This is a genomic window from Actinoallomurus sp. CA-142502 (genome assembly GCF_050936355.1).
Taxonomy (GTDB): domain Bacteria; phylum Actinomycetota; class Actinomycetes; order Streptosporangiales; family Streptosporangiaceae; genus Actinoallomurus; species Actinoallomurus iriomotensis.
Genome location: NZ_JBNJMY010000001.1, coordinates 1 through 48,022, shown reverse-complemented (window position 1 = coordinate 48,022; position 48,022 = coordinate 1). Strand labels below are relative to the sequence as shown.

At 70.1% G+C, this 48,022-nt stretch carries 91 protein-coding genes and 1 tRNA gene (1 of these 92 cut by a window edge); 72 read left to right on the top strand and 20 right to left on the bottom strand.

Annotation, left to right across the window (positions count from 1 at the left end; genetic code table 11):
* Positions 1-674, bottom strand: the 5' portion of a protein-coding gene (locus tag ACQEV1_RS00460) for a glycerophosphodiester phosphodiesterase (RefSeq protein WP_433389911.1). Its footprint begins 460 nt before the window's first position; only the first 674 of its 1,134 coding nucleotides appear in the window; its start codon is at positions 672-674; the stop codon falls past the left edge of the window.
* 248 nt (positions 675-922) lie between these two features.
* Between ACQEV1_RS00460 and ACQEV1_RS00455 the strand changes: the two genes are divergently transcribed.
* Positions 923-995, top strand: a tRNA-Arg gene (locus ACQEV1_RS00455).
* 106 nt (positions 996-1,101) lie between these two features.
* Here the strand turns inward: ACQEV1_RS00455 and ACQEV1_RS00450 are convergent.
* The 4 genes from ACQEV1_RS00450 to ACQEV1_RS00435 all read right to left on the bottom strand — a co-directional run bounded on the left by ACQEV1_RS00450 (position 1,102) and on the right by ACQEV1_RS00435 (position 4,395).
* The gene (locus tag ACQEV1_RS00450) at positions 1,102-1,266 is read right to left on the bottom strand and encodes a ribbon-helix-helix domain-containing protein (RefSeq protein ID WP_433389908.1); all 165 of its coding nucleotides are present in this window, start codon (positions 1,264-1,266) and stop codon (positions 1,102-1,104) included.
* A 40-nt stretch (positions 1,267-1,306) separates the two neighbouring features.
* Positions 1,307-2,635, bottom strand: coding sequence for a tyrosine-type recombinase/integrase (locus ACQEV1_RS00445; RefSeq protein ID WP_433389905.1), 1,329 nt, complete (start codon positions 2,633-2,635; stop codon positions 1,307-1,309).
* Between the two features lie 44 nt (positions 2,636-2,679).
* A complete protein-coding gene (locus ACQEV1_RS00440; RefSeq protein WP_433389903.1) occupies positions 2,680-3,735 on the bottom strand; it encodes a hypothetical protein in 1,056 nt (351 codons plus the stop codon).
* A 147-nt stretch (positions 3,736-3,882) separates the two neighbouring features.
* A complete protein-coding gene (locus ACQEV1_RS00435) occupies positions 3,883-4,395 on the bottom strand; it encodes a hypothetical protein (protein ID WP_433389900.1) in 513 nt (170 codons plus the stop codon).
* Between the two features lie 184 nt (positions 4,396-4,579).
* Here ACQEV1_RS00435 and ACQEV1_RS00430 point away from each other — a divergent pair, with 184 nt between their 5' ends.
* From ACQEV1_RS00430 to ACQEV1_RS00125, 62 genes are all read left to right on the top strand, one after another.
* Positions 4,580-4,807, top strand: a complete 228-nt coding sequence (locus tag ACQEV1_RS00430; RefSeq protein ID WP_433389897.1) for a hypothetical protein — start codon at positions 4,580-4,582, stop codon at positions 4,805-4,807.
* On the top strand, positions 4,807-4,998 hold the full coding sequence (locus tag ACQEV1_RS00425) for a helix-turn-helix domain-containing protein (RefSeq protein WP_433389895.1): 192 nt from the start codon (positions 4,807-4,809) through the stop codon (positions 4,996-4,998). The genes ACQEV1_RS00430 and ACQEV1_RS00425 overlap by 1 nt, the downstream gene beginning before the upstream one ends.
* A gap of 79 nt (positions 4,999-5,077) precedes the next feature.
* A complete protein-coding gene (locus ACQEV1_RS00420; protein WP_433389892.1) occupies positions 5,078-5,383 on the top strand; it encodes a hypothetical protein in 306 nt (101 codons plus the stop codon).
* A complete protein-coding gene (locus ACQEV1_RS00415) occupies positions 5,380-6,114 on the top strand; it encodes a hypothetical protein (protein WP_433389889.1) in 735 nt (244 codons plus the stop codon). Before ACQEV1_RS00420 ends, ACQEV1_RS00415 begins: the two co-directional genes overlap by 4 nt.
* Complete coding sequence (locus tag ACQEV1_RS00410) at positions 6,111-6,767, top strand: hypothetical protein (RefSeq protein WP_433389886.1); 657 nt, start codon at positions 6,111-6,113, stop codon at positions 6,765-6,767. The genes ACQEV1_RS00415 and ACQEV1_RS00410 overlap by 4 nt, the downstream gene beginning before the upstream one ends.
* Positions 6,764-7,048, top strand: coding sequence for a hypothetical protein (locus tag ACQEV1_RS00405; protein WP_433389884.1), 285 nt, complete (start codon positions 6,764-6,766; stop codon positions 7,046-7,048). Before ACQEV1_RS00410 ends, ACQEV1_RS00405 begins: the two co-directional genes overlap by 4 nt.
* Complete coding sequence (locus ACQEV1_RS00400; RefSeq protein ID WP_433389881.1) at positions 7,045-7,980, top strand: YqaJ viral recombinase family protein; 936 nt, start codon at positions 7,045-7,047, stop codon at positions 7,978-7,980. The genes ACQEV1_RS00405 and ACQEV1_RS00400 overlap by 4 nt, the downstream gene beginning before the upstream one ends.
* Position 7,981: 1 nt before the next feature.
* A complete protein-coding gene (gene recT, locus ACQEV1_RS00395) occupies positions 7,982-8,959 on the top strand; it encodes a recombination protein RecT (protein ID WP_433389878.1) in 978 nt (325 codons plus the stop codon).
* On the top strand, positions 8,959-9,591 hold the full coding sequence (locus ACQEV1_RS00390; RefSeq protein ID WP_433389875.1) for a hypothetical protein: 633 nt from the start codon (positions 8,959-8,961) through the stop codon (positions 9,589-9,591). The genes recT and ACQEV1_RS00390 overlap by 1 nt, the downstream gene beginning before the upstream one ends.
* A complete protein-coding gene (locus ACQEV1_RS00385) occupies positions 9,584-9,862 on the top strand; it encodes a hypothetical protein (RefSeq protein ID WP_433389873.1) in 279 nt (92 codons plus the stop codon). The genes ACQEV1_RS00390 and ACQEV1_RS00385 overlap by 8 nt, the downstream gene beginning before the upstream one ends.
* Positions 9,862-10,305 (top strand): hypothetical protein, encoded by a 444-nt coding sequence (locus ACQEV1_RS00380; protein WP_433389870.1) that lies wholly within the window; start codon positions 9,862-9,864, stop codon positions 10,303-10,305. Before ACQEV1_RS00385 ends, ACQEV1_RS00380 begins: the two co-directional genes overlap by 1 nt.
* The gene (locus tag ACQEV1_RS00375) at positions 10,298-10,648 is read left to right on the top strand and encodes a hypothetical protein (protein ID WP_433389868.1); all 351 of its coding nucleotides are present in this window, start codon (positions 10,298-10,300) and stop codon (positions 10,646-10,648) included. Before ACQEV1_RS00380 ends, ACQEV1_RS00375 begins: the two co-directional genes overlap by 8 nt.
* Positions 10,648-11,154 carry a hypothetical protein gene (locus ACQEV1_RS00370; RefSeq protein ID WP_433389865.1) on the top strand — a complete coding sequence of 169 codons (507 nt, stop codon included), beginning with the start codon at positions 10,648-10,650 and terminating at the stop codon, positions 11,152-11,154. Before ACQEV1_RS00375 ends, ACQEV1_RS00370 begins: the two co-directional genes overlap by 1 nt.
* Complete coding sequence (locus tag ACQEV1_RS00365) at positions 11,154-11,420, top strand: hypothetical protein (protein ID WP_433389862.1); 267 nt, start codon at positions 11,154-11,156, stop codon at positions 11,418-11,420. The genes ACQEV1_RS00370 and ACQEV1_RS00365 overlap by 1 nt, the downstream gene beginning before the upstream one ends.
* The gene (locus ACQEV1_RS00360) at positions 11,417-12,436 is read left to right on the top strand and encodes a hypothetical protein (RefSeq protein ID WP_433389860.1); all 1,020 of its coding nucleotides are present in this window, start codon (positions 11,417-11,419) and stop codon (positions 12,434-12,436) included. Before ACQEV1_RS00365 ends, ACQEV1_RS00360 begins: the two co-directional genes overlap by 4 nt.
* Positions 12,433-12,744 carry a hypothetical protein gene (locus ACQEV1_RS00355; protein ID WP_433389857.1) on the top strand — a complete coding sequence of 104 codons (312 nt, stop codon included), beginning with the start codon at positions 12,433-12,435 and terminating at the stop codon, positions 12,742-12,744. The genes ACQEV1_RS00360 and ACQEV1_RS00355 overlap by 4 nt, the downstream gene beginning before the upstream one ends.
* Positions 12,741-13,214 (top strand): hypothetical protein, encoded by a 474-nt coding sequence (locus tag ACQEV1_RS00350; protein WP_433389854.1) that lies wholly within the window; start codon positions 12,741-12,743, stop codon positions 13,212-13,214. Before ACQEV1_RS00355 ends, ACQEV1_RS00350 begins: the two co-directional genes overlap by 4 nt.
* The gene (locus ACQEV1_RS00345; protein ID WP_433389851.1) at positions 13,211-13,435 is read left to right on the top strand and encodes a hypothetical protein; all 225 of its coding nucleotides are present in this window, start codon (positions 13,211-13,213) and stop codon (positions 13,433-13,435) included. Before ACQEV1_RS00350 ends, ACQEV1_RS00345 begins: the two co-directional genes overlap by 4 nt.
* Entirely contained in the window at positions 13,432-13,803 is a 372-nt protein-coding gene (locus tag ACQEV1_RS00340; RefSeq protein ID WP_433389849.1) for a hypothetical protein, read from the top strand. Before ACQEV1_RS00345 ends, ACQEV1_RS00340 begins: the two co-directional genes overlap by 4 nt.
* Positions 13,800-14,420 carry a hypothetical protein gene (locus ACQEV1_RS00335; RefSeq protein WP_433389847.1) on the top strand — a complete coding sequence of 207 codons (621 nt, stop codon included), beginning with the start codon at positions 13,800-13,802 and terminating at the stop codon, positions 14,418-14,420. Before ACQEV1_RS00340 ends, ACQEV1_RS00335 begins: the two co-directional genes overlap by 4 nt.
* The gene (locus ACQEV1_RS00330) at positions 14,417-14,818 is read left to right on the top strand and encodes a hypothetical protein (protein ID WP_433389845.1); all 402 of its coding nucleotides are present in this window, start codon (positions 14,417-14,419) and stop codon (positions 14,816-14,818) included. Before ACQEV1_RS00335 ends, ACQEV1_RS00330 begins: the two co-directional genes overlap by 4 nt.
* A complete protein-coding gene (locus ACQEV1_RS00325) occupies positions 14,818-15,738 on the top strand; it encodes a hypothetical protein (protein ID WP_433389843.1) in 921 nt (306 codons plus the stop codon). The genes ACQEV1_RS00330 and ACQEV1_RS00325 overlap by 1 nt, the downstream gene beginning before the upstream one ends.
* The gene (locus tag ACQEV1_RS00320) at positions 15,735-15,962 is read left to right on the top strand and encodes a hypothetical protein (RefSeq protein ID WP_433389840.1); all 228 of its coding nucleotides are present in this window, start codon (positions 15,735-15,737) and stop codon (positions 15,960-15,962) included. The genes ACQEV1_RS00325 and ACQEV1_RS00320 overlap by 4 nt, the downstream gene beginning before the upstream one ends.
* Positions 15,959-16,432 carry a hypothetical protein gene (locus ACQEV1_RS00315; protein WP_433389837.1) on the top strand — a complete coding sequence of 158 codons (474 nt, stop codon included), beginning with the start codon at positions 15,959-15,961 and terminating at the stop codon, positions 16,430-16,432. Before ACQEV1_RS00320 ends, ACQEV1_RS00315 begins: the two co-directional genes overlap by 4 nt.
* The gene (locus tag ACQEV1_RS00310; protein ID WP_433389835.1) at positions 16,429-16,656 is read left to right on the top strand and encodes a hypothetical protein; all 228 of its coding nucleotides are present in this window, start codon (positions 16,429-16,431) and stop codon (positions 16,654-16,656) included. Before ACQEV1_RS00315 ends, ACQEV1_RS00310 begins: the two co-directional genes overlap by 4 nt.
* On the top strand, positions 16,653-16,796 hold the full coding sequence (locus ACQEV1_RS00305; RefSeq protein WP_433389832.1) for a hypothetical protein: 144 nt from the start codon (positions 16,653-16,655) through the stop codon (positions 16,794-16,796). Before ACQEV1_RS00310 ends, ACQEV1_RS00305 begins: the two co-directional genes overlap by 4 nt.
* Positions 16,793-17,176, top strand: coding sequence for a hypothetical protein (locus tag ACQEV1_RS00300; RefSeq protein WP_433389829.1), 384 nt, complete (start codon positions 16,793-16,795; stop codon positions 17,174-17,176). The genes ACQEV1_RS00305 and ACQEV1_RS00300 overlap by 4 nt, the downstream gene beginning before the upstream one ends.
* Complete coding sequence (locus tag ACQEV1_RS00295) at positions 17,173-17,943, top strand: hypothetical protein (RefSeq protein WP_433389827.1); 771 nt, start codon at positions 17,173-17,175, stop codon at positions 17,941-17,943. The genes ACQEV1_RS00300 and ACQEV1_RS00295 overlap by 4 nt, the downstream gene beginning before the upstream one ends.
* A complete protein-coding gene (locus tag ACQEV1_RS00290) occupies positions 17,943-18,848 on the top strand; it encodes a WhiB family transcriptional regulator (RefSeq protein WP_433389824.1) in 906 nt (301 codons plus the stop codon). Before ACQEV1_RS00295 ends, ACQEV1_RS00290 begins: the two co-directional genes overlap by 1 nt.
* Positions 18,845-19,060 carry a hypothetical protein gene (locus tag ACQEV1_RS00285; RefSeq protein WP_433389821.1) on the top strand — a complete coding sequence of 72 codons (216 nt, stop codon included), beginning with the start codon at positions 18,845-18,847 and terminating at the stop codon, positions 19,058-19,060. The genes ACQEV1_RS00290 and ACQEV1_RS00285 overlap by 4 nt, the downstream gene beginning before the upstream one ends.
* The gene (locus tag ACQEV1_RS00280; protein WP_433389819.1) at positions 19,061-19,912 is read left to right on the top strand and encodes a hypothetical protein; all 852 of its coding nucleotides are present in this window, start codon (positions 19,061-19,063) and stop codon (positions 19,910-19,912) included.
* Complete coding sequence (locus ACQEV1_RS00275) at positions 19,909-20,343, top strand: hypothetical protein (RefSeq protein ID WP_433389812.1); 435 nt, start codon at positions 19,909-19,911, stop codon at positions 20,341-20,343. The genes ACQEV1_RS00280 and ACQEV1_RS00275 overlap by 4 nt, the downstream gene beginning before the upstream one ends.
* 2 nt (positions 20,344-20,345) lie before the next feature.
* Complete coding sequence (locus tag ACQEV1_RS00270) at positions 20,346-20,561, top strand: hypothetical protein (RefSeq protein WP_433389809.1); 216 nt, start codon at positions 20,346-20,348, stop codon at positions 20,559-20,561.
* A complete protein-coding gene (locus ACQEV1_RS00265; RefSeq protein ID WP_433389806.1) occupies positions 20,561-20,818 on the top strand; it encodes a hypothetical protein in 258 nt (85 codons plus the stop codon). Before ACQEV1_RS00270 ends, ACQEV1_RS00265 begins: the two co-directional genes overlap by 1 nt.
* Positions 20,815-21,621, top strand: a complete 807-nt coding sequence (locus tag ACQEV1_RS00260) for a hypothetical protein (protein ID WP_433389803.1) — start codon at positions 20,815-20,817, stop codon at positions 21,619-21,621. The genes ACQEV1_RS00265 and ACQEV1_RS00260 overlap by 4 nt, the downstream gene beginning before the upstream one ends.
* A complete protein-coding gene (locus ACQEV1_RS00255; protein ID WP_433389800.1) occupies positions 21,618-22,076 on the top strand; it encodes a DUF6248 family natural product biosynthesis protein in 459 nt (152 codons plus the stop codon). Before ACQEV1_RS00260 ends, ACQEV1_RS00255 begins: the two co-directional genes overlap by 4 nt.
* The gene (locus ACQEV1_RS00250; RefSeq protein WP_433389798.1) at positions 22,076-22,906 is read left to right on the top strand and encodes a hypothetical protein; all 831 of its coding nucleotides are present in this window, start codon (positions 22,076-22,078) and stop codon (positions 22,904-22,906) included. Before ACQEV1_RS00255 ends, ACQEV1_RS00250 begins: the two co-directional genes overlap by 1 nt.
* On the top strand, positions 22,903-23,097 hold the full coding sequence (locus ACQEV1_RS00245; protein ID WP_433389795.1) for a hypothetical protein: 195 nt from the start codon (positions 22,903-22,905) through the stop codon (positions 23,095-23,097). The genes ACQEV1_RS00250 and ACQEV1_RS00245 overlap by 4 nt, the downstream gene beginning before the upstream one ends.
* Complete coding sequence (locus ACQEV1_RS00240; RefSeq protein WP_433389792.1) at positions 23,094-23,423, top strand: DUF7694 domain-containing protein; 330 nt, start codon at positions 23,094-23,096, stop codon at positions 23,421-23,423. The genes ACQEV1_RS00245 and ACQEV1_RS00240 overlap by 4 nt, the downstream gene beginning before the upstream one ends.
* Complete coding sequence (locus ACQEV1_RS00235) at positions 23,420-23,830, top strand: hypothetical protein (RefSeq protein WP_433389790.1); 411 nt, start codon at positions 23,420-23,422, stop codon at positions 23,828-23,830. Before ACQEV1_RS00240 ends, ACQEV1_RS00235 begins: the two co-directional genes overlap by 4 nt.
* A complete protein-coding gene (locus ACQEV1_RS00230) occupies positions 23,827-24,081 on the top strand; it encodes a hypothetical protein (protein ID WP_433389787.1) in 255 nt (84 codons plus the stop codon). Before ACQEV1_RS00235 ends, ACQEV1_RS00230 begins: the two co-directional genes overlap by 4 nt.
* Before the next feature lie 3 nt (positions 24,082-24,084).
* The gene (locus ACQEV1_RS00225) at positions 24,085-24,555 is read left to right on the top strand and encodes a hypothetical protein (RefSeq protein WP_433389785.1); all 471 of its coding nucleotides are present in this window, start codon (positions 24,085-24,087) and stop codon (positions 24,553-24,555) included.
* Complete coding sequence (locus tag ACQEV1_RS00220) at positions 24,552-24,974, top strand: hypothetical protein (protein WP_433389782.1); 423 nt, start codon at positions 24,552-24,554, stop codon at positions 24,972-24,974. Before ACQEV1_RS00225 ends, ACQEV1_RS00220 begins: the two co-directional genes overlap by 4 nt.
* 128 nt (positions 24,975-25,102) lie before the next feature.
* Positions 25,103-25,345 (top strand): hypothetical protein, encoded by a 243-nt coding sequence (locus tag ACQEV1_RS00215; RefSeq protein WP_433389779.1) that lies wholly within the window; start codon positions 25,103-25,105, stop codon positions 25,343-25,345.
* Entirely contained in the window at positions 25,345-25,551 is a 207-nt protein-coding gene (locus tag ACQEV1_RS00210; protein WP_433389777.1) for a hypothetical protein, read from the top strand. The genes ACQEV1_RS00215 and ACQEV1_RS00210 overlap by 1 nt, the downstream gene beginning before the upstream one ends.
* On the top strand, positions 25,548-25,721 hold the full coding sequence (locus ACQEV1_RS00205; RefSeq protein WP_433389774.1) for a hypothetical protein: 174 nt from the start codon (positions 25,548-25,550) through the stop codon (positions 25,719-25,721). Before ACQEV1_RS00210 ends, ACQEV1_RS00205 begins: the two co-directional genes overlap by 4 nt.
* Before the next feature lie 11 nt (positions 25,722-25,732).
* Positions 25,733-26,059, top strand: coding sequence for a hypothetical protein (locus ACQEV1_RS00200; RefSeq protein WP_433389771.1), 327 nt, complete (start codon positions 25,733-25,735; stop codon positions 26,057-26,059).
* Entirely contained in the window at positions 26,056-26,358 is a 303-nt protein-coding gene (locus ACQEV1_RS00195; protein ID WP_433389769.1) for a hypothetical protein, read from the top strand. The genes ACQEV1_RS00200 and ACQEV1_RS00195 overlap by 4 nt, the downstream gene beginning before the upstream one ends.
* Positions 26,355-26,678, top strand: a complete 324-nt coding sequence (locus ACQEV1_RS00190; protein ID WP_433389766.1) for a hypothetical protein — start codon at positions 26,355-26,357, stop codon at positions 26,676-26,678. The genes ACQEV1_RS00195 and ACQEV1_RS00190 overlap by 4 nt, the downstream gene beginning before the upstream one ends.
* Positions 26,678-27,067 carry a hypothetical protein gene (locus tag ACQEV1_RS00185; protein WP_433389764.1) on the top strand — a complete coding sequence of 130 codons (390 nt, stop codon included), beginning with the start codon at positions 26,678-26,680 and terminating at the stop codon, positions 27,065-27,067. The genes ACQEV1_RS00190 and ACQEV1_RS00185 overlap by 1 nt, the downstream gene beginning before the upstream one ends.
* The gene (locus ACQEV1_RS00180) at positions 27,060-27,791 is read left to right on the top strand and encodes a hypothetical protein (protein WP_433389762.1); all 732 of its coding nucleotides are present in this window, start codon (positions 27,060-27,062) and stop codon (positions 27,789-27,791) included. The genes ACQEV1_RS00185 and ACQEV1_RS00180 overlap by 8 nt, the downstream gene beginning before the upstream one ends.
* Positions 27,788-28,423 carry a DUF5662 family protein gene (locus ACQEV1_RS00175; RefSeq protein WP_433389759.1) on the top strand — a complete coding sequence of 212 codons (636 nt, stop codon included), beginning with the start codon at positions 27,788-27,790 and terminating at the stop codon, positions 28,421-28,423. The genes ACQEV1_RS00180 and ACQEV1_RS00175 overlap by 4 nt, the downstream gene beginning before the upstream one ends.
* Complete coding sequence (locus ACQEV1_RS00170) at positions 28,413-28,745, top strand: hypothetical protein (protein WP_433389757.1); 333 nt, start codon at positions 28,413-28,415, stop codon at positions 28,743-28,745. The genes ACQEV1_RS00175 and ACQEV1_RS00170 overlap by 11 nt, the downstream gene beginning before the upstream one ends.
* Positions 28,738-29,328, top strand: a complete 591-nt coding sequence (locus ACQEV1_RS00165; protein ID WP_433389754.1) for a hypothetical protein — start codon at positions 28,738-28,740, stop codon at positions 29,326-29,328. Before ACQEV1_RS00170 ends, ACQEV1_RS00165 begins: the two co-directional genes overlap by 8 nt.
* Positions 29,325-29,477: a hypothetical protein gene (locus ACQEV1_RS00160; protein WP_433389752.1), complete on the top strand. Its 153-nt coding sequence runs from the start codon at positions 29,325-29,327 to the stop codon at positions 29,475-29,477. Before ACQEV1_RS00165 ends, ACQEV1_RS00160 begins: the two co-directional genes overlap by 4 nt.
* On the top strand, positions 29,470-29,679 hold the full coding sequence (locus tag ACQEV1_RS00155) for a hypothetical protein (protein ID WP_433389750.1): 210 nt from the start codon (positions 29,470-29,472) through the stop codon (positions 29,677-29,679). Before ACQEV1_RS00160 ends, ACQEV1_RS00155 begins: the two co-directional genes overlap by 8 nt.
* Positions 29,672-30,670, top strand: coding sequence for a hypothetical protein (locus tag ACQEV1_RS00150; RefSeq protein WP_433389748.1), 999 nt, complete (start codon positions 29,672-29,674; stop codon positions 30,668-30,670). Before ACQEV1_RS00155 ends, ACQEV1_RS00150 begins: the two co-directional genes overlap by 8 nt.
* Positions 30,667-30,942, top strand: a complete 276-nt coding sequence (locus ACQEV1_RS00145; RefSeq protein ID WP_433389745.1) for a helix-turn-helix domain-containing protein — start codon at positions 30,667-30,669, stop codon at positions 30,940-30,942. Before ACQEV1_RS00150 ends, ACQEV1_RS00145 begins: the two co-directional genes overlap by 4 nt.
* Complete coding sequence (locus ACQEV1_RS00140; RefSeq protein ID WP_433389742.1) at positions 30,939-31,220, top strand: hypothetical protein; 282 nt, start codon at positions 30,939-30,941, stop codon at positions 31,218-31,220. The genes ACQEV1_RS00145 and ACQEV1_RS00140 overlap by 4 nt, the downstream gene beginning before the upstream one ends.
* Positions 31,217-32,119 (top strand): hypothetical protein, encoded by a 903-nt coding sequence (locus ACQEV1_RS00135; RefSeq protein WP_433389739.1) that lies wholly within the window; start codon positions 31,217-31,219, stop codon positions 32,117-32,119. Before ACQEV1_RS00140 ends, ACQEV1_RS00135 begins: the two co-directional genes overlap by 4 nt.
* Positions 32,116-32,448: a hypothetical protein gene (locus tag ACQEV1_RS00130; RefSeq protein ID WP_433389737.1), complete on the top strand. Its 333-nt coding sequence runs from the start codon at positions 32,116-32,118 to the stop codon at positions 32,446-32,448. The genes ACQEV1_RS00135 and ACQEV1_RS00130 overlap by 4 nt, the downstream gene beginning before the upstream one ends.
* A 94-nt stretch (positions 32,449-32,542) precedes the next feature.
* Entirely contained in the window at positions 32,543-32,668 is a 126-nt protein-coding gene (locus ACQEV1_RS00125; RefSeq protein WP_433389734.1) for a hypothetical protein, read from the top strand.
* Positions 32,669-32,726: 58 nt separating this feature from the next.
* Here ACQEV1_RS00125 and ACQEV1_RS00120 read toward each other — a convergent pair whose 3' ends face one another.
* Entirely contained in the window at positions 32,727-33,224 is a 498-nt protein-coding gene (locus ACQEV1_RS00120) for a hypothetical protein (RefSeq protein WP_433389731.1), read from the bottom strand.
* Positions 33,225-33,708: 484 nt separating this feature from the next.
* Here ACQEV1_RS00120 and ACQEV1_RS00115 point away from each other — a divergent pair, with 484 nt between their 5' ends.
* Positions 33,709-34,914, top strand: coding sequence for an RtcB family protein (locus tag ACQEV1_RS00115; protein ID WP_433389728.1), 1,206 nt, complete (start codon positions 33,709-33,711; stop codon positions 34,912-34,914).
* A complete protein-coding gene (locus ACQEV1_RS00110; protein ID WP_433389725.1) occupies positions 34,914-35,537 on the top strand; it encodes a hypothetical protein in 624 nt (207 codons plus the stop codon). The genes ACQEV1_RS00115 and ACQEV1_RS00110 overlap by 1 nt, the downstream gene beginning before the upstream one ends.
* A gap of 224 nt (positions 35,538-35,761) precedes the next feature.
* Here ACQEV1_RS00110 and ACQEV1_RS00105 read toward each other — a convergent pair whose 3' ends face one another.
* From ACQEV1_RS00105 to ACQEV1_RS00090, 4 genes are all read right to left on the bottom strand, one after another.
* The gene (locus tag ACQEV1_RS00105) at positions 35,762-36,301 is read right to left on the bottom strand and encodes a hypothetical protein (protein ID WP_433389723.1); all 540 of its coding nucleotides are present in this window, start codon (positions 36,299-36,301) and stop codon (positions 35,762-35,764) included.
* Positions 36,302-36,365: 64 nt separating this feature from the next.
* Positions 36,366-36,782, bottom strand: coding sequence for a helix-turn-helix transcriptional regulator (locus ACQEV1_RS00100; RefSeq protein WP_433389720.1), 417 nt, complete (start codon positions 36,780-36,782; stop codon positions 36,366-36,368).
* Positions 36,779-37,045 (bottom strand): hypothetical protein, encoded by a 267-nt coding sequence (locus tag ACQEV1_RS00095; RefSeq protein ID WP_433389718.1) that lies wholly within the window; start codon positions 37,043-37,045, stop codon positions 36,779-36,781. The genes ACQEV1_RS00100 and ACQEV1_RS00095 overlap by 4 nt, the downstream gene beginning before the upstream one ends.
* Before the next feature lie 117 nt (positions 37,046-37,162).
* Complete coding sequence (locus ACQEV1_RS00090; protein WP_433389715.1) at positions 37,163-37,678, bottom strand: hypothetical protein; 516 nt, start codon at positions 37,676-37,678, stop codon at positions 37,163-37,165.
* A 235-nt stretch (positions 37,679-37,913) separates the two neighbouring features.
* On the opposite strand from ACQEV1_RS00090, the gene ACQEV1_RS00085 reads away from it, so the two are divergent.
* Positions 37,914-38,291: a hypothetical protein gene (locus tag ACQEV1_RS00085; RefSeq protein ID WP_433389712.1), complete on the top strand. Its 378-nt coding sequence runs from the start codon at positions 37,914-37,916 to the stop codon at positions 38,289-38,291.
* Between the two features lie 274 nt (positions 38,292-38,565).
* Here the strand turns inward: ACQEV1_RS00085 and ACQEV1_RS00080 are convergent, their stop codons facing one another.
* Together ACQEV1_RS00080 and ACQEV1_RS00075 are read right to left on the bottom strand one after the other, a co-directional pair.
* Positions 38,566-39,066 (bottom strand): hypothetical protein, encoded by a 501-nt coding sequence (locus ACQEV1_RS00080; protein WP_433389709.1) that lies wholly within the window; start codon positions 39,064-39,066, stop codon positions 38,566-38,568.
* Between the two features lie 75 nt (positions 39,067-39,141).
* Positions 39,142-39,345 carry a hypothetical protein gene (locus ACQEV1_RS00075; RefSeq protein ID WP_433389707.1) on the bottom strand — a complete coding sequence of 68 codons (204 nt, stop codon included), beginning with the start codon at positions 39,343-39,345 and terminating at the stop codon, positions 39,142-39,144.
* Positions 39,346-39,558: 213 nt separating this feature from the next.
* Between ACQEV1_RS00075 and ACQEV1_RS00070 the strand changes: the two genes are divergently transcribed.
* Complete coding sequence (locus ACQEV1_RS00070) at positions 39,559-39,972, top strand: hypothetical protein (protein WP_433389704.1); 414 nt, start codon at positions 39,559-39,561, stop codon at positions 39,970-39,972.
* A 163-nt stretch (positions 39,973-40,135) separates the two neighbouring features.
* On the opposite strand, the gene ACQEV1_RS00065 is transcribed toward ACQEV1_RS00070, so the two are convergent.
* The 6 genes from ACQEV1_RS00065 to ACQEV1_RS00040 all read right to left on the bottom strand — a co-directional run bounded on the left by ACQEV1_RS00065 (position 40,136) and on the right by ACQEV1_RS00040 (position 44,421).
* The gene (locus tag ACQEV1_RS00065) at positions 40,136-41,089 is read right to left on the bottom strand and encodes an NlpC/P60 family protein (RefSeq protein WP_433389701.1); all 954 of its coding nucleotides are present in this window, start codon (positions 41,087-41,089) and stop codon (positions 40,136-40,138) included.
* Positions 41,086-41,568: a poly-gamma-glutamate biosynthesis protein PgsC/CapC gene (locus tag ACQEV1_RS00060; protein WP_433389698.1), complete on the bottom strand. Its 483-nt coding sequence runs from the start codon at positions 41,566-41,568 to the stop codon at positions 41,086-41,088. The genes ACQEV1_RS00065 and ACQEV1_RS00060 overlap by 4 nt, the downstream gene beginning before the upstream one ends.
* 13 nt (positions 41,569-41,581) lie before the next feature.
* Complete coding sequence (gene pgsB / locus ACQEV1_RS00055) at positions 41,582-42,766, bottom strand: poly-gamma-glutamate synthase PgsB (protein ID WP_433389695.1); 1,185 nt, start codon at positions 42,764-42,766, stop codon at positions 41,582-41,584.
* 153 nt (positions 42,767-42,919) lie between these two features.
* Complete coding sequence (locus ACQEV1_RS00050) at positions 42,920-43,519, bottom strand: hypothetical protein (RefSeq protein WP_433389693.1); 600 nt, start codon at positions 43,517-43,519, stop codon at positions 42,920-42,922.
* Between the two features lie 50 nt (positions 43,520-43,569).
* Positions 43,570-43,794 (bottom strand): hypothetical protein, encoded by a 225-nt coding sequence (locus tag ACQEV1_RS00045; protein ID WP_433389690.1) that lies wholly within the window; start codon positions 43,792-43,794, stop codon positions 43,570-43,572.
* 27 nt (positions 43,795-43,821) lie between these two features.
* Positions 43,822-44,421, bottom strand: a complete 600-nt coding sequence (locus ACQEV1_RS00040; protein WP_433389688.1) for a DUF6011 domain-containing protein — start codon at positions 44,419-44,421, stop codon at positions 43,822-43,824.
* A gap of 84 nt (positions 44,422-44,505) precedes the next feature.
* On the opposite strand from ACQEV1_RS00040, the gene ACQEV1_RS00035 reads away from it, so the two are divergent.
* Both ACQEV1_RS00035 and ACQEV1_RS00030 read left to right on the top strand, forming a co-directional pair.
* On the top strand, positions 44,506-44,760 hold the full coding sequence (locus ACQEV1_RS00035) for a hypothetical protein (RefSeq protein WP_433389685.1): 255 nt from the start codon (positions 44,506-44,508) through the stop codon (positions 44,758-44,760).
* Positions 44,757-44,999 (top strand): hypothetical protein, encoded by a 243-nt coding sequence (locus ACQEV1_RS00030; protein ID WP_433389683.1) that lies wholly within the window; start codon positions 44,757-44,759, stop codon positions 44,997-44,999. Before ACQEV1_RS00035 ends, ACQEV1_RS00030 begins: the two co-directional genes overlap by 4 nt.
* Before the next feature lie 52 nt (positions 45,000-45,051).
* Here ACQEV1_RS00030 and ACQEV1_RS00025 read toward each other — a convergent pair whose 3' ends face one another.
* A complete protein-coding gene (locus tag ACQEV1_RS00025) occupies positions 45,052-45,540 on the bottom strand; it encodes a hypothetical protein (protein ID WP_433389676.1) in 489 nt (162 codons plus the stop codon).
* Between the two features lie 80 nt (positions 45,541-45,620).
* On the opposite strand from ACQEV1_RS00025, the gene ACQEV1_RS00020 reads away from it, so the two are divergent.
* Complete coding sequence (locus ACQEV1_RS00020; protein ID WP_433389673.1) at positions 45,621-45,842, top strand: hypothetical protein; 222 nt, start codon at positions 45,621-45,623, stop codon at positions 45,840-45,842.
* 93 nt (positions 45,843-45,935) lie between these two features.
* Here ACQEV1_RS00020 and ACQEV1_RS00015 read toward each other — a convergent pair whose 3' ends face one another.
* Positions 45,936-46,262 (bottom strand): hypothetical protein, encoded by a 327-nt coding sequence (locus ACQEV1_RS00015; RefSeq protein WP_433389671.1) that lies wholly within the window; start codon positions 46,260-46,262, stop codon positions 45,936-45,938.
* Between the two features lie 61 nt (positions 46,263-46,323).
* On the opposite strand from ACQEV1_RS00015, the gene ACQEV1_RS00010 reads away from it, so the two are divergent.
* Positions 46,324-47,802, top strand: coding sequence for a hypothetical protein (locus tag ACQEV1_RS00010; RefSeq protein WP_433389668.1), 1,479 nt, complete (start codon positions 46,324-46,326; stop codon positions 47,800-47,802).
* Between the two features lie 35 nt (positions 47,803-47,837).
* Positions 47,838-48,022: hypothetical protein (locus tag ACQEV1_RS00005; RefSeq protein ID WP_433389665.1), on the top strand; the 185-nt coding region annotated here is incomplete at its 3' end.

The window sequence follows — 48,022 nt, the reverse complement described above, 5'->3', positions numbered from 1 at the left end:
GAGGTCTCGAAGGACTGGATGAACACCTTGTCGTTCCGGCCCTTGAAGCCGTACTTGGCGAGATCCTTGAGCAACTCGTCCTCCAGCGGCAGCCCGATGCCGCGGAAGTACGTCGGATGCTTGGTCTCGGGGTAGACGCCGACGTGGTGGTCCTTGGCGATCTGCAGGACCTCATCCAGCCCGGCGATCCGGTCGACCCCGTCGAACGCGCTGCTGCCCGCGCGCAGATCCGGCAGCCGCTCCTTGAGCCGCAGCGTCTCCAGCTGGGCGAAGGTGAAATCCTCGGTGAACCAGTCGGTGTGCTGGACCCCGTCGATCGTCTTGGTCTTCTTGAGACCCGCGAACTCGGGATGCTTCGCCACATCCGTCGTGTCGTTCAGCCAGTTGTCGTGCCGCGCGACCAGGACATGATCCTTGGTGGTCACGACGTCCGGCTCGATGTAGTCGGCGCCCATCTCGATGGCGAGCAGGTAGGCACTCCGCGACTCCTCGGGCCGGTACTCACTGGCCCCGCGGTGCGCGATCACGATCGGCTTCTGCCTGCCGAGCGTGCTGAGCGCGCTCTTCCGCGCCGGCGCCGAGGAAGCCCCACTGGAGCCACCGAACGCCGCGTACGCGGACCCCACGGTGACGAGGGCCAGCCCACCGGCCAGCAAGCGTCGGGACAGTGACATGAGCGACCTCCTGGTTCGGAACGTGCGGAGGTTACGACGGCCGCGTGACGAATGGGAGACCTGATCCTGAAGGGGACAGGGTCCGGAACCGGCCAGCCCCGGCCACGCCGTCACCGACCTGGGTCGTCGTGGTTGTCCACAGGAGGGGCTCGCCTGTGGACAAAGGCTGGGGAACGCGCGGGATGACGCGGCCTGGAGTACCGATTCGCGCGTCGCCGTGGAGTGCCGGTACACTCGTCGGGCAGCCAGCAGCCGTAGCTCAACGGATAGAGCATCTGACTACGGATCAGAAGGTTGGGGGTTCGAATCCCTCCGGCTGCGCACCGTTTGACCAGGGCGTCCCTTGATCGCAAGGGGCGCCCTTGGCGTTGGTACACCAGCGCGTACACCAGCGGCGTTCGTGTCGCTGAATGTCGTGGAGTGTCGCTCACTCCGAGGCACCCCCTTCCTTCTGTCCGTGCCGTTCGATGAACTCGTCGATCGCCCTACGGATGAGCCACGACTGCGATCGATCCTCCCGCTCCCCGATCTCCTCCAGTGCCTTCTCCTGTTCCGGAGTCAGGCGCACGGACGTCGGATTGCGGTCGCTCACGCGGTCAACGTATTACAAGTGACTACATCCGTCGAGCGGTTCACCCGGTCTTCCTCACGTCACGCTGGTCCCGCCGCGCCTGGAGGTCGACGAGCACACCATTCATCTGTGCCGCGGCCTGACGCTGGGCCTCCTGGAAGACGTGCGTGTAGATGTCCGCCGTGGTGGCCAGCTGGGTGTGCCTTAGGACCGTCTGAATCACCTTCAAGTCGATCCCGGCATCGAACAGGAACGACCCCATCGCGTGCCGCAGGTCATGGATCCGCACGCGCCGGCCGATGCCCGACCGGTCGCAGACTTCCGCCCAGGCCCGGTTCATGTTCCGAGGCTCCAGCATCGTGCCTAGGTGCGTCGCGAAGACCAGGTCGGGGTTCACCCACACCTCCGCATCCTTCCGCTCGGCGTCCTGGGCCTCCTTGTGCGCCTTCAGCGCTTCCATGACCAGCGGTGGCGCCGGCACCGTGGCCTCGGACGCCTCGGTCTTCAGCTGCTTGGCGACCAGACGGCCTCGGCGGCGGCCGGTCTTTTCGTCCTTCTCTCCGCGCAGCCGCTGCACGGAGAATTCCAGCGCGACCGTGTTCTGCTCGAAGTCGACACCAGTCCAGAGCATGCCCAGGCCCTCGCCGCGGCGCAGGCCGAGGCCGAGCACGGTCAGCCAGTAGACCCAGAAACGATCCCGGGACGCTTCGGCCAGGAGCAGCGCGGCCTCATCCCGGGTCAAGGCTTTCCGCTTCGACTTGGACTTGCCGGTGGTCGGCACGGCCACGAGCTTCGCGACGTTCTTCTTCACCACGTCGTCGGCCAGGGCGTCGGCCAAGGCCTTCCGAAGGGCGCTGTGGTGGATGACCACCGTGCGGCGGCTCAGCCGAGGCGGCGGTGGCAGCTCCGTCTCCCCAGGCCGGAGTTTCTTACGAGGCGTTTTCGCGGACGGCTTCTGCAGCATATCGAGATGCCACTTCCGTACATCCGATGTCGAAAGCTTGACGGCTTCGATGTGTCCGAGATCGGGGATAATGTGTCCCTCGCAGGAGCCACGGTAGGAGTCGAAAGTCGACTGCGTGATGATCCCCATCTCAAGGCGCTGTTGCAGCGTCTGGGCCAGCCACACCTTCTCTAGATACTCGCCGAGTTTGATGTTCTTCCCGATGGTGATCGGGCCGCCCGCCTCCAGCTCCTCGTAGAACTTCTTCCGCTTGTCGTTGCATTCCTTTGCGGTCTTGCCGTAGATGTACTTCGGTTTCCCGTCCTCGAAGTACGCCTTGACGCACCATCCCTTGGCAGTTTTGTACGGCTTTCCTTCTCTGTTTCCCCGGGTGCGTCTAGCGCCCTGCTTCTTGCTAGGGGAAGGGGTTTCCTCGGGTTTGGACATGCGTGTCTCCAGGGCCGTGGAGGGAATGGGTGGCGAGGTGGAAGCTATCTGGCCGGATCGCAGCCCTGACCTCGGAGCAGGTCGAGCAGGCATGCGTCCCCGCCGCCCAGTTGCTCTCCTGGCGCCAGGTCACCGCCCGGCCGGTCCTCGTCGGCGTTGTCCTCCGACGGCACCGGCGACGGCGTCGGGGACGCGACCGGACTGCTCCCGGGCGGGGATTGCTGCCCGTCTGGCGGTGTGCTCGGCGTCTGGGAGGGATCGGGCGTCGGCGTTTCGGTCGGCGGGTCCGTCGGAGCTGCCGCCTCTGGCGGATCCTCCGGCGCCGTGGTCGGCAGAGGTGCCGGCACATGCTTTTGCGCAGAGCTGGCGGCCGGTTCCCTCTGCGGGGGCGTCGTCTTCCGGGCGCGGGGATGGGTGACCGGGTCGTAGGCCAGGGGTGAGGGCCGGTCGGTGTGCACGACCGGATCGGCGCCCCGCTCGGCCAGAGTGAGACTGCCGGGCGGCACGGTGGCGATGACCGTCACGGCCGCCGCGGATGCCACGGCCACTGTCGTCGTCGTAGCCGGCGCGAGCATGTGCGTGACGCAGCGGCCCAGTCGCCGGGCGAGCGTCCAGCCGATGACCGGCAGCAGTGCCCAGCCGTGGTACTGGGACCGCAGGGCGGCGCGCAGCCGCGGCCGGGATGTCGTCGTGTTGGCGACGATCGCGGCGCGGTCATGGTGATGCCAGATCGCTACCGCGAGTTGCCTGGGCAGCTCCCGGCGTTGCACGAACCGCACTCCGGCCAGCACCTGGTCAGTGATGTCCAGCCGGACGCGTTCGAGTGCCTCCCACACGGCTGCCTCAGTGCGCTCGTTGGGTCGGCCGGTTCCATTGCGTGCGAGGACGATGGTGACCTGGCCGTCGAGGAGCGGCACGGGGTAGTGCTCGTGCGCGCTCCCGTAGCGCAGAGCGTCGGTGAATGCCTGAGGGATCTCCAATCTGCTGTGCCTGAGGCCCTCGGCGTAGCCCTGGTCCCAGGCGTGGTCGCCGACGGCCCGCGCAGCGGCGAGCTGACGTTCGAGGTGGCGGACTCGAAAGTCCGTGGGGGTCCTACTCATGGAGCCTCCGAATCAGACAGGCAGATTCGATGGTCTCCGGGGTCCATAGTTACGGACGCGCCGCAACGGGTGTTCGGTTGCTTACAGGGCCTTCTTATTACTTCTGTTACTAATGCGTTATTACTGACAGTGATGGACGACGGGTGGTCAGCCCGTAAGTCGCCGCCCGGCGGCGTCCTGGCCAGCCTCTGCTCGCGCGGCACGCCGACGCACGCCCTTCATGAATTCGATCATGAGCGCTTTGTCATCGTCGCTGAGCAACGAGAGCTGTGTCCAAATCTCCCACTCCCAGTCCTCGACTTGGTCGCGGGTCACGTAGGCCGGCACTTCGGCTCGTACGTCGCCACGCGGGAGGACCCGCTCGGTGCGTGCCGCTTCCTGCTGGCGGCTGATGTCCTCCTCATCGAATCGGGTCTTGTCCGGCGTCCGTAGTAGACCTTCCACGGCGTCGCGCCGGAGGCCGAGCGCGTTCTCGAGCTTGACGATCACGGCGTCTTCGTAGCCCTGCTGAGCCGCTCGCTCGATCTTGCTGACGACTGCGGTCGATGGGCCGCCGGATGTGGCGACCTGGGGCTGGGTCATCCCGAGGTGGTTTCGGCGCGCCTTGACCGCTCGGCCGAGACGTTTCCACGCCTCCGCCGGGTAGCTGCTGGTGTCCATGTCCCTCAGTCCAGGTCTGTGGGAGCCGCGGGTCGCTCCCGTCTCGCCGACTGTAGATGTCAAATCGGACTTTGGCGAGTGTTAGCGAATCTTGAGATGCAAAGACGTGCCGAGACGTCCGAAGACGCGTTTCGGCGTGTCTCAAGACTTGTAAAAACGCGTCTATACGCGTACGGTCACAGCCATGTCGTCATCCCCTCACACCGGATCGCCTCCTGACCAGGTGCTCCACCTGCCAGAAGAGGCGGCCGGGATGCTGAACGTCACGCGCCACTGGCTGATGCAGGCCGCGAAGAAGGGCCGAGTCCCTCACCGCCGCCTCAGCCCGAGAGTCATCCGCTTCGCCGACGAGGACATCACCGAGATCCGCCGGATGTCCGAAGTCCCCGCCCACGCCGAGCTGAGCGCCTGATGGCCGCCACCGAAGAGAAGGTCCTGCTGGACGTGTGGCCGGAGGCCGGCGAGCGCATCGGCCTGGGCCGCACCACGACCTGGAAGCTCGTCCGCTCCGGAGCGCTGAGGACCGTCCGCCAGGGCCGCCGCCGTCTCGTTCCGGTCGACGCCCTCCGCGAGTACGCCCAGAACCTCCCGCCCGCCCCCTGAAAAGGGCGAGGGCCCCGACCGTCGCGACCGGTCAGAGCCCTCCGGCCAACCCCATCCCCTCTACAGAACGGAGCAGGCCGTGATCACGAAGCCTAGCCACCGCGCCGGTGCGCTGATCGCCGCCGTGGCGTACGGCATCCAGGCCGAGGCCTACCGCGCCAGCCACCAGCCGAAGCCGCAGCCGGCCGAGCCGGGTGCCGTCGGCTACCACCTGGTCGAGCCAGGCGATCACCTCACGTACTGGGGCCTCGACGAGTCCCTCTGGGGGGAACCCGTCACCGTGGCGAGCCTGTGCCCGCTGGACTTCCGGTGCCGCGTCCGGCTGCCCAACGGTTCGGTGCTCGCCCAGGTCGACGAGCGCGGCCTGTTCGGGGGCCTGCGATGAGCACCCCGATCATCACCGTCCAGCGCGACGACCTCGCCGGCCAGCCGCACACGATCACGGTCGAACGCGTCGACGTCGAGACCGCGCGTGCCCGGTGGCCGCAGGGCGAGTACGCCGACCACATCGGTGAGCGGGCCGTCGTCGAGCGCCACCACGGCAAGCTCGCGGCGGTCTGCGCGACCGCGTCGGAGCTGCCCGGCGGGTCGATCGGCGAGGCCGCACGCGGCACCGCCCGCACGTACGGCGCGATCTACGTTGGCGGCGACCCGGCCGACACCGACGCCGAGGCCACCGAAGAGCCGCTGCCCAGGTGGGCCGCCAAGCTCATCGACGCTGTCCGGACCGCGACACACGTCGGCGCGGGATCAGGCCGGCCGCCGTCGATGGTCGAGGACCGCCTCATCGACGCCGCGTTCATATTGCTCCGCCACCGCTTCGGCCTCGGTTCGCTCAACGACCAGCAGGTCCCCCTCGCGATCTGGATGGTCGAGAAGGCGTTGAAGGAGCTGAAGGCGGAACAGCGCAAGACCGCCCGGCACACCGCGCCGATCCGCCGCACGCACAAGGACGGCACCGTCTGCGGCCTGAAGTCCACCGCCGCCTGCGACCAGCCGCACGTCGGCTACAAGGCGGAGTGCTCGGCCGGTGACTGGCAGGCAGAGTCGCCGACCCGCGCGATCGTCGAGGAGCAGAAGCGCACCCACCTGTGGCAGGCCGGGGGCGCCCGATGACCACCCGCACCCAGAACCGCTATCAAGAAGCGGCCGAACGTCACGAGCAGCAGCTCCAGCACGAGCGGACGGCGCGGCAGGCCGAGCACGGCGTACGACGCGCGGAGGCCGCCGAGTACCGGCGCCTCACCAACGCCATGAACGGCGCGCCGATCCTGTACCCGGTCCAGCCGAGCCGGGCGCCGTCCCGCTGCTGGCGGTGCTGGCAGGCCCTCCCGGACCTGGCGACCGGTGAGGACCCCCGCGACGGGCAACTGCGGCAGTTGTGCCGGGGCTGCCACTCGCGGCTGTCGGCCGGTCTCCCGGTCGAGCTCACCGACGCCCAGCTCGCCGAGGCCTGGGAGTGGCTCGCGCACCAGCACATCAACCAGCGCGCCGCCGCGCAGGCCGGCCGCCTCGCCGAGGGCACGGGCGTCACCGACGCGTTCATCGAAGACGCGCTCAACGACCTCGCCCCGCACCTGACCCTCGAACAGGGCTGGCACGCGGTCGAGGAGCTGGAGGCGCAGCTCCTGGCCTTCCAGGACGCCGAACGCGGTGACGTGAACTACGACCAGCTCGACCCCGAGTGGCGCGATGGTGAGGCCTGGGCGAATCGGTGTCGGGCGCTGGTCGAGGATGCGCTCCGCCCGCTGGTCGGGGGCCGGTCATGAGGCCTGAGACGCGCCTGTGGCGTAAGACCGCCCGGAAGGCGCAGAAGACCGCGCAGCGTCGGCGGATTCGCCGAGCGGAGACCGCGGAGATGTCCCGGCTGCTCCGCCGGATGCAGCGGTTCTTCGCGCACCGCTCCGAGGGGTTCTCGATCGAGTCGGCTGGCCGCCTGGTCGGCGTCGGCATCGGTGAGGCGTACGGCTACGAGCGCTTCATCGAGGCACTCACCGCGGCTCTGCGACAGACCGCTGACGAGGACGAGACCACGGGGGTGGGCCGGTGACGGCCGAACTGGTGCTGCCGTACGACGCGCCTCGGGACGTGTGGCTGAAGGCCCGCCGTGAGGGCATGGGCGGCTCCGACGCCCTGGCTGCGCTCGGTCTGGACCCGTGGAAGACCCGGCTGGAGGTCTACCTCGACAAGATCGGCGAGGCCCCAGAGCGGGAGCCGACCGACCGGATGCGGTGGGGGCAGATCGTCGAGGCCGCGATCCTCGAATGGTTCACCGACCGCACCGGCATCCCGGTACGCCGCAAGGGCCTGATGCGCTCGATCGAGCACCCGCACCAGCAGGCATCGGTCGACGCCGAGTCCGACGACGGCGGCATCGTCGAGATCAAGAACACGAACTACCACCGCCGGGGCGAGTGGGAGGACGACCAGGTCGCTGACGGCGCCGAAGCACAGTCTCAGCACTACCTAGGCGTGACGGGCCGGACGCACGCGTGGGTGGTCGCGCAAATCGGCGGTGAACCGCCCGTCATCCGCCGGGTCGAGCGCGACGACGCGCTGATCGCCGACATCCGCGCGATGGAGCTCGACCTGTGGCGGATGGTCGAGGCCCGCACACCGCCGCCGCTGGAGGGCGGCAAGGCCGCCGAGGCGCTCGTCAAGCGCCTGTTCCCGACCGGCGTCCCCGGCAAGCGCATCGACGTCGACGCCGAATTCATGGCCAAGCTCCGCGAGTACGGCGACGAGCACGCCAAGTACAGCGCCGCCGAGATGCGGAAGAAGGCCATCCGGGCCGAGCTCGCGCACGTGATGGGCGACGCCACCGAGGCGTACTACGGCGACCGGCTCGTCGCCACCCGCCGCAACCAGACCAAAGAGAAGGCGGACTTCGCGGCCCTGCGCGCGCGGTACCCGGAAGCCGCCGCCGACGTGATCACCGAGACCCACTTCCGGGTCTTCAACAGCAAGCTGAAGGAGTCCTGAGGTGGGAAGCAACCTCGCCCAGCGGGCCGCCGTGCAGCGCCAGCAGAACGAGACCGCTCCGGCGCAGCAGACCCTGGCCCAGCAGATCCAGTCGATGCACAAGGCGTTCCAGCTCGCCATGCCGCGAGGTGCCGAGGCCGGCCAGCTCATCCGCGACGCTCTCACCTGCGTCCGGACCACAAAGAACCTCGCACAGTGCGACCCGCAGAGCGTGCTGGGCGGGCTGATGACGTGCGCGCAGCTCGGCCTGCGCCCCGGTGTCGGAGCGCTCGGACACGCCTGGCTCCTGCCGTTCTGGGACAAGAAGGCGAACGTCGACGAGCGGGGCCGCCCACGCGGCGGGTACGCCGCGCAGCTCGTCATCGGATACCGCGGCTACGCGAAGCTGTGCTACCAGTCCGGCCAGGTCCTGAACATCACGCCCCGCACGGTGTACACGCAGGACGAGTACGAACTGGTGTACGGCCTGGCCGGCGACACGCTCGTCCACCGGCCCCACCTGGACGGGCCGCGCGGTGAGCCGCGCCTCTACTACGCGGTCGCGCGGCTGAAGGACGGCGGCTACGCGCTCACCGACCCGATGACGCAGGCCGACATGGAGGCGCACCGCGACAAGTACGCCATGGCCAAGAACAAGCAGGGCGAGGTCGTCGGGCCGTGGAAGACCGAGTTCGAGGCCATGGCGCACAAGACGATGGTCCGCCGCATCATCAAGCTCCTTCCGATGTCGACCGAGCTGGCCGTCGCGCTCGCGGTCGACGAGGGCGTACGCCTCGACGTCACCCCCGACATGGACGCCTCCGAGGTCACCCGCACCATCGCCGGTGAGGTTGAAGCCCCGGACGACAACGTTTCGGGTGAGGGTGCGGCGCCGCACGACCCGGACGCCGAGGCCGCCGCGCAGGCCGACGCCGAGGCCGCGGGGAAGAGCGGCGAGGGCTCCTGGCCGTCGGTCGCAGAGCCGGGCGGTGAGGCCTGATGAGCGCCCTGGTTCCCCTGTCCACTGTGACCTTTCACGACGGTCAGAAGCTCCATGCCGACCTGCCCCGCAACACCCTCGACCCGCGCTACCCGCTGTGCACCAACCACCGGTTCGCCTGCCTGTGCCGCGAGGCGGAGACAGCGGAGGACCGGCAGGAATGGCGCGCCGAGCTGGAGCACGCGCGGAAGGTCTTCGCTGAGGTTCTCGCCGGCCACCCGACCTACACCGACGACGGTCGGAATCAGTGCCTCTGCACGGGTTGTCAGGTGGCCCGCGCGACCTACGGGCAGTTCCGCTCCTACTCGGACATCCGGCGGGAACGCAAGGCGGCAGCCCGACGCCAGCAGGAACGCGACGTCGAGATCGACCGACTTCATGGCGAGATCACCAAGCTCCGGGCCCGGCTCCGCGGACGGAGCGGTGAGGCCTCTATCGACATCCTGCGCGACGCCGTACAGACCGAGGGCGGCAACTGGACCGTCCACCGCGCCAGCCACGCTCTTCCCGGCCGGTGGATCGCCCCGGAACGACTCCGCACGCTCCTCAACCAGCTCGCCGACGAGGGCCTGCTGATCAAGCACGGCAAGCTCGGACGGCTCTGGACTCCCGTGGGGGGCGGCGATGCCTGACACCCGCGCGAAAGCTCTCGCGTACCTGCGGGACGGCAAGGTCCTGATCTCCTACGCGCTCGGGGCTGGCGACGACCGTAAGCCTCGAGACGTCTTGGCGTATGTCGAGGGCTACAGGTCCACCCACCTGGTGCGGCTGACTGCTGGTCGCTGGGGCTGCTCGTGCCAGGAGACCGGCTGCGCGCACGTCGCCGCCGTCCAGCTCGTCACCGGCCACCAGTCGGCCGCCGCGCGACAGCCGGCGGCCGTGCCTGCTGAGGCGGTGCGCTGATGGCGACCCAGCACCTGACGATGCCCGAGGCCCGCCGCTTCTTCCTCCGAGAACTGCTCGCCTACCAGGAGCACCGAGCGGAAGGCCTCACCGTCGATCAGGCCGCGGCCGAGATGCGCATTCCCTTCGCGGAGGCGCGGGAGTACGAGGCCGCGGTCACCTGCCTGATGAAGGACCTCAGGAAGGACCTGATCCTCATGCCGCCGTCCGGCTGCCGCTGGTGCGGCATCGAGGACCGCGAGCACGCCCAGCGCTGGACGAAGCTCGCCGGCTGGCACGGCTGGATGGCCCCGCTCCCGGAGCAGCGGAAGGCCCGGCTGCTCGCGTTGCGCGCGGCCCGCATGACCACCGAAGACGAAGCGGCCTCCGACCCGGCCCGGTCGGAAGCCGCCCCAGAGAAGGCGCATCACGAACTCTCGGAAGGAGCCGAGCGCCATGAATGATCATCCCACCACCCGGCCGCCCGAAGCGAGCACCCGCAAGCAACAGCTCGCCGCCGCCCAGGCCCTCGTCAAGCTGCTGAAGGTCGAGGACATGCCTGAGCTGACCTGGGAGATGTCCGCGTACGACGTTCGCCTGGAGGGCCTCGTCCGCTCCAACCAAAGCGACGAGGAGCGGCGCGACGACGTCGCTTTCTGGGCCGACCTCTTGGAGGTCGACGTAGCTGAGGACTCCGGCACCTATGAGGACGGCGTCGCCTGGCACGACGTCTTCGCCGACGGGACGTTCAACGACTTCCGGGTCAAGGTCTGGACCCGATTCCACAGTCGGAAGGCGAGTGCGTGATGCGCGGCAACAGGGACACCAAGACCGCCACGAGCGCCCCGGCCCCGGCCGCACTCGTGGTTCGCAACGAGGAGACCCTGCGCAGCATGTGGGGTGAGCACCTGAAGCTCCGCCGCATGGCCGCCGAGCAGGCCCAGATCGAGAAGAACGCCACCGAGGACGCGGTCGCTGCCGAACGGACCGCCATGGCGCATCGCACGACGGCAGAGAAGGCCCACAACGTCGGTGCGAGCATGTCGGACTCCTCCGACGACCTGGCCGACATGGTCAACGAGAAACGTGCGGCGATGAACCTCCCGCCCCTCGTGCCTGGCGCACCGTACGATCCGCCGGCCGATGTCGCCGAGCAGGCCGGTCAGCCGGTCGCGGGCGCGGCACCGGAGAACGGTGTCCTGCCGCCGGGCGTGGTCCCGGTAGGACCCGAACTCGGCTCCGCGCTGGACACCCGCCACGACGGGCACATGCCGCTGGTGCAGAACGGCCGGCCGGGGGGTGCGTCGGCGTGATGACCGTCTGGAGCGCACACCTGTACGACCCCGAGACCCGCGGCGTCGACCTCGAGCTCGGCGTGGAACCCAGCGTCGAGGACGCCCAGGAGTTCGCCGAGGAGTACCTCCGCCGTGAGATCCCCACCGGGGCGACGTGGACGCCGCACGGCAGCCACCGCCGCGTCCTGACCCTCGACGGCAAGCCGGTGATCGTGCGGCGCGACACCGCACTCGCGCAGGTCGTCGTAGCCGAGCGGGAAATCCCGGGGGTGCTGGTCCCGTGAAGCACTACTCCGAGGCCGAGCGCCTGGCCGATCAGGCCAACCACTGGACCTACGGCGATGGCAATGACCCCACTGTGGGAGCCGCCCTCGCCGCCGAGGCACAGGCACGAGGCTTGCTCGCGCTGGCCGACGCCCTGGCGTTGCTACGGCCGCTCACTGCCGTCGGCGGCGAGACGCCCAGCGGCGCGAGTCGCTACGACGCCGAGTTCGATCGGCTGGCCGATCGGTGGCGCGCGATCGAGGACGAGCACGACCAGATCCACCCGGACCGTGACGACTGTGGCGGTGTAGGCGCCTGCGTGATGATGCGCGCCGCCCACGACCTCGAAACGCGGATGCAGGACGCGTTGGAGTCGTGGCGACGGGGTGCCGACGGAGACGAGGAGGACTCCGTCGGCGAGGCTCGCTGCCGGGTCTGCGGCTGTACGGAGAACAACGCCTGCGTCGGCGGTTGCCACTGGATTCCCGACCCCCTGATGGGCGACCTGTGCAGCCGCTGCGGCTTCGTCAACGTCATCGCCCAGTTGAACGCCGGCGAGATCAAGCTGGACGACGCCATGACCGCGATCCGCCAGCGGCTCATGGGGCAGGAGGACGACGGCGAGACCGACAGCGACGCAATGACGTACCCGGCGCCGGGCAGCGACATCCCCGACCAGCCCGGCTACGTCGTGGGCACCTGCGGCCACCGGGTCGCGGCCAGCGAGTGGCGCGCCGGGTACCGCGTCTGCGAGCGCTGCCCCCACCCGGACACCACCGGCGCCCACGTCACCGCGCCAGACGACGTCGACCCGGCGGAGGCTGCGGACTTGATCCGCCAGGCCGTCGAGTACCTGCGCGGCCCGATCGCGGACCAGGCTGAACGGCGGCACCGCCTCGCCGCGGCCGCAGGGCCGCTCGCCGCCCTGCTGGACGAGGCAGCGCGGCACTGGGACGCCGTCCGCATCGCCGGTGCGACCCCGCCTGGCGCTGAGGCTGTCGCTGTTGCCCGCAAGCTCACCGGTGGTGCGTGGTGAGCGCCGCTTACGCCTGGCTCGCCATCGCCGCCGCGGCCGCCATCATCGTCGTCGCCGTGCTGCTCGCCGCGCACGGCCTGCCCGCCGCCGTCGCCGCCCTCCTCGCCGCGCTCGTGGCCGCCATGTGGAGGTGGGTGCTGTGGCGCACCCGTACCGCCCGCCGCCGCGACTACCACCGGCACGGCCGGCCGGGCGTGACCCACCACATCCGGCCGACGCACCGCCGCCGGGCCCGGTTCGAGGCGACGGTCCCTGCCGCGCCCACCACCGTCCCTGACGCTCGACCGTTCACCGCGAGGACCGCATGACCCCCGAACAGATCCGACGCCTCCGTGACCTCCATGATCTGGCCACCGCCGGGCCCTGGGAGGTCACCGAAGACGACAACGGCGACGGCTACCCCGAGATCGGCATCTGGGCACCGAAGGCGGGAGGGACCGGCGAGTACGTCGCCGAGAACATCACCAGCACGACGGCCAAGAACGATGCCGAGGCCATCGTCGAAGCGCACAACCGCCTGCCCGACCTGCTCGCCCAGGTGAAGCGGCAGCGCGAGCACCTCGACAAGGTCGGCGCGGTCCACAACGGCTGCCCGAACACCCGCGACGACATCCACTGCCCGTGGTGCCGGATCGCCGAGCTGGAGCAGCAGGCGTCCGGGTGGTCCGCAGCCCAAGACATCGTCGAGCGCGCCGTACGTAAGGGCTACGACATCGGCGGTGCCGAGCTGGGCGGCCTCGCCAAGGCATTCGCCCTGAACGGCGGTGCCGGCCAATGAGCACCACCTACCGCCGTACCCAGACCCCGGACGGGGCCCGCGTGCGGGTCCGCACCGACGACCGAGGGTTCCACCTGTCCGCCGGCTCGAAGCAGCACATGCGCTCCACCCGCACCGAGGCGTACGGCCTGCTGATCACCCTCGCGAGCGCCTTGGGCGTCAAGGTCACCGGCCTGCCCGACTGGGCCGCTGAGGCCGAAATCGAGGTGAGTGACCGATGACCCCGGAGGACCGGATCCGGCAGCACTACGCCGCGCACGGCTTCGTCGCGACGACCCGTTTCGACCGTGACCTGATGCTCTCGGTCATCCGTGAGCAGCGTCGCAGGTACGCCCACGAGCGCCCGTACGCCGCGATGAGCAAAGCCGCGGAGAGCCTGCACCGTCTCATACGAGACGACGACCACCTGTTGCAGGTCGACCCGGGCACCGCCTCGGACATTCTGCTCGCCATCTCGTCGCTTCTCGGCACCTACGCGGTCGGCGGGATGCACCCCACGGCTCTGGTGAACGTCATCGCCTACCTCGCCGATGATCTGGCCAAGGAGGCCGCCGACCGGCAGCGGTCCGCTGGTGGTGAGGACCGGTGACCGAGAAGCTGATCGCCTACCGAAGCACCCACCCCGACGTTCTCGCCACACTCGCGAAGTACCACGCCGACGTGAAGCAGTGGCAGGCCGACGCCGCCGAGCTGCTGAAGGAGCTCGGCTTCACCGACCGCGGTTTCCTCGTCGGCCGAGGCCTCGGCCAGCGCTGGATCGCCGGCGTCGAGTACCGCGACGGCGACCCGGTTCCGACCGGGTGGCGGCTCCGCAAGCGCCGCGGCCGGGTCGAGGGCCTTACCCCGCATCGCGGTACCCAGGCCGGCCGGGCCATCGCGGCGCAGATCCAGGCCTGCCCGGTGCCGGACATGCCGCAGGCCCACCTGCCGGGGATGCCCGCCGACCGGCCGTCCGACGAAGGTCTCCGCTCGCCCGGCCTCCGCGAGATGGCCGGTGCCGTCTACGTCACCTGGACGATCGACGCGATCCCGGAAATCCCGGCCGACGGACCGGAGCGCGAGGAACACCTCGGCGACGACGAGCACTGGCGCACCATCCGGCTCGTGCATCACGTCGACCTGGCGATCTGGGAGCGCGTGCCGCTCTCGCAGTACTACGCCACCGTCGAGGCACAGGACGAGGCCAAGGCCGGTGAGGGCCAGTGATCACCGCCATCGCCGTCGTCCTCATCCTCGCCGTGGTCGCCGCCCTCGCCGGCGTTGTCTACGTCGAACGTCGGACGGCCACTCCGATCGACTGGGCCGCGCCTGCCACGGACCTCGCCGATGTCGACCAGGCCGAGGCCAGGCACTGGGACGCGGCCGAACGTCGCGCGCCCATCGTCTGGTCCGACACCGCCCGCGGCTGGGTCTGCGCCGCTCGTGCCGAAGGCCTGCCCGGCGGGATCTGCGCCTGGCGCGCGGTGCACGGTCCCTGCCCCGACCACGGCCGGCTGATCGTCCCGGACCCGACCGCAGCGTGGCCGTGCGACCGGGAGGAAACCGACCCGGACGCGGCGTACGAGCACGACGTCACCGGGCACGACTACTGGGCAGGTGCCTGATGCCGAAGATCGTGTACGTCGAGAAGCGGTTCACCACCAAGAGCGAAGCGATCATTCGCCGCGCTGAGGAGATCTGCCGCGAGTACGCCGACCAGGGCTACGACCTCACTTTGAGGCAGCTGTACTACCAGTTCGTCGCGCGCGGCTGGATCCCCAACGCGCAGAAGGAGTACAAGCGCCTCGGGGAGATCATCAGCAACGCCCGCCTCGCCGGCCTGCTCGACTGGCGTCACCTCGTCGACCGGACCCGGAGCCTACGCGGCCTGTCGCACTGGGACTCGCCCGACCAGATCATCGACTCGACCGCGTACAGCTACCGCACCGAACGCTGGGCCAGCCAGCCGCATCGGGTCGAGGTCTGGATCGAAAAGGACGCCCTCGTCGGCGTGATCAGCGGTGTCTGCGCTCGCAACGACGTCGACTACTTCTCCTGCCGCGGCTACACCTCCCAGTCCGAACTGTGGGGCGCCGCCCAGCGGATGATCCGGTACCAGGACGCCGGCCAGCAGCCGATCGTGATTCACCTGGGCGACCACGATCCCTCCGGGATCGACATGACCCGCGACATCGCCGAGCGCCTGGAGCTCTTCGAGGCGGACGTCAAGGTCATCCGGATCGCGCTGAACATGGACCAGGTCCAGCAGTACCGTCCCCCGCCGAACCCGGCGAAGCTCACCGACTCACGCGCCGACGGCTACATCCGACGGCACGGCCACTCCTCCTGGGAACTCGACGCCCTCGACCCCTCCACGCTCGGCCAACTCATCGAGGACGAGATCGGCCGGTGGCGCGATCAAGGCCTCTGGGATCGCGACACCGCGGCGATGGAGGCCGACCGCGAGCTGCTCACTCAGGTGTCCCGCCGCTGGGCCGAGGTGCGGGACTTCATCCAGGACGGCGGCCAGGGGCGGCTCCTGTGAGGTACCTGCTCGCCTGCCTCCGTAACCGGATCGACCTGCTCATCGCGGACTACCGCCGCTGGCGTGCTGGCACCCACCTCCTCGAGGAGATGGGCCGCCACCCTGAGCGCATCGCGGACCTGCCGGACCCGGCCCAGCAGATGGAGTACGACGCGATCGCGGACGACCTCCTCGCCGACGAGGAGCTCGTCGAGGCCATCGTGCGGACGGGGTGGATCCGATGACGCCCAACGACGTCACCGACGAGCAGTTGCTGACCGCCCTGCGCGCCGCCTGCGACTGGCCGGTCACCAGCCTGGACGACTGCCCGGACGAATACGTCCAGACCATGCGCCTCGGCTTGGCCGCGGTCCTGCCTGAGCCAGCTGACCGGCCGGATGACCTCGTCAAGCTCACCCGTCTCGCGATCTCGGACCCGGGAGCCTTCCTGCCCCGCGGCCGCGATGTCCGTGACGGCGAGGTGCTGTACGAACCCGTCACCCACTGGGGCGCCCGCGCGGTGATCACCGCTGTCTTGCCGGCGCACGAGACCCACGTACGCGAGCAGGTCTCCAACGAGCTCGCGGCCGAGGGCGAGCGCGTGATGGCCAAGGGCGTCGAGGAGGTACAGGGCGAGGGGACCGCCGGCTTCTCGACCGCCTTGCGGGCCGCCACGATCACCTGGACCTCGAAGTTCGTGCGGGGTGCCACGTGACCATCACACAGACTCGGGAGGCCGCGCGCACACCCGCTGACGCCCAGAGCGCGGCCTCCCGCCAGCCACCCGTCGAGGAGTTCCTCCTCACGCTGGCCGCACGGCTCTTCATCGCCGCGGCCATCGGCCTCGCCTGCGCACTCGCCTACCAGCGCGGCTGGGAACCCGGCATCAGCATCGCCGCGATGGGCCTGCTCTGGCACTTCATGGGAGGCGCGCGGTGAACCGTGCCCTACGGCTTGGCGGCGTCGTTGTCGTCCTCGCCCTGCCGGTCGTCCTCGTCCTCGCGCTCGCACTCGTCGCCCTCGCGGGCGCGGCCGAGGTCGCCGAGCACATCGACGAACCAGACCTGGGGGACGCATGAGCGACACGTTGTTCGACGTCGACCCGACGCAGGTCGGTACGCCCGAGCCGACCGAGAAGCTGTCCGCCGACCGGCGCCGCACGCTCCGCCAGGCCGACGCCCTCACCCGCAGGCGGCACCCGCTCGAGCTGGCGCTTGGCTTCCCGCTCGGCCTCCACCCGGCGGCGGCGGCCGACGACCGTACGGCGCCCGGCCTCCGCTGCGGCACCTGCGGCTTCCGCCAGGTGCTGACGCACAACGACGGCCGGTTCCCCAAGTGCCTGTTCGCCGTCACGGACAAGACCGCCCCACGTGTGACGCGCGGCGCGGGCACCGATGTACGCGCCTGGTGGCCCGCCTGCAGGGACTACCAGGCCGCCGAGGAGGCACCGACCTCATGACGACCATCCCTACGCCCGGCGCCACCACCGCCCACGCGCCGGGCACCCGCCCGCCCGCGGCACTCCCGGCCGCGGGCGGGCGCCCCCGCCGACGCCGCGCAGGGACCGCCACCACCAAGACGACGTGCGGGACGCTCGGCTGCAACCGCGTCCTCACCCCGCAAGACCGCCGCGGGCGGTGCAACGCCTGCTACAACCGGCGCCGCCGCATGGGCCTGTGCGGGTGGGTGACCGACACCGATGAGATCCGAGCACGCATCCAGCGGCTCCGCGACATGGGGTGGACGTGGCGGCAGATCGCGGAAGCCGCAGGCGTGAGCCCCAACGTGCCGATCTTCCTCGCGACCGGGCGAACCCAACGGCTGTGGCCCGAATCCGCTGAGGCACTGCTGTCCGTACCGCTCACACCGCCGCCGGACAACCGCCGTGGCATCGACTCCACCGGCTCCCGCCGCCGCGTCCAGGCCCTCGCCTGGATGGGCTGGCCCGCCGAGGAGGTCGCCCGCCGCGCCGGCACGACCAAGAGCACGCTGGCCACCGAGATCCTGCCGTCGCGGCAGATCTCGGTCGCGCTCGCCCGGCGGATCAACGCGGTGTACCGCGAGCTGTCTGCGCGGCCGGGGCCGTCGAAGAGCGCCGCGGTCAAGGCGCGGTCGCTCGGGCACGCGCCGCCGGCGGCGTGGGATGACGACCGGATCGACGATCCGCGTCACCGCCCTCGCGGCGTACGGCGCCCTGGCGATGACGCCCCGGACCCGGGTGCGTGATGTCGGGGTGGAGAGACGAAGCCGCGTGTCGCGGCATGGATCCCGAGCTGTTCTTCCCGGTCGGCGGCGTGGCCGCCTCGACGCGCAGGCTCTGCTCCCGTTGCCCTGTCCGGGAGGACTGCCTCATCGAGGCGGTGGCCGACGGCCTCGACGGGTTCTGGGGCGGCACCACCCCGAAGGAGCGGCGCGGCATGCGCCCGGCCGCCCGCCGCAGGCCGCCTCGCTTCCGGGCCCGCCGCGACCCCGCCGACCGCATCACCACGGAGACGACCATGGATGAAACCGACGAAACCAATGAAGCCACCGACGTCACCGCGGCGTTGCTCAACGGCCAAACGGTCAAGGCGGTCGCGCAGGAGCACGGCTGGCCGCGCCAGCGTGTCACCGCCCTGATCAACGGCAAGGCGGGCTGGACCCTCGACCCGCACAGCGACACGGTCATCGTCGGCATCCGCCACGACGACACCGCCGGCGAGACCGCGGTCGACCTGTCCGAGCACGACCAGGCCGACGACAGCGACGTCGACGACCTAGACCTGTCGGGCCTGGAGGAGCTCCTCCGGCGCGGCGAGAATTCCTCGTTGCCCACGACCCGGACCACGGCGGAGAAGGTCCGTGCCGCCGTCGACGACCTCCAGCGGCGGGTCAAGACCGAGGCGGTCGAGCAGCAGGTCCTCGATGAGATCGCCGCGCTGGAGAAACAGCTCGCTGCCCGGCGGGCGAAGCTGCAGGAGCTCCGCCCGGGCAAGACCACCGGACGGCGCCCCGCCGGCGACGGGCCGAACCCGAAGGACGTCCGTGCGTGGGCGGCCAGCCGTGGCATCAAGTGCCCGCCGCGGGGCCGCATCCCGCAGGAGGTCCGGGAGGCGTACGACCGCGACCACGCCGGCTCGGTGAACGCATGAGCCGCGAAAGCCCCGCCAGCGCGGTGGACCTGGAGCGTGAGCGTGTCCGGGACCCCGTCGCCCTCGTGCGTGAGCGTGACGCCCCGCCGGTCGCTGAGCGCCTCGCGGAACGGCTGAGACCTATCACCCCTGAGAGGGCCGCGCGGAACGCCGCGCAGCTCGCCACGGCGCTGCAACAGGCCACCCCCGTGTCCCCGGAAAGCAGGAGCTGAATGAGCGGTCGTCTCGTCGGCGAGGTCCACGCGTGGCTGCGCACACCGGCAGCCGAGGGCCTGAACGTCTCGCAGCGGATGGTGCTGTCCGCCATCGCCGAGCGAGCCAACGACCGTAACCGCGAAATGTGGAGCCACACGCTCGATGGATGCACGCAGTTTGAGTACCTGATGGAGGTGACGGGATTGAAGAAAAGCGCGTTGTCTGCCGCGCTGAATGGGCTCGCGGAAAGGGAATTGGAAACGCGGATCGTGGTCGGCTACACGAAGGCCAGTGCGCCGGTATTCGCGCATCGCGGGCGGGCGATGAAGTTCATTCTTCCGGTGCTTCCCGCGTCCGTCGCGCTGCCCCGCCCGTCCGACGACGACCCCTCCGGCCCTGTGGATAACCCTGGGGACGGTGCTGTGGAGAACGCTCCGGCCGAGGACGAAAGCCTCCGGGGAACCGGAACCTTCGACGACGGAAGCCTCCGGGGAACCGGACCCATTGGCCCGAAAGCCTCCGGCCAACCGGACCCTATGAGGGAGAAAGCCTCCGGGGAACCGGACCCCAATCCCTCTAAAGAGAATCCCTCTAAAGAACATCCCTCCCCTCCGATGGATCCCACCGACCCACCTGAAGAGGAAGACGCCACCCCGGCCGCCGCCCCGCCGACGACCCGGACGAGCGACCCCAACAGCTGGGACCCCACCTACCCCGAAGCGTCCGAATACCTGTCCGCCCTGCCGAATGACGGCCAGGAATACATGGACGCCGCCGGAAAAGAACTCGGCACGAACACCCCCGTCACCCTCCGCGTCGTCCACGCCGCACGCGCCGCATACCGAGCCCAGAAAGGAAACGCCGCATGAACGCCATCGGCTACTCCCACTGCCGGAAATGCGAAACCGCGCTCCGCAGCCGATTCCCCCGAAAACTCGGATACTGCGGCCCCTGCCGCGACGCCCTCACCGACACCGAGCTCCGCGCCGCCATGGCCGGCGCCGACCCCACGCCACCGGCCGCCACGGCGTCCGCCGCCGAACGGCCGGCGCCCGCCCCCGCACCGCAGCCGACCACCCCGGCCCTCCCCAGCGAGCCCGACGACGTCCCGCTCTGCCAGCCGCACGGCGGCGTCCTCGGCCGCTGCGCCCTCTGCCGCCGCGACGACGACCCCAAGCGCATCACGGACCGAGTCATCACCGAGATCCAGCGACTCCCCATGGACCAGCGCATCGCCGCCCAGCGCGCCACCGCCATACGCCGCTACCGCCCCGCCGCCCAGCTCACGATCGGAGCCTGACCATGCCCGGCACCGCACTCGAACTCCGCCACACCCCCGTCACCATCTGCGTCGCCGGCCCCACCCCCGAAGACCCCGACTTCGCCGACGCCTGCAACCGCTGCTGGACCGACTGGCCAAGCCTCATCGCCGAACTCGCCAGCTACCCCGACGCGCGTCCCCAGCCCATCGACTGGTCCGCCCACACCGGCCCGTACGCCGAGGAGCCCCCGTTCTGATGGCCACCACACAGACCGCGGACAAGCCCGAGTTCCGATGCGACCCGAGCGCCCTGCTCGACTGCGCCGAACGCCTCCGCCCCGACATCAACCGCCGAGACCTCGAAGGCGCCCTCATCAACGCCCGCGACACCGGCTGCCCCTGGCCCTGGACCTTCGTCATCACCGCACAAATCCTCGCCAGCGGCGAAACCGCCTACGACCTCCACAACGCCGTCCGCAACTGGCGGCTGACGCACACCGGAAGGCCCTCATGACGGACGGCCCCATGCGCCCGGACGGCCCCATGCGCCGTGACCCGGGCCGCTGGTGTGAGGAACACCAGCGGTACGAGTGCACCAAGCACGGGAAGGGCGGCGGGTCCTGCCACGGCTCCCGTATTGCGGGCACGCCGACCTGCCGCATGCATGCCGGCGTTTCCGGCAAGGTCGCCAAGACCCAAGGGGAGGCCATCACCGCCTGGTCCGCGCTGAGCGGGAAGCCGGTCGTGTCGAACACCGAGGCCGTGCTCGGCATGCTCCAGATGTCGTGGCTGCGGGTGCACCTGTACGCGGCGCTGTTGGAGCGGCAGGTCAACGAGGCTCAGGCGGAGGCCGCACGGGAGCCGGCCGTCCGCGCGGCCGTCGCCGAGGCGTACGACGAGGTGTTCGAGGAGCGGTCGCAGGGCGCCCCGCCGGTCGGGCCCGGCGTGGGTCTGATCGGGCAGCAGTTCTCGGGCGTGAAGGACATCGGGATCTTCGCGACGGGTGAGGCGATCCGCGGGCTCGCGCAGCTGGAGGCTCAGGAACGCGACCGGTGCGTCCGGTACGCCAAGACGGCGCACGACATGGGCATCGCCGAGCAGCAGGTTCAGCTCGCCGAGCAGCAGGCCATGCTGCTGGCCGGGGTCGTCAGCCGGGTCGCGGATGGACTCCTGGCGGCCGTGCTCGGCCTGCTGAACGGCGGCGCGGAGGACGTCGGCCGGGCGGCTGACGGCGTACGGCAGGCGTGGCCGGCGTGGATCCAGGAGATCGTGCCGCGGGAGTTGCGCGCGGTGGCCGGCCGGAGTGATGCCGCGTGAGCGACTTGATGACGCCCACCGAGGCCGCGTGGGTCCGCGAGAACGTCTGGACGCCCGCCTACCGCGACGTCCACGACGCCTACACCCCGGGCTACTTCCATCTTTGCGCCTGCCAGCGCGGTATCTGCGGCGCGTGCGACGGCACCAGCGACAAGGGCCGGCCTCGGCATGATCGGTGCCTGTCCCGGCAGCACGGTCGGCCCCTGGTGCACCCGCTCGCGTACCTCACCGATGGCCGCTGCATGGTCTCCGGCCCGGCGCTGTGGCCCGCTGACGGGCCGTCGTGCCGGTACATCTGCCCGTGCCCGTGTGCCAAGACCGGGCCTGCTCCGGAGCCGCCGTCCCGGCTTGTGCCTGCCAGGGATGTGGCGGAGCGGTCCGCCCCTGCACCGCGGCGCGTGCCTGTTCCTGCGCGTGGCGATGACGTGCTGTTCGACGTGACGGTGAGCACCTGATGCCGATCGCCGTGCACCGAACGTTCCGCCGCCCGGGCGACCTCCGCCGCACGCGGGTCCGGTACCTGCACGTCCTCGCCGAGGACGGGCCGCACGCTCGCGAGCAGGCGCTGTGTCGCCAGCCGATGACCGACACCCGCGCCTCGTACGCGACGGTCCTGGACCCGATGCCGGCCGTCCCGCCGAACGGCCTGGCCTGGTGCCCGCCGTGCACCGGCCTCCTCGCCTACGAGCTCGGTGCTCTGCGGGACATCGCCGCCACGTTCGCGCCGACCCCGTCGGCCACGACCCCCGGAAGGGAAATGCCGATGAAGGCGCTCACCGTGAAACAGCCGTGGGCGTGGGCGATCATGAACGGCAAGCCGATCGAGAACCGCGGCTGGACCACCCGCCACCGCGGCGAACTCGCGATCCACGCCGGGAAGGCCTGGGCCCTCGACGGCGAGGACAGCCCACTCGTTCGGGCCGCGTGGCTGGCCGCCGGCCACGCGCTGACCGACCTGAACCGGCGCAACCCGCTGTTCCACCTCGGCCAGGTCGTCGCCGTCGCCGACCTGACCGGCATCTGCACCACCCGTGACGCCCGCACGGACTGCGGCTGCGGGCGATGGGCGTTCCCGGGCGCGTGCCACTGGCAGCTCGCGGACCTCCAGGCGCTGCCCGAACCGGTGCCGCACCGAGGCGCCCAGAGCCTATGGCCGCTGCACCCCGAGATCGCGGGTGCCGTGCGCGCGCAGCTGGCCACCCAGGCCGGGCCCGATCAGCGCAACGCCGGAAGGCCCGCCCGGGGCGACCGGCCATCCCTGAACCCCGAACCGGAGATCCCGTGACACTCGCCCAGCTCTGGCCGTCGCTCATCGTGCTCACCGTCGGCCTCGTCCTCGTCGGCGCCGCGGTCCTCATGCACTACCTGGTCGACGAGGACAGCGACCTCGGCTGCCTCCCGATCGTCCTCGCGGGCATCGGCGTGATCCTGATCTACAAGGGCGGCGATGCCCTCACCACGGTGGCCGGCCGATGACCGGCCGCCGTGCGAAGTGGACCCGCGCCCCGCTGCCCATGCCGATGCCCGGCATGACCTGCTGGCAGCGCGAGGCCAGCGACGGGCACCTGTCCGTCGTCGTCGGCCGCGACCCCGCCGTCGACCTGCTGTGGCACCTGTCCATCAGCCACCGCCTCAACCTCCCGGGCAACCCGCCCGGCCGGTACCCGACCTGGGACGAGGTCACCGATGCCCGCTACCGGTTCGTGCCCGACCAGGTGACCATGGCGATGTTCCTCCCGCCCCGCGCCGAGTACGTCAACGTGCACCCCACCGTCTTCCACCTGTGGCAGGTGGGCGAATGACCGGCAGCATCTGGTGGCACCCAGGATCGAGCGACGGCAGCCCCGTCCCCGACCATCCGCCCGTCTACCTCGGCCCGGCCGCCGGCGAGACGCTCCGTTTCCCAACCGACGAGACGGCCGACCGCCTGGTCCTCCCCGCCACGCCTGAGCACCTCACGGTCACCTTCACCGCGGACACCACCTCGTACGAGGACGGCCTCCAGCGCCTGCTCCTGGCCCTCGCCGTGCGGTTCACCGCGATTTGCCCCGGCTGCCGGCGCGAGACCCACTGGCTCGACTACGACCTCGAAGCCGAGTCCTGCCGGGCCTGCCTGGAGATCATCCCGCGCCTGCAACGCATCGTCGCCGGCGCGCATGTCGACTGGGCACCCGTACGCCTCGAGCTGCACTGGAGGCCGACCCGATGACCGACCGGACCGAGCCCCGGCCGTTCGCCGAGCTGACCGACTCCGGTTTGCTCTGGCTGATCAACCGCGTCGTCTTCCACCCCCGCGGGCTCGCCCTCGCCATCCACGTCGACGGCAACGGGACCGCGACCGCCTGGAGCCTCCAAGGCGACGGCACCGAACCGTGGTCCTTCCCTCCCGAGCGGGAACGGGAGCATTTCCAGCACGCCGAGCAGACGCTTCGCGACGCCGCCGACCGAGGCGGTGAGTAGGTGATGACTGACATCTGCCGCCCCCAGCACGCTGTCGACCTGCCCGACGCCGGCCGCGGCACCTGCTGCATGGGCGCCGCGGTGTACGGGCCGGACCGCTGCACCTGCTGGGAGCCGGTATATGACCTGGACCAGCAGCCGCTTCGGCCCGGCCTGCCGCTCCCGCCCGACCCACTCGCGATGTGCGGGGACTGCGCATACCGGCCGAAGTCCCCGGAGCGCCAGGGCGAGGCCGGATACGCCGGTGACGAGGACCTCCTCGAAGACCTCGTCACCTCCGGCACCCCGTTCTACTGCCACGCCGGCGTCCGCCGCGCGGTGACCCTGCGGCACCCGGCTGGTGTCGAGATCGCCGCGCACCCCGGCGCGTACGACCCGCCGGTCCTCGACAGCGTCCCGTACAAGGCCGACGGCACCCCCGCCACCCTGTGCGGCGGCTGGCTCCTCCTGCGAGCGAAGGCAGCGACCTCATGAGCCGCGACCACGCGCCCAGCATGTGCCTGCTGCACGGCGCCTTCCACACCATGGCGCCCGACTGCTGGCGCCTCGCCGCCGACTGGTACTTCCGCCACGCCGACCTCGACGACGACACCGGCCGCGCCATCTACCAGGCCGCCGTCGAGGCCCACATGCTCGACCAGCTCCGGCACGACCGGACCCTGCCCGAAAGCGAGAACCCCACCACCGTGGACCCGACCACCTGCCCGACACCGGGCTGCACCTTCCCCAAGAAGGCCAGCCAGTACCTGTGCCCCGGCTGCTGGTACACCCTCCAGCCGGCCGCCCGCCGCGCCCTGTCCCGCCGTGACGACCTCGCCGTCCGGCGCCTGGCCGAGCTGCGCGAGCAGCTCCGCCAGGACACCGCGCTTCGCCAGGTCGTGATCACACCGTGAGGTTTCACGGACGCCTGGCGCGGTGGCTCGGCATCCCGGCGTGGGAGGAGACCCCGGCGCGCGTCGAGCTACCGACTGCCGGCCGCGCCACGTCGCCCAACGAGTGCGACCGGCCCACCTCGCCCGTCATGAGTCGGCCTGCGGCTCCTCCGCGCCCCGAGGTGGAACCCGAGGCGGCCCCGAAACCGCCGGAACAGCTTCCGCACGCCGCCGTTTCTCCCGCACCGGCAGACGGCCCGCGGCCCGGCAAACTCGCCGCGCTCACCCCCGTCCTCGGCCGCCGCAAGGCCGGTCAAGCTCTCTGGGCTGCCCACCTGCTCACCGAGGACGAGCGGCGGCAGGCCGAAGAGATCCTGCGGAGGTTCCGCTGATGGCCATCTGCCAGCCCTGCGCGAACGCCGCCGACACCGACCAACGCATCGCCGCCGAACACGGCACGCCGACGCTCGGCCACGACCGGGCGATCTGCCGCGACCACGGCCGCACACCCAACGGCTGCGGCTGCGCCCACCGGCCCGCCGGAACCGCGACGCCACAACCCGCCCCGATCGCCAACACGGAAGGACACACCCGATGAACGGCTACATCAGCGCGCTCCACGACCTCACCGAAGTTCGCCTGGACGATCTGCCCGGCCTCGACCTGACCCCGATCCTGGCCCGCGTCCTGCCCACCCCCATCCCCACTCCCACGCCCGCCGAGCCCACTACCGCCGTCGTCGTGGGCGGATTCAACTCCTACATCTGACCAGGAGAAACATGACGATCCGGATCTACGGCGCCAGCGACGACGCCATCGAACTCCGCGGCGACATCGTCGAGGAGCTGTACACCTACGAGACCGGCCCCGTCGTCTGGCGCGGCGAACTGCGCGCGCCCGACGGCGACACGATGCGCGTGCACGCGCTGTTCGACGGCTGCTGGGCCATCGCCGTCGGCCAGGTCGACGAGGACACGTCGCTCCTGGCCTGGCCGGTCACCATCGCACCGGCCCCGGACGAGCGCCGCTCGGTCATGGCCGAGATCCACGCACCCCGCCGGCACCGAGCTGGTCAACGTCTGGCCGACCAAGGGCGGCGACGATGACTGATCTCAACCCGGCCGACTACGTGCGCAACCTCGACCTGCTCGTCGGCGCGACCACCGCGTTGACCATGGTCGCCGACGAGATCGACATCCCCGGGATGCGGAGCGTCTGCGAGCAGATGCAGGCCCTCGCGCCCGTCCTCGAACCGACCGCCTACCAGCGCGGCGGCATGACCGCCCTGCGCGAGCAGGCCGCGTTCCTCGCCGCGCTGGAGGCGTTCGTCACCGAGGTTCGCAAGCTCGACCGCCCGGCCACGCGCCGTACCGCCATGTCCGACCACGAAGGAGACCGACCTTGACCGACCAGGCCGCCGACGAGTCCGTATTCGCCGAGTGGGCGATCCTCGAGCTCCTCGGCCATCGCCGCCTCGCCGGCCGCGTCACCGAGGCCCAGATCGCCGGCGCGAGCTTCCTCCGCATCGACGTGCCGAGCGAGCCGCCCGCGACGCAGTTCTACGCGCCCGGGGCGGTGTACGCGATCACCCCGACCACCGAGGAGATCGCCCGCGCCGTCGCCCGCCGCTACGCACCGGCGCCCGTCCAGCGATACGAGCTCGGCCCGCTGGTGCCCGCCGATCGCGAGGCCGACGCTCCGTGGAACGGCGGAGGCCCACTCTGATGGCCGAGCGACTCACCCCGAACCCCTACAGCCCGTATGCCGACGCCGACCCGGCTACGCGGCACCTGCTGCCGTCCCTGCTCGGTGCGAGGCCGAAGCCGGGCGGGCTGTGCCCAGCCGCCTGCGGCGGCCTGGCGGTCGTCCCCGAAGGCACCCTCGGCGACATCACCGACCTGATCAACGAGGGCCGTACGGCCGAGCTGCCGCCAGGCTTCTGCCTCACCTGCCTGGCGGTAGCCACTGGCCGCGAACCGGAGCCGCCCGGCACGCCCGGTGTCTGCCGTGAATGCGGTGAGCGCAGCTCGCACGGAGACCTGTGCGCTCTGTGCCGCCAAGACCTGCACGACGCGTGGTGGCCGACCCGCGAGCAGGAGGCCGACCGTGGCTGAGGACCCGCGTGGCATGGCCAGCATCAACAACGGCCAGCCCATCGTGTTCGCCGAGCCCGAGCCGACCGCGCCTGGGACCACCACCACGCCGAGCGCCCGCGAGACGCTGATCGCCGCGCTGCTCGACGCCTGGAAGCTGCCCCAGGCCACACGCTCGCGCATCACTCGCGAAGCCGCCGGCCGCGACGTCGACGCGATCCTCGCCGCGCTCGCCGCCGACCAGGGCGACCTGTGCGAGCGGATGGCTGAGGCACTCAAGCGGTTCTTCGACGACCCGCCAACCGATGACGGGCCGGAAGAGTCCCTCCGCGCCGCCGGTCGCGCCGTGCTGGCCGTCCGCGATGAGCGCGTCGCGCACCTCACCGCCCGCCTCACCCAGGCTGAGGCCCGTTGGGAGCTGGAGCGGCAACGCGCGAACGCGGCTGAGCGGAAGTGCGAGATGGCCGAGCAGGCAGCCCAGCGCTGGCACGACGAGTACGGGCGCATCCTGGCCGAGCGGGACGACCTCCGCGCGCACCTGACCGGCGTCGCCATCCATGCCCATCGGCTCAAGGCCCACACCGCTGGCGGCACCTCCGCCCGGGCGGTCCTCGTCGACCTGCTCGCCGCCATGGGCGCCCTCCACGCCCCCGACGCCGGACGTCCGATCTGCAAGTGCCCGCCCGGTTGTGGGTGCGGTCACACGAGTTCCCTGGAGAGCCCCGAAGGAGGGAGCCGGCCGTGACCACTGAGCCTGCCCCGTACGACAGCACCGCGGACACGCTCAAGCACGCCCAGCGCGTCGGCGAGCTCATGGCGCCCCTGATCGCCGAGCTGGTCAACCGCTCAGTCCGCCACGACCGCAGCAAGACCGAGCCGCCCGAGCTCGAGGTGTTCAACGAGTTCACCCCGAAGCTCCGTGACTCGACGTACGGCTGCGAGGAGTACCACGGGCACCTCGCCGCGATGCAGGCCGGCCTGGAACACCACTACGCCAACAACCGCCACCACCCCGAGCACCACGCGCGCGGCATCTCCGGCATGACGCTGGTCGACCTGATCGAGATGCTCGCCGACTGGCGCGCCGCGAGCGAGCGGCACGCGGACGGCAGCCTCACCAAGTCCCTCACGATCCAGCGGAAGCGCTTCGGGATCGACGACCAGCTCAACGAGATCCTCTGGAACACCGCCCGCGAGTATCGGTGGCTCGATCACCAGCCCTGCGGCTCGGTCCACGAGGCGCCCGACGGCACGGTCATGACCTGCACCGTGCCGCTCGACACCCCGGAAGGCCACGACGGCGACCACTGCGACGGCCAGCACGAGCCGTATACGTGGCCGCGAGAGACCGCCGGGGAGGCACGCCGTGGTTCGTAGGCTTCCCCAGCTCCGTCAGGCCGTGGCCGACGCGATCACCCACCACCCCGCCAACCGCACCGGCACACCCGAGCAGCGCCACCCCGTCTCGCTGATGCTGGCCGACACCGTGCTCCGCGTCGTCCGCCCGTGCACCTGCGACGGCGACCCGATCGAGTGCACCCACGAGACCGCACGCGCACAGGCCGAAGCCCGCCTCGAACGCGTACGACACCGCCACCGCGGCCCCCGCACCGACCGGCACGGCTCCGGCTGCATCGGCTGCGGCCTCATCTGGCCCTGCCCCACCTACCTCGACGTGACGGAGGCCGACCGTGGCTGAACAACACAGCGGCGTACCCCGCCTCAGCTGGAAGGGAGAAGCCCAAGACCGCTACCAGGCCACCGACACCGCCGGCGTGCTGTGGAGCATCGACCGCCACCCAACCCCGCGGGGCCGCCAAGGCAAGAACGAGGACTGGTCCGAACTGTGGTGGTTGCACCGCGGCGACGCCGACCAGCTCAACCCCGAAGTCCACGACAGCTGCCCGGTCGTCACAAGCCGGAGCATCACCGCGCTGCACCGACACCCGTCGATCCTGCGCTACGCCGACGTTCTCGCCGCCGGGTGGTGGTTCGAATGCTGGCGGATACCGAATGGCCAGCCGGACTCCGAGCGCGTCATGCGCCGCGGTGACGACCGGGCCCCGCTGTCCGCGCTCCTCGGCGAACCGGTCATGGTGCACCCGCAGCTCCTCCTCAACGCCGAGCTGGAGCGGAACGACCTTCAGCGGCGCGCGTACGCCGCCGAGGCAGCCGTCGAGCGGGTGCGGCGTCTGTGCGAGCTGACCATTGCCGCGTCTTGTCGCGTGCAGGCCATCGAGCAGGCTCGGGACACCCTTGCCGTCCTGGACGGTGGCGCGTGAGCGGCCGCGGCTACAACCACGTCGCCAACGGTGTCGTGGTCGCGCAGCACGAGTTCAACCGCCACCTCCGCGACCACATCGGCCGCCGAGAAGGCACCCCCAAGAAGAAGCACCGCCAGTCCAAGCGCCGCAGGAGGAACCGTGTCTGATCCGAAGGCCATCCCCGTCGACGCCAACCTGCGACCGCTGCTCGCCGCCGCCCTTCAACGCAGCGGCGGCAGCCTCACGCTCACCCACCTCGAACTCGGCGAAGCGGCAATCGCGTCGTACCGCGCCGGCATCACGGTCGAGCACACCGACGACGGCGCGATCTTCCGCCTCGTCGAGAAGCCCGAGGCCAGCCGTGGCTGAGGGCATCGTCCACATCGCCGGCCCCGACATCACGGTCGGCGCCCAGCTCCGGCAGCGCTGCGCCTGGTGCGGTGCCGTGCTCCTCGACTACGACCTCACCCGGATCGCCGTGCCGGAGGGCGATGACCCGCGCCCGGGCACCTGGCCGGTCGGCGCGCTGGTCGAGGTCGCCGGCAACGCCTCCTGGGAGCGGGACCACGTCGACGGCGACCCGCTGCCGGCCAACGCGTGCGGACAGATCGACCACGAAGTCACCGGCGCCGACGTCCAGCAGCTGGTCGGGGACCTACGCAAGCGGATGGCCGAGCTGATGATGGAGGAGCACAACCGCACCGCGATCGTCTGCGAGCACACCCAGATCCGCAGCTTCGGTGCGCTCGCCGACGCGGCCCTCCTCGCGGTCGAGGAGGATCCCATCCTGGAGATCCGCCCGTACTACCCGACGCAGCACGCGTATGAGGCAGCCTGTCGCGCGCTCGCCAACCACCGGGAGCGCGCCGACCGGTACCGAGCCCTGGCCACGGAAATCCTCAGCCACATCACCCAGCATGGCCACCCCGGCGAGGCATGCGTCCGTACCGGTTGGCTGCGCGAGGAGACGGTCGCCGTCTGGCGGGCCGCCCTGACCGAGGACCTCCCACCGGCCGGTGCGGGCCCGCTACCGGTCAGCCGGGCCGACCTCCGCGACCACATCGCCGCCCGCGTCCGCGACACCGTACGGCTCCGCCTCGGCCCCCGCGCCATCGAGCAGGCCGCGACCGGACCGATCACGCTGTCCGGCACCGACGCCGACCAGATCGCCGACGCGACCGCGGCCGCCGTCCACGACTTCATCACCCCGGTGTTCACCGCCCAGCACCAGGCGCTCGAAGCGGCACGCGCTGACGCGGCCGGCCTCCGAAATCGCGTCCAAGCGCTCGAGGAGAGCGGAGCCGAGCTCCTGCACCGTGCCGAACAGGCCGAGGCCGACCACCCGCGAGACGGCCAGTGACGGCCCGGGCCACCACCGGCTACCACCTCGGCGTGGACCAGCGCGCCCGACGCGGCGACCCGCTACGCCCCGTCGAGCTCGACATCCTCCGCCAGCTCGCCGACGGCGCACACGACCCCGAGATCGCCCACGCCCTCGACATCTCGACCCGCACGTACCGCCGGTACGTCACCGCGATGCAGCACAAACTCGGCGCCCGCACCCGCGCGCACGCCGTCGCCATCGGCATGCGCGACCACCACATCGACCCCCACGAAGGACACCCACGATGACCGACCAAACCACCGACACGCCCAGCGCCGTCTACGACGTCTCGGATCAGAGCTGGCCGCCCAGCGGTTCCTTCCTCAGCGCCTTCTGCACCTGGCTCGCGACCCATGGCATCGACCCGAACGCGACGACCCGTGTCGAGCTCATCGCGCCCGCCGAAGCGGAGGTCGGGGGGCCACTCATCCGCGTCTACCAGATCGACCGGACGACCGGCGTCGCGCGCGAGCCGTTCAACTTCCTGACCAAGACCCCGCCGCCGAGCCCCGAGGACTACGCGTGACCGACACTCCGTACGCCGCCGACGCATGTCCGGGGCCGTGCAATCGCCGGTACCGCAAGACCGTCGACGCCTACCTGGCCGCGCAGGTCGTCCACGGCCAGGCCCTCGCGGACTACGAGGAGGCCCGTCCCGTCCTGGAGGCGGCCTTCAAGGTGGCCATGGCCGCGTACGAGGAGGCGTACGGCTGGTGGAAACATCACGCCGACGCCGGGGTGCTGGTCGTACGGGAGCCGATCAGCCCCACCTTCCCGCCCCCGCCCGCCCCGCCGGCGGAACCCACCGAGGACGACCTCGCGTACCGGAAGGGAGACCCGGTCTGGTGCTCACGCGACGCAGGCCTGATCCGCGGCGCGCTGACCGCCCTCGACGACCTCGCGTCCCTACTCGGCTCCTGGGCCGACGGGCACCGCGGCTCCACCGCGAGCCAGAAGTACGGCACGACCGGCAACCGCGCGAACCCCGGCTCACCGTCGCCGATCGGGGACACCCTCGACGACCTGTACAGCCAGCTCGTCAAATGCGAGGACGATTGGCGCGAGTACCGCGGCTACCGGCGCCGGCCGCAGCGCGCCCGAGACTCCCGCGCCCGCCGGCTCACGCTCGCCTTCCTCATCGACGAGCTGCGGGACATCCTCAACCACCCCGGCAGCGTCCAGTTCGGCCGCGCGGTCCTGTGGTGGGAGCGCACCCTGCAGGAGATGACCAAGACCGACCCCGTGATACAACGGCGCCCGGCCCGCTGCCCGAACGACCGGTGTCGGCAGCGCGCACTATGGACGCGCGCGGACGGGATGATCGAATGCCGGGCCTGCGGCCGACTCATGCACGAGCACGAATACCAGGAGCTCGTTGACGCGGACGACGGCGGCACCGACATCCAGGAGGCGAGTAGACCGTGAGACGCCGCATCGCCGCGCAGCTGCGCACGTTCGCCGACACCCTCAGCGACCCGGCCGAGGTCGAGTCCGCCGCCCTGTTGAGCGTCAAAGCGCAGTGCGCGATCGCCCGGATGCTCTACGGCCGCGCGGAGCGCGTACGCCACCAGCTCGACCGGCGCAGCCCCGAGCACCTGCTCGACATGCCCGAGCCTGAGCGCGGCGTGACGTGGATCCGCGCCGTCTCCACGTCAGCGAGTACTTGCGCGGCCTGGCCCGCGCGACATCCCCCTCTCAGAAGCGCTGCACGAGCTGCCGGCCCGGCACGCGACCTGCCGATACCGTTATGGTGAAGAAGCTGAGGTTCCACGCGACGAGGGCTCGTGTGTCGAGATCACCCGGGCCAGCCTGGAGGCAGCGCTCAGCCCGCCCGAGCCCGGCCTGCGGTTGACGCCGCCATGGGACGAGACCGCCGCCGAGTTCCGCTACCGCCAGCGAGCGGCGCTCGGCGGTGAGCTGGTCGACCCACGATCCTGGCAACTGCGCGGGACAGCGGGCGTGCCCGAACTGTGATCCCAACCATCCACTCAGCGTCGCCGTACGCGAGTTCGGCAGGACGCCGCTTCTTAGATCATGATTTCCGTAGCACCTGCGTCATTGCCGTAACGAGTTGTTGACGGACTTCGGATTTCTGGCGGGTCGCGGGTGAGACGTGATTCGTCCACGCGTTGAAGGCTAGTTCGCCAAGGAGGTCTTCCAAGTACTCTTGATCTTCGTCCCACAGCCAGCCGGGTAGCTTGTAGTTTGCGTACTCCTTGGAGCCCGTGGCGATCGCCGGAACTGTCGTGATGCCAACCGCGTACAGGACCGTCGCGCATACGAGACATACGGGATTGCTCAGACTGACGAACTCGCCTGTTGAAAGGTCCAGTTCTGCTTCTTCGGCCTGGTTCAGGCAGTCGATTTCGCCGTGATAACCGGATGTTGAAGTCCCGTCGAACTCGTTTTCTTCTTCAAAGCTCATGCGGCAGGTGGTTTTCCGGCCGGCCTTCATCGTCTGATTCCCAGAAGTAACGAGCTCCGGGATTTGCTTAATGTAGGTCGCCCACAAACCCGCGATGACCGGCACGGCCTTTTCTGCAGGCACTGACGGCGAGTCGCCCCATGCCTTGGTTGAGGATCCTCCGCATGACATGGTTGCGCTCCCGTCCTAAACCATTTGACCGTGCGGACGGAATGTACCTCTGGTATAGATCTAAGTAAATAGTCGTTGTGGTGTGCGAGATATGGGTCATCGCTTCGGGTTGTCCGAAATCCTGTCCGCTGATCTCCGTGTCGTCCTCTGCTCAGGAGGGGCGACGTGGCTGCGGACCTCCGTCCCCGGCAGAGCCTCGCGTTCGGTGCACACCTGACCGGTCCGGAATCGATCCTCATCACGCCATGACGACCACACTGCGACAGCGCGCCCGCCGCCGCCCCGGGCGGACGGGATGACGGAGTGCCGGGCGTGCGGCCGGCTCATGCACGAGCACGAGTACCAGGACCTCGTCGAGGCCGACGACGGCGGCACGCAACTCGAGGAGGCGACCCGGCCGTGAGCGACAGGACAAAAAATGCGAAGGCGTCCCGACGGGCTCGGACCTAGCATCACGACGGTGCAGCAGATCAGCAAGCGCCTCATGTCCTGGGCCTCGATCATCGAACCGAACACCCTCGCCCAGGCCGAAACGACCGCCAGCATGCCGTTCATCCACCCGCACCTGGCGCTCATGCCCGACGCGCACCTCGGCAAGGGCGCGACCGTCGGATCCGTCATCCCGACCCTCGGCGCGATCATCCCCGCCGCCGTCGGCGTCGACATCGGCTGCGGCATGATCGCCGTCCGCACCCAGTTCACCGCGCGCGACGTCACCGGCCGGGACAAGGCGGCGCTCCGCCAGGCGATCGAGAACGCCGTCCCGCTCTCGGCCGGGAAGTACAACACCGACCTCACCGCCACCGCGCGGCCGCGCATCGCCGACCTCGAACACCCGCGCTGGGACGTCACACCCGACCAGTACGCCGGGAACTGGCGGCTGCAGCTCGGCACCCTCGGCTCGGGCAACCACTTCATCGAGGTCAGCCTCGACGAACTCGACCGCGTCTGGCTGTTCCTGCACTCCGGGTCCCGCGGCGTCGGCAACAAGATCGCCCAGCACCACATCAAGGTCGCCCAGGCCCAGTGCGAACGCCGGTGGATCAGCCTGCCCGACCGGGACCTGGCCTACCTCGTCGAGGGCGAGCCGGAGTTCTGGGCCTACATCCGTGACCTGCGCTGGGCGCAGCACTTCGCGCTCCTCAACCGCGAGGAGATGATGGACCGCGTCATCGCCTGCACCTCCGCATGGTTCGGCGCCGCCGTCGAGGAGGCCGAGCGGATCAACTGCCACCACAACTTCACCCAGCAGGAACACCACTTCGGCAAGGACGTGTGGCTGTCCCGCAAGGGCGCGATCGAAGCGACCGCGGGCAAGGCCGGCCTCATCCCCGGCTCGATGGGCACCGCCTCCTACGTCGTCGTCGGCAAGGGCAACCGGCTGGCGCTGAACTCCTCACCGCACGGCGCCGGCCGGAACTACTCCCGCTCCGCCGCCCGCAAGACCTTTACCCACGAGGATCTCCGCGAGGCGATGGGTGACATCGAGTACCGCGACACCGCGGCGTTCATCGACGAGATCCCGGCCGCGTACAAGCCGATCGACCAGGTCATGGCCGACGCCGCGGACCTGGTCGAGGTGCGGCACACGCTCCGGCAGATCATCAACGTCAAGGGCGACTGATGGAGCACGCCATCGAGGGCAGCGTTCACGCGCCCCAGCCCACTGACGACGCCGCGGTCCTCGCCGCGTACCGGAAGGTGACCGGCTGGGCCGATGAGGACGTCCTGCACTACGCGTCCTGCGGCGCCTGCGATCCAGACGGCGGGGACGGCACGTACTACTGCCCGGACAGCCCGCTCATGAAGCGTGCGCGTACGCACGCGCGCACGGTGCGCCTGTCGCCCGAGCCCGAAGAGCGGACGCTTCCCGCCGCGCTCCGCCGCGAGGCCGAGCGGATCGCCGCCAGGGTGAAGGCTCTCGCACCGCTGCGCCATGGCGCCCTACTGAACTCAGCGACGCCCGAGGCCCTCGCCCGCTTCCGGGAGGCCATGCCCGCTGTGCCCGCCCGGCCCGAGATCCGATACGCGTCCGGCGGCGTGATCCCCCGGCCGTTCAAGAACAGTGGCCTGGTCGACGGCATCGTCCACGGAACGGCGGGCGGCCCGTACTGCGGTGTCTGCGGCACGCCCGCCGAACGCGATTCCGTGGACCCCACCGACTGGGCGGGCAACGAGTCCACGCTGTACGGCCGCTGGACCTGCCCGAACGGCTGCGACCCGCACGACGCAGGACAGCCGCGGTGAACGCGCGAGGGCGCTGGTGGCTGGTGGGGTTCCGCCAAGGTGCGCGGGTCGTCGAGGCCGAGCTGCCGCCGGGGTACACGCCGCCATCCACGTCGATGGACCCGGCCGCGACCGTCACGCCCTGGCCCTGCCCTGACGCGCCCAAGGAGCCCTGCGCGCGGCTCACGCGCGTCGGCCGCTGCCGCTACGAGATCACCGTGGTGCCGAACCCGCGATCCTCGGATCTAAGCCTTTACCCACCCTGGTGGCTCCAGATCATCGATCTGGCTGTAGGGGGCTCTAAGAGCTTCGCCCGTCAGCCACATTGCGTCGGTCCATGCCTGTTCAACCGCTCTGGATTTTTCAATCAGAAAGTTTGTATCTAGCACCAGACCGAGATCAAGTCCCATCGCTTCGTAAACTAAACGGCAGTACCAAATGGCCGCTTTTGCCGCGTCGATCGCACGGGTCCGGTTCGCCAGCTTCATCGCGCGGCCGATCTTCCCGTGGGCCTCGGTCGCTAGCTCCATCGGGTCCCCGATCAGACCGACGCGAATTCGTGCGACTAGCGAGCTGACCTCCTCAAGGGCGTCTTGTAGCGCCAATAATGTGTCCTGCTCTAGGTTAAGGTGTTTGCGCAGGGATTCTTCGCGGCGCGCTTCCCGCTCACGCTTGGACGTTCCGCGGTGTGTCACAACTTGAGCCCAGATAGCCGAGAATCCAGTGAGCGCGCCGCCAGCCGCAGCTGCGCCACCGGTCGCTAAGACGTTTGCCCACTGTGTCATAGCTTCACCATGCCCGAGTGACGCGGTTGCTGCTCTCGTGTTTGGGGAGCTTAGGCATTTGGAGCTACTTCCGCGGCCGACCGCCCCCGGCGCCGCGGCCTGGCCGCATCTCAGTCGGTACTCGTGCGAGGTCCGCGCGCCGATAGTGCGGCACGCCAAGTACGTCCACGTACTCGGGCAGGCGGTCGGCGCGCCGGTCTGCGCGGATCGTCGCGTACGCCACGTCGAGGACGTCGGCGGTCTCCTGGTCGTCGAGCAGGTCGTCCGGGTGCTCGCCGGTCGGCAACTTAGGCAACGGCTCGTCGGCCGCGTACGCCCGCACCTGAGCCTCGTCGTACAGCAGCTTCCGGCGGCCGGGGTTCACCGGTGCGGGAAACTCCGGATCGGCCGCGACGGCGGTGTTGCGGAACGTCTTGTAGCTGATGCCGAGCAGCTGCGCGGCGCCGGCCGCGTCGACGACCGGCCGGCCTCGGGGGATCACTGTCGTTCTCCGGCGGGCATTTCGTCGACCAGGACGCTGACGTACGGGCGGGCGACGTCGGGGCTGTAGGTGAGCCAGGCGACCGCGCGGCCGGTCCCGGCGTTGACGATCTCGAATCTGTGGGTGCGCGCCTCGGCGTCGGGGTCCGCGGCGGCCTGGTCATGCAGGCGCCGGCACTCGGCGTCGAGCAGGTGCAGCGCCCCGCCGTGGTCGGCGGCCTGGGCGACCAGTCGGCGGGCGGGTACTTCCAGCACCGTGTACATGGTGTCTCCTTTCGTTGCGTGGTGTTCACTGTGGCCGGGTGAGCCTGGGGCGGGTAAGTCCCTCGCGCGGTTCTGTGGATAACTCGGGGGGCAGGCCGTGTGGCCTGCCCCCTCTCGTCACTCGTAGCGTCGTTTCGCCCGCTGTTCTCCCCGGAACGCGGCCAGGGTGAGTTGCGGGCCACCCCATGCCTCGGCGGCGCTCTCGCACGCGGCGCGCCATCCGGCGTCCTGGGACTCCCACGCCGTCCGGTCGTCACAGACGATCGTGAGGTGCCCGAGCCGGATCACGAGCTGGCCGCAGCCGCTCGGGCTGATCTCGGGCGCCTTCCCGGCGATGGTCGGATGCGGCTGCCTGCCGCTGATCTTCACTACGCCCAGGATCCGCTGCGGGACCCGGCTCACGTATTGCCGGACCGCGCGGCGGTCGCCGGTGAAGACGTTGAGGGCGATGACGCCCGCCTCCACCCAGGCCCCGTAGACGCCCGAGAGCGCCTTGCGGTCGGTGACGTTGATGACCGCTCCGGGCATCATCACCTCGAGTTCGCCGTTGGCGATCCGCCAGGTCACCTCGTGGGGTCCAAGGAGCCGGACCGTGAGGTGGGTCTCGTGCGTGGCGGTGCGTCGTTCTCCCATGGTGCGTCCTCTCTGGAGTTGTCAATCTGCGGTGTCGGGGTCTGGGGTCTCACTCCCTCGCCCAACACAAGTAACTATACCACAGTTCTGCCCCTTAGTGGTGCGCGAAATTTCTTTGATTCAATCCGCCTGACTCGTCGCGCACGGGACAGAACTGTGGTAATGTTTGTGGTGTCGGAAGGGGAGTGAGACCCCCGCCCGGCAGGCAGATTGACAACTCCAGAGAGGAGAAACGGTGGACGACCACCAGCGGCGGCACGCTCTGTGTGTCATCCGAATGATCAAGGCCTACGGCCTGATCGCCAAGATGCTCATGGGGCTGCCGCTCCGCATCCAGCTCCCCGAGGTCGGGGACAGCATCTACGCCGACGAGATCCGGAAGGGTCTGGTCCGCGCCTACGCGTTGCTCAAGGACATCCCCATGGATGCCGACATCGCGTGGCAGCTCGGACTGATGATCATCGACTGGGTCACCGCCTGCGAATGGCTGTTCGCCGACGACGAGGACGCCGAGCCCTGGCTACTCGACGCAGTCGAGATCCAGATAGGCCGAATCGTCGCGGGAGCGGACGTGGTCAACGAACGACTCGCACGGGACATCGATCCCGAGTGAGTCGCCGCCGCCCCGAGCAGCCAGCTCGGGGCGGCACCCCGCCCCTCCTCCGGAGTTGTCGGTCTGCCAGAAACAAAGGGACCGGCGGGATACAGGCTCGAAAGCCTGGTGAGACACCCGCCGGTCCCGTGCAGATTGACCCTCACAGAGAGCCACCTCGATAGTACCTACCTCCTCCTCGGCCGGCCTGTTCCATCGGAGGAGGTCGACGGTCTCCCGCCGCCTGGGCGCGCGCCGAGGCCGGCCGGGGGTGTGGCACGTACACCGCGCATGATCAGTCCTTCGCCTTGGGCGGCCGCCCGGTGCGCCTCCGCTCCCACCGCCCGCCGAACGCCTCGACGCTCGCGCGCGTGTAGACCTTCCCGCGCGCCAGCTCGGCCACGTGCGGGGGGAAGTCCGGGTGCGTGCGGGCCAGCTCCTCGAAACGCTGCCGGGAGATGGGTGGGTCAAACAGCTTGGAGCCCTCGGTCGAGCCGACCAGGTCGAGCCGGGCCGGGCGCTCGACCTCGGCTCGGTAGTCCTCCTCGCTGAGCACCCGGACGCCGACGAGCTCGGCCTTGCCGAGCACGGCCCGCGCGGCGTCGGTGACGGCCTTGAACGCGGCGTCGGTGGCCTGCCGCACCGTGGAGGCGTCGACGGCCAGGGCGACCGTTAGGCGGCCGGTCTGCTCGTCGGCGGTGATGACCGGGAAACCGGGCAGGGTGGTGGTGAGTTCTTCGATCGCCGTGTCGCCTGGCTTGCCGGTCAGGGTGACCTCGGCGTGCCATGAGGCCATGATGGTGGTGTCCTTCCTTGCTCCCGTCGGAGTGGATGGATGGGGAGGGGCCGCGCCCGTACGCGGCCCCTCCGGCTACTTCCCGGTGGGCGGGAAGTCCAGCCCGGCGCCCTTGAGAGCGCCGATCAGGGAAAGCCACTCGCGTCCCGTCTCCGGGGTGCGCTTGGCGGTCACCGTGATCAGGCCCTTGCGGAACACCCAGACGCCGCGCGGCGTCTGCCGCACCGACCAGCCCTGGCGGGCGGCCGCTGCGATGAGCTGGTCCATCCGGTCTGCCATGTAATTCTCACCTCCTTCCCTTGCTCCCGTCAAGGACTAATCTAGCCTAAGTCCTGTCACTACGCAAGGACTTATCTCTCGTACTCCACCTCCTCTATCGGCCTTATATCCTTGCGTAACGACTGGACTTAGGCTATTGTTGTTCATGTCGGCAAGGGGAGTGAGACCCCCGACCCGGCACCGCAGATTGACAACTCCAGAGAGGAGAAAGGCATGGCAGACGAACTGCCAGACCCGGAGGAGCGGATGGAACAGCTCCTGAAGGCGCTCTCGTCGGCGTACGCGCTCGCGAGCAAGCACCTCCAGGAACTCCCCCTCCCGATCGGGCTCCCCCCGATGGAGGAAGACGCCTGGGACCTCGTGACGGCTATCACCGCCATGGACCGCGCCCGGACCGTCCTCCTCAACGAGGAGCCGATCGACCCAATGCCGCGAGACTTCCTCCGCCGCTTGCTGACGGAGTGGCTCGTCGCCTGGGACCTCTGGGCCTTCACCAAGATCGCCGGGCCAGCGCCCTGGCGGCTTGAGGGGATCGAGCTGGCAGTCCGGAGAATCATCCAGATCTCCGGACTGCTCGATCTCGACATCGATCTCGACGCCGAGGACGACGAGTCCTCGGAGGAGTGATCACCGGCCGTCCCCGGCAGCCAGCCGGGGACGGCCCCTCTCTCCTCTCGGAGTGGTCGACCTGCGGAAGCACAAACCGAGGCCGGCGAGGACACCGCCCAAAGGTGGGCGCAGGCCTCGCCGGCCTCGAGCATTTGGCCGGCCGCCGAAGGCCGGGCAGCGGTCACAAGCGCCGTACGACCCGCAGGTGCCGGGCGTAGTACCCGTCACCGTTCAGGACGGCCGCGCCGCCCGCGTCACCGAACGTCGGCCCGTTCGCGCGCATCCGCGACGACACGTACCGAGGGTGCCCCTCCTCGTCCCGGCCGAGGTAGAACCCCATGTGCGAGATCCGCGTCCGGGAGTGCAGCGCGAAGAACACCAGATCTCCCGGCTCGAGCTCGTCGAGGTCCGTGAGCTGCTCGGGCCGGCTGTCCGCGATGACCACACCTGGCGCCCCGGCCGCCATCGACCGCGAGAACCGGCCGAGACCGTCCGCGTGCGAGCCGGTGTCGGCGTACAGCTTGATGCCCATGTCGTGGCCGTAGACGAGCCGCACGAACCCGGAGCAGTCCACGTCCCGGTGCAGGCGCGGATCAGGCTGGAGGCCGCCCCAGGCGACACCGAGGTAGTCGTTCCAGTCCGCGCCACGCACCCGGTGCTCCTCATCCTCGGCGTACGGACCGAACCCGGCGTCGGCCGGCCCGCCGGTGACGTATCGCATCGCGTCGGCGAGCAGGTCCGGGGAGATGTCGGTGACCTCCCGGGCGAACCAGGCCCGGAACGCCGCGGTGTTCTGCTGCCCGAACCGCCACGCCGTGGGGGCGAACCGCACCCACGCGCCGGTGCGGACCGGCGCGGCCGCCTGCGGGTCGGTGAACGTCCGCGACTTCGGCCGGAACACGACCGTCCGCGCGCCCTCGGTGAGCGTCGCGACCAGGTGGTCACGCTCGTCGTACACGCTCGTACGGTCCGGGTGCCGGGAGCGGATGTAGCGGTATCCCGGCAGCAGCGGCCGCGCCGAGTGCCCCACCCGGTGACGCTCCTTCGCGTCCACCACCGTGCGGGACAGCAGGGGCATGAGCGCGATGACGGCGGCGGCCGCGACGGCGACCAGGGCGATGATCGGCTTCCTCATGACAGAGCGACCCCCACGGTGAGCATGACGCACGTGGCCGCGGCGACCGAGACCAACGACACGAGCGTGGGCAGGAACCGTTGCTTGTCCATCTGGTAGGCGATCAGACCGGGCACGACCAGGCCGAGCGTGTTGTGCGGGAAGAACGCCGGGAACCGCCCGCGCAGGGTGAGGAACAGCGCCACCTCGATCAGGACCGCGACCAGCACGGTCGCGGCGAACAGCCGCTTGCCGTACAGGATCGCGTGCCGGCGCAGCACCTTCATCAGCGCGTACGTCGTCACCGTGGCGGCGACGCCGACGAGGACCGTCTTCGGCCACTCCACGACCGTCAGGGCGAGCCAGCCGGGCACGATCAGCCCGCCCGGGGACAGGTTGGTGACCAGGTAGCAGATCAGCGCGCCGAGCAGCCCGATCGCCAGGATCACCGCGGACAGAGCCGGGCCGACATCGATGCCGACCGCAGGGATGAGGTTCATTTCGGAGGGTCTCCTAGTTCACGTCACCCATGCCGAGGGCGGAGAGCAAGTGCTCGCCCCGGCCGTGGATGTTGCCGATCATGAGCAGGGTCGTGGCCGGCCGCAGGCGCGCGCCGATGCGCTCGAGCAGCGCCGGGCCGGTGTGCTCCTCGCCGCCCAGGTCGACGACGCGGGGCCGGTACGAGGGGGAGATCGCGCGGAGCGCCGAGCGGGTCGGGGAGCCGATCAGGTACACCTGCGACGGGTCGATCGCCGCGACGATCTCGCCCATCTGAGCGTTGCGTTCCATCCGGTCGGGCCGGCAGTTGATGACGACCTGCACGTCCCGGCCGGCCAGGTTCAGCCGGTCGATGTTCATCAAGGTGCTCTGCGGGTCGTTCGCCGCGAACAGGTTCACCGCCTGCAGCTCGGCGGCGCCGACCTGGCGCCGTTCGACCCGCAGCACACCAGGGTCCGGCGGCGCCGCGTACATCCCGGCGAGCGCCTCGCGGCGGGACACACCGAGGTAGCGGGCGACCGCGAGCGCGAGCACGACGTTGTCCTTGAAGGTGATCCAGTCGAACCCGCGCATTTCCGCGTCGGTAACGTTCTCGGGGTTGACCCGGATCAGCGTGCAGTTCCGCCGCATCGCCTCAAGGGCCAGGACGCTGAAGTGCTCGCGTTCGGTGGTGAAGCACACCCCGCCCCAGGGCATCGAGCGCGACAGCGACCGGGCGATGTCCTCCAGGCCGGGGCCCATCTCCTCGACGTGGTCCAGGCGGACGTTCGTGATGATCCCGATCGTGGACCTGATGAGCCTGTTCTGGTTCAGCTCCTGAAGGTCGGGCTGCACGGCCATGCACTCGGCGACCAGGAAGGTGGCGGCCAGCTCGGCCGCCCGCCGTACGACGCCGAGCTGCTCGATGACGTTCACCACCCCGAACCGGCGGGGAATCGGCATCTCGGCCGCGTCGGGCGCGATGAACCGGGCCGCGGACCCGGTCGTCTTCGCGACGACCGTACGGCCGGGGCCGCGCAGCGCGCCGGCGGTCAGCCGGGTCACGCTCGACTTGCCCCGGATGCCGTTCACCAGGATGCGGACGGGGATCCGCTCGAGGTTGCGCGTGTGACGGCGCTGCTCGGAGACCAGCCAGGCGACCAGCACCGTGAAGCCGCCGGCGAGCAACAGGTAAAAGATCCAGACGATGGACATGCGCATGTAGCTCCTTGCCCCCAGTCGGGAGCTGCTTGGGGAAAGTGCGTGAGGGACTTGCGGGAGGGGGCCGAGCCTGCCCGTCCCTCGCGAAGGGCAGGCCCGGAAGCAGACGTCGGGGTCCGGCCCGTGGCTACCGCCTGGGGCTGGACCGCGACCTCATCCCGGAGTCGAACGGCCAGCCGCGACGATGGCGCGGCAGTCCGGGCACGTCAGGTGCTTGACATGAGCCTTCGACCGCGCCTCGCGGAGCGACAGGTCGATGTCGGTCGCCGGCGCGTCGCACAAGGTGACCGCAGGTGAGGACGGGCCCACCGGCCGGCGGCCGGATCCGTACCGGACGTTCCGTTGGGAAGGCATCCGCGGGTTCGGCTGGCGGGCGTGAGCGAGCTTGGCGATCCAGTCGGAGACGTACCAACCGACCGTGCCGTCGTCCCACCGCACGGCCACGTACGTCACGGCCTTGTGGGTGATGGAGTATGCGGTCCGCCCCGCCGCCGCCCTCCCCGGCGCGCCGGCCCCGTCGTCCTCGACGACCGCGCCGAACAGCTCCCGAGTGGCGTGGCGAACCCGGACGCCGACCGGAAGGCGCCGCCGGAGATCACCGAGAAGGTCGGCCCACGTCGCGTCCGGATCCAGACCGCCGAGGATCTCGGCCAGGAGTGGGCCGGCCTCCATACGGGTCATCGGACCGAGCCTGGCGGGCTTGCCGTCGCGGTCCGTGTACCGGATGACGATCGACGGTGTGAGGTCGGTCATTGGGGGTCCTTCCTGCCTGGAAAGGGCTGGTCAGGCGGCGGGGATGGGAGTCACTCCGCGCGGGTGACGGTCTGGATGCAGCCGTATGTCCGCTTGAGCACCTCGGCCCCGGAGAACCAGGAGTGCTCGGCGTTGCCCGTGGTGAGGCACACGCCGCGCAGCGAGAACCCCTCCTCGGAGTCGCCGGCGAGGATCACGCCGCGCCACGTCGTGCGCTCGCCGGGCTTGGCCGAGCGCGTGACGAGCACTTCGTCGCCGGGGCCGAACTTCGTCACGACGGTCTCCTTCCGTTCCGGGTTGGCTCAGGCAGCGAGGGCGTAGGCGGTGGGCGCCGTGGCCGGGCGTAGGTCGTAGGTGGCGCGTACGGCGGCCGCCGCGATCCGGTGGTGGCAGACGTGCTTGCCGCGCAGCCCGGCCGCGCAGTTGCAAGCCTCGGGCGCGGTCAGGTAGCGGGCGCCGCGACTGCCTGCCGTGCGGAACACGCGGCCGCTGCGGAGGGGGACGATGCCGCCGGCCTCGATCAGCTCCTCGGCCTTCGCGACCAGGTGTGGGACGTGGGCGAACTGGGCGAGCGCGACGTCCCGGGCGGCCTTGCGGACCTTGGCCCAGCAGGTGGGGCCGTAGCCGCGGGCGATGCTCTGAGCGGAGGTGAGGGTGCGGCCGCAGCCCGGGCGGAGGCAACGGCGGGGCTTGGGAGCCTGCGCGGGTTCGGGCTCGATGTCGGTGACGTGGACGACGTAGCGCACGCCCTCGTAGCCGTGGAGGTTCCAGCAGTGGATGCAGGTGTAGGGGTGGTCGGGCGCGAGCCAGGTGGGGATGGAGAGCTGGCCCTCACCCGCGGTGTAGGTGAACCGGTGGCCGCAGTTGAGGGTGACGGTCTGGGTGGCCCGCGTCGTCATCATGTATAAAGAGTATGCCTACTGATTATCCAAAGTCAACTCACTATGCATAGAGACTAGGCATATCGCGTATGCGATACTCGGGTCATGGCCGATCCATCCCACGCCGACGGCGACCGCCCCGCCCTCAAGACCGATGAGGAACGCATCGCGCGGATCGCCGAGCTCCGGGACCGCATCGACCGCGACCGGGCCGAGATCTTCGAGCTGATCCCCCAGTGCTTCCCCGAGAAGCGCGGCGAGCCGCAGGTGCGCGGTCGCCTGAACGAGGTCGTCGAGGCCTCCGGCTGGACCCGCGCGTACGTCGCCAACATCCGCGATGGGAAGGTCTCCGGGCCATGAGCGAGCCGACCGCTGACGGCATGCTGCATCTCCTCAGGGCAAACCCGACGTTGCTGCCCGAAGCCCCGGCCAGCTACACGGGCCAGGACATGGAGCGTCGGCGGCTCGACGAGGTGCACCCCTGCCTGAGGTGCGGCGAGCGTGCGGCGCTGGCGTACGTCGCCGACACCGAGATCGGCCCGCGCTGGCTCGACTTGTGCCCTGCGTGCGCCCACTGGCTCAGGACGACCGCGTCCTGAGTCCGCCGAGCGTCGCGTCCGCCAGATGAACGGAAATGTTGGTGGCTGCGTTTCACCACACGCTGATTCTGACCTTCGGCGGCAGGTCCACCCACGTAGACACTTCCCACGTGTCGCCAGCGTCGTCGCTGCATTCGCACACGAGCCGTATGCGGCTTGAACGTGAGTCGGCGAGCAGAACCCGCCACGTCGCCAACTCATCCCGTTTCAACGGGTTGATCGTGAACGCGGTGGCGCGCGCGGCTGGGCCCGGCACACCGTACTGGTTGCCCGCGAACTCGACTCCGTCGCCCTCAACGATCGTCACGGTGACCTTGGCCAGTGGCCCGCCCTGAGCGAGCCGCAGGTCCAGCCGATGCCAGCCACTATTGCTGACGAGTTTGACGCGGCCCTCGAAGGCCGGCTCACGTTCCGCGTGGTGACGCTTCCGTTCGATGGATGTCGCGGCCTCTTCGGCCCGTGTCTGCCGCCAGGTGAACCACGCGGCCAGACCGGCAACGAGGAGAGAAACGATCGAGATGACGAGCGCTGCAACAGCCATAGCGAAACCTTTCCACAGGGCGGCATTTCCGGCCTGGAGCTTGGCTCACGCGGGCCAGGGCGACCAGGCACAATGATCATGTGCGCCTGGATCCGAACGACCCACTGTCGGAGGTCTTCACGATCGACGAGGCCGCCGCGCTCCCGAACGTGAACAAGGCGCCAGCGACGCTGCGCTGGTGGATCCACAAGGGCTACCTAAAACCGCTCCGCATCCCCGGCAGCCGGCGCGTCTGGGTCACCGAACAGGCCGTGCTCGACGCCGAGCGCGAGACCTGGGAGCGGAACACGCGATCAGCCTGACTTGACGGAGCGTGACCCTGTCCAACATCATCTTTCCAAGATCGGTGAGCTGTCGCCGAGAATGACCCCGCCAGCGTGCGGGGTCTTCGCATTTCACAGGCCGGTGAAGTCCCGCCAGATCACCACGACCTGCCGCCAGTGGCCGCCTTTCTTCTCCACCGAGCACAGGAAGTCGTGGCGCTGCTGGCCGAGCTGGACCGTGCCGTCAACCGACGCCCGGGTCCGGACAGCGCCGATCTCGACGCTCTCGGCGACGAACCGCGGCCGCCCTGCCAGGTGATCCGCCTTCGCTTTCGCGGCCACGTACTTCTCGCACGCGGCCCGCACCTGCTCCCGCGGTGTCCGGTGGTCTGCGCACCCGGCGAGCAGCACTGCCAACGCGCACACGGCCGCCGTACGGCCGGCCCTCGATCTGGTCATGACCGTGAGGATCGCCGATGCCTGACCGTACGGAGCGGCACTGGCCGATCAGGGCCACGCCGTGAACCTGCCGGGAGCCGCAGGCGTCGCCCTGGACCCGTTCGAGCTCGCGGCCCGCCGGTTCGAGCCGCCGAAACCGAACCCGTACCTCGGCCGTCCGGTCGACTGGGCTCGAGAACGCCAAGGCCTGCACCTGTGGTCCAAGCAGCGCGAGATCGCCGAATCGGTCGTCGCGAACAAACGCACCGCGGTCAAGTCCTGCCACGACGCCGGAAAGTCGTTCCTAGCTGCGACGATTGCGCAGTACTGGATCGACGTACACCCGCCCGGCGAGGCCTTCGTCGTCTCGACCGCCCCGACCTACCCGCAGGTCCACGCGATCCTGTGGGAAGAGATCCGCGCCGGCGCCAAACGCGCGACGGCCCGTGACGAGCCACTGCCCGGCCGAATCCTCCAATCCGATGAGTGGAAGCTCGATGACGGCACGCTCGTCGGCTGGGGCCGCAAACCGGCTGACCGCGATGAGCACGGCTTCCAAGGCATCCACCGCCGGTTCGTCCTCGTCATCATCGACGAGGCGTGCGGCGTACCCGAGCAGATCTGGACCGCCGTCGAGGCGATCACGACCAACGCCGACTGCCGCATCTTGGTGATCGGCAACCCGGACGACCCGAACACCGAGTTCGGCAAGGTCTGCAAGCCCGGCTCCGGCTGGAACGTCATCCGGATCAGCGCGTTCGATACCCCGAACTTCACCGGCGAGGCCGTTCCTGAAGCGCTCCGGCCGCTCCTCCTCGCGCCCGAGTGGGAGGAGGACAAGCGCCGCCGCTGGGGCGAGAAGTCCCCCCGCTACATCGCGAAGGTCCTCGGCGACTTCCCCGAGATCGGCGACGACACCCTCATCTCGCCGCGCTGGATCGAAGCCGCCCAGGCCCGTGCCCTCGACCCCGGCCCGCACAGCGTGCTCAGCGTCGACGTCGCCCGGTTCGGCTCGGACCGTACGATCCTCGCGCTCGCCCGCGGGCCTGTCGTGCGGATCGTCGGCGACCACGCCAAGCTGCGGACCACCGAGACCACCGGCCACGTCATCGCGACGAAACGCGAGCACGACGTCGACGAGCTCCGCGTCGACGGTGTGGGCGTCGGCGCCGGTGTCGTCGACGAGCTCCTCGGAGTGGGCCACGACGTCGTCGACATGCAGTCCGGTGCGGCCGCGATCAACAGCGAGAAGTTCGCGAACGCCCGCGCCGAATGGTGGTGGGGGCTCCGCCAGCGGTTCGAGGCCGGCGACATCGACATCGCCGCGGACGACGACGAGCTCGCCGCGCAGCTTGGGACGGTGAAGTTCAAGTACACCGCGCGCGGCCAGGTGCTGATCGAGTCCAAAGACGACATGCGTAAACGCGGCCTGCCGTCTCCAGACCGGGCGGACGCGGTGATGCTCGCCAAGGCGCACGTCGTCGTACCGCCGACCGACGACGTCGTCGAGGGCCAGGACCTGGATGAGGACCTGGACGCGTATGAGATCAGCCCCATTTAGCGAACCTGCACCACGCCGACCGGGAGGGGGCACGCATGGGCGTCACCTCCCTGCTCCAGGAGACCTGGTACCGGGCGACCGGCCGCCGCGAGATCGCTGAGGCGCTGCACGCCGAGCGGCAGATGGTCTCCCACCTGCAAGAGTCGATCGCCGACCTTGAGAACCGGATGCGGGAGCCGGGCTGGCAGCAGATGGCCGCCCGGTCGCAGCAGGAGTTCTC

Bases quoted from the DNA above. Each gene is read 5' to 3' on its own strand.
- ACQEV1_RS00040 (WP_433389688.1), bottom strand. From the start codon at position 44,421: ATGATGACGACGCGGGCCACCCAGACCGTCACCCTCAACTGCGGCCAC.
- ACQEV1_RS00025 (WP_433389676.1), bottom strand. From the start codon at position 45,540: ATGGCTGTTGCAGCGCTCGTCATCTCGATCGTTTCTCTCCTCGTTGCC.
- ACQEV1_RS00110 (WP_433389725.1), top strand. From the start codon at position 34,914: ATGGAGCACGCCATCGAGGGCAGCGTTCACGCGCCCCAGCCCACTGAC.
- ACQEV1_RS00300 (WP_433389829.1), top strand. From the start codon at position 16,793: ATGAGCGACACGTTGTTCGACGTCGACCCGACGCAGGTCGGTACGCCC.
- ACQEV1_RS00425 (WP_433389895.1), top strand. From the start codon at position 4,807: ATGGCCGCCACCGAAGAGAAGGTCCTGCTGGACGTGTGGCCGGAGGCC.
- pgsB (WP_433389695.1), bottom strand. From the start codon at position 42,766: ATGCGCATGTCCATCGTCTGGATCTTTTACCTGTTGCTCGCCGGCGGC.
- ACQEV1_RS00270 (WP_433389809.1), top strand. From the start codon at position 20,346: ATGCCCGGCACCGCACTCGAACTCCGCCACACCCCCGTCACCATCTGC.
- ACQEV1_RS00065 (WP_433389701.1), bottom strand. From the start codon at position 41,089: ATGAGGAAGCCGATCATCGCCCTGGTCGCCGTCGCGGCCGCCGCCGTC.
- ACQEV1_RS00080 (WP_433389709.1), bottom strand. From the start codon at position 39,066: ATGGCCTCATGGCACGCCGAGGTCACCCTGACCGGCAAGCCAGGCGAC.
- ACQEV1_RS00215 (WP_433389779.1), top strand. From the start codon at position 25,103: ATGAGTCGGCCTGCGGCTCCTCCGCGCCCCGAGGTGGAACCCGAGGCG.
- ACQEV1_RS00435 (WP_433389900.1), bottom strand. From the start codon at position 4,395: ATGGACACCAGCAGCTACCCGGCGGAGGCGTGGAAACGTCTCGGCCGA.
- ACQEV1_RS00405 (WP_433389884.1), top strand. From the start codon at position 6,764: ATGAGGCCTGAGACGCGCCTGTGGCGTAAGACCGCCCGGAAGGCGCAG.
- ACQEV1_RS00260 (WP_433389803.1), top strand. From the start codon at position 20,815: ATGACGGACGGCCCCATGCGCCCGGACGGCCCCATGCGCCGTGACCCG.
- ACQEV1_RS00440 (WP_433389903.1), bottom strand. From the start codon at position 3,735: ATGAGTAGGACCCCCACGGACTTTCGAGTCCGCCACCTCGAACGTCAG.
- ACQEV1_RS00225 (WP_433389785.1), top strand. From the start codon at position 24,085: ATGACTGACATCTGCCGCCCCCAGCACGCTGTCGACCTGCCCGACGCC.
- ACQEV1_RS00195 (WP_433389769.1), top strand. From the start codon at position 26,056: ATGACTGATCTCAACCCGGCCGACTACGTGCGCAACCTCGACCTGCTC.
- ACQEV1_RS00090 (WP_433389715.1), bottom strand. From the start codon at position 37,678: ATGGGAGAACGACGCACCGCCACGCACGAGACCCACCTCACGGTCCGG.
- ACQEV1_RS00280 (WP_433389819.1), top strand. From the start codon at position 19,061: ATGAGCGGTCGTCTCGTCGGCGAGGTCCACGCGTGGCTGCGCACACCG.
- ACQEV1_RS00385 (WP_433389873.1), top strand. From the start codon at position 9,584: ATGCCTGACACCCGCGCGAAAGCTCTCGCGTACCTGCGGGACGGCAAG.
- ACQEV1_RS00230 (WP_433389787.1), top strand. From the start codon at position 23,827: ATGACCGACCGGACCGAGCCCCGGCCGTTCGCCGAGCTGACCGACTCC.
- ACQEV1_RS00345 (WP_433389851.1), top strand. From the start codon at position 13,211: ATGAGCACCACCTACCGCCGTACCCAGACCCCGGACGGGGCCCGCGTG.
- ACQEV1_RS00415 (WP_433389889.1), top strand. From the start codon at position 5,380: ATGAGCACCCCGATCATCACCGTCCAGCGCGACGACCTCGCCGGCCAG.
- ACQEV1_RS00445 (WP_433389905.1), bottom strand. From the start codon at position 2,635: ATGTCCAAACCCGAGGAAACCCCTTCCCCTAGCAAGAAGCAGGGCGCT.
- ACQEV1_RS00295 (WP_433389827.1), top strand. From the start codon at position 17,173: ATGACGACCATCCCTACGCCCGGCGCCACCACCGCCCACGCGCCGGGC.
- ACQEV1_RS00275 (WP_433389812.1), top strand. From the start codon at position 19,909: ATGAACGCCATCGGCTACTCCCACTGCCGGAAATGCGAAACCGCGCTC.
- ACQEV1_RS00265 (WP_433389806.1), top strand. From the start codon at position 20,561: ATGGCCACCACACAGACCGCGGACAAGCCCGAGTTCCGATGCGACCCG.
- ACQEV1_RS00240 (WP_433389792.1), top strand. From the start codon at position 23,094: ATGACCGGCCGCCGTGCGAAGTGGACCCGCGCCCCGCTGCCCATGCCG.
- ACQEV1_RS00375 (WP_433389868.1), top strand. From the start codon at position 10,298: ATGAATGATCATCCCACCACCCGGCCGCCCGAAGCGAGCACCCGCAAG.
- ACQEV1_RS00015 (WP_433389671.1), bottom strand. From the start codon at position 46,262: ATGACCAGATCGAGGGCCGGCCGTACGGCGGCCGTGTGCGCGTTGGCA.
- ACQEV1_RS00315 (WP_433389837.1), top strand. From the start codon at position 15,959: ATGACGCCCAACGACGTCACCGACGAGCAGTTGCTGACCGCCCTGCGC.
- ACQEV1_RS00365 (WP_433389862.1), top strand. From the start codon at position 11,154: ATGACCGTCTGGAGCGCACACCTGTACGACCCCGAGACCCGCGGCGTC.
- ACQEV1_RS00390 (WP_433389875.1), top strand. From the start codon at position 8,959: ATGAGCGCCCTGGTTCCCCTGTCCACTGTGACCTTTCACGACGGTCAG.
- ACQEV1_RS00370 (WP_433389865.1), top strand. From the start codon at position 10,648: ATGCGCGGCAACAGGGACACCAAGACCGCCACGAGCGCCCCGGCCCCG.
- ACQEV1_RS00210 (WP_433389777.1), top strand. From the start codon at position 25,345: ATGGCCATCTGCCAGCCCTGCGCGAACGCCGCCGACACCGACCAACGC.
- ACQEV1_RS00060 (WP_433389698.1), bottom strand. From the start codon at position 41,568: ATGAACCTCATCCCTGCGGTCGGCATCGATGTCGGCCCGGCTCTGTCC.
- ACQEV1_RS00380 (WP_433389870.1), top strand. From the start codon at position 9,862: ATGGCGACCCAGCACCTGACGATGCCCGAGGCCCGCCGCTTCTTCCTC.
- ACQEV1_RS00410 (WP_433389886.1), top strand. From the start codon at position 6,111: ATGACCACCCGCACCCAGAACCGCTATCAAGAAGCGGCCGAACGTCAC.
- ACQEV1_RS00200 (WP_433389771.1), top strand. From the start codon at position 25,733: ATGACGATCCGGATCTACGGCGCCAGCGACGACGCCATCGAACTCCGC.
- ACQEV1_RS00070 (WP_433389704.1), top strand. From the start codon at position 39,559: ATGGCAGACGAACTGCCAGACCCGGAGGAGCGGATGGAACAGCTCCTG.
- ACQEV1_RS00430 (WP_433389897.1), top strand. From the start codon at position 4,580: ATGTCGTCATCCCCTCACACCGGATCGCCTCCTGACCAGGTGCTCCAC.
- ACQEV1_RS00105 (WP_433389723.1), bottom strand. From the start codon at position 36,301: ATGACACAGTGGGCAAACGTCTTAGCGACCGGTGGCGCAGCTGCGGCT.
- ACQEV1_RS00325 (WP_433389843.1), top strand. From the start codon at position 14,818: ATGCCGAAGATCGTGTACGTCGAGAAGCGGTTCACCACCAAGAGCGAA.
- ACQEV1_RS00115 (WP_433389728.1), top strand. From the start codon at position 33,709: ATGCGAAGGCGTCCCGACGGGCTCGGACCTAGCATCACGACGGTGCAG.
- ACQEV1_RS00140 (WP_433389742.1), top strand. From the start codon at position 30,939: ATGACCGACCAAACCACCGACACGCCCAGCGCCGTCTACGACGTCTCG.
- ACQEV1_RS00220 (WP_433389782.1), top strand. From the start codon at position 24,552: ATGAGCCGCGACCACGCGCCCAGCATGTGCCTGCTGCACGGCGCCTTC.
- ACQEV1_RS00250 (WP_433389798.1), top strand. From the start codon at position 22,076: ATGCCGATCGCCGTGCACCGAACGTTCCGCCGCCCGGGCGACCTCCGC.
- ACQEV1_RS00205 (WP_433389774.1), top strand. From the start codon at position 25,548: ATGAACGGCTACATCAGCGCGCTCCACGACCTCACCGAAGTTCGCCTG.
- ACQEV1_RS00340 (WP_433389849.1), top strand. From the start codon at position 13,432: ATGACCCCGGAGGACCGGATCCGGCAGCACTACGCCGCGCACGGCTTC.
- ACQEV1_RS00035 (WP_433389685.1), top strand. From the start codon at position 44,506: ATGGCCGATCCATCCCACGCCGACGGCGACCGCCCCGCCCTCAAGACC.
- ACQEV1_RS00235 (WP_433389790.1), top strand. From the start codon at position 23,420: ATGACCGGCAGCATCTGGTGGCACCCAGGATCGAGCGACGGCAGCCCC.
- ACQEV1_RS00290 (WP_433389824.1), top strand. From the start codon at position 17,943: ATGTCGGGGTGGAGAGACGAAGCCGCGTGTCGCGGCATGGATCCCGAG.
- ACQEV1_RS00030 (WP_433389683.1), top strand. From the start codon at position 44,757: ATGAGCGAGCCGACCGCTGACGGCATGCTGCATCTCCTCAGGGCAAAC.
- ACQEV1_RS00185 (WP_433389764.1), top strand. From the start codon at position 26,678: ATGGCCGAGCGACTCACCCCGAACCCCTACAGCCCGTATGCCGACGCC.
- ACQEV1_RS00075 (WP_433389707.1), bottom strand. From the start codon at position 39,345: ATGGCAGACCGGATGGACCAGCTCATCGCAGCGGCCGCCCGCCAGGGC.
- ACQEV1_RS00285 (WP_433389821.1), top strand. From the start codon at position 18,845: ATGAGCCGCGAAAGCCCCGCCAGCGCGGTGGACCTGGAGCGTGAGCGT.
- ACQEV1_RS00095 (WP_433389718.1), bottom strand. From the start codon at position 37,045: ATGTACACGGTGCTGGAAGTACCCGCCCGCCGACTGGTCGCCCAGGCC.
- ACQEV1_RS00350 (WP_433389854.1), top strand. From the start codon at position 12,741: ATGACCCCCGAACAGATCCGACGCCTCCGTGACCTCCATGATCTGGCC.
- ACQEV1_RS00050 (WP_433389693.1), bottom strand. From the start codon at position 43,519: ATGACCGACCTCACACCGTCGATCGTCATCCGGTACACGGACCGCGAC.